At 51.7% G+C, this 57671-nt stretch carries 59 protein-coding genes, 1 rRNA gene and 1 riboswitch (1 of these 61 running past the window's edge); of the genes, 56 read left to right on the forward strand and 4 right to left on the reverse strand.

The annotated features are described in order from the left end of the window. Positions 1-23: 23 nt before the first annotated feature. Positions 24-140 (forward strand): 5S ribosomal RNA (rrf, locus tag AC0LWN_RS29115). 260 nt (positions 141-400) lie between these two features. Then, on the forward strand, positions 401-814 hold the full coding sequence (locus tag AC0LWN_RS29120) for a hypothetical protein (RefSeq protein ID WP_474671568.1): 414 nt from the start codon (positions 401-403) through the stop codon (positions 812-814). Positions 815-893: 79 nt separating this feature from the next. On the opposite strand, the gene AC0LWN_RS29125 is transcribed toward AC0LWN_RS29120, so the two are convergent. Then, a complete protein-coding gene (locus tag AC0LWN_RS29125) occupies positions 894-1418 on the reverse strand; it encodes a hypothetical protein (RefSeq protein WP_474671570.1) in 525 nt (174 codons plus the stop codon). Positions 1419-1626: 208 nt separating this feature from the next. Here AC0LWN_RS29125 and AC0LWN_RS29130 point away from each other — a divergent pair, with 208 nt between their 5' ends. From AC0LWN_RS29130 to rsmI, 10 genes are all read left to right on the forward strand, one after another. Beyond that, positions 1627-1812, forward strand: a complete 186-nt coding sequence (locus AC0LWN_RS29130) for a sigma factor G inhibitor Gin (protein WP_019914517.1) — start codon at positions 1627-1629, stop codon at positions 1810-1812. 218 nt (positions 1813-2030) lie between these two features. Continuing rightward, entirely contained in the window at positions 2031-3629 is a 1599-nt protein-coding gene (locus tag AC0LWN_RS29135; protein ID WP_474671572.1) for an aminotransferase class I/II-fold pyridoxal phosphate-dependent enzyme, read from the forward strand. Between the two features lie 18 nt (positions 3630-3647). Next, positions 3648-4289, forward strand: coding sequence for a dTMP kinase (tmk, locus tag AC0LWN_RS29140; RefSeq protein WP_474671574.1), 642 nt, complete (start codon positions 3648-3650; stop codon positions 4287-4289). Positions 4290-4379: 90 nt separating this feature from the next. After that, the gene (locus AC0LWN_RS29145) at positions 4380-4709 is read left to right on the forward strand and encodes a cyclic di-AMP receptor DarA (protein ID WP_019914514.1); all 330 of its coding nucleotides are present in this window, start codon (positions 4380-4382) and stop codon (positions 4707-4709) included. A 42-nt stretch (positions 4710-4751) separates the two neighbouring features. Next, a complete protein-coding gene (locus AC0LWN_RS29150) occupies positions 4752-5195 on the forward strand; it encodes a YaaR family protein (protein WP_458967649.1) in 444 nt (147 codons plus the stop codon). A gap of 17 nt (positions 5196-5212) precedes the next feature. Next, positions 5213-6187, forward strand: coding sequence for a DNA polymerase III subunit delta' (gene holB / locus AC0LWN_RS29155; protein ID WP_474671577.1), 975 nt, complete (start codon positions 5213-5215; stop codon positions 6185-6187). A 142-nt stretch (positions 6188-6329) separates the two neighbouring features. After that, positions 6330-7130, forward strand: a complete 801-nt coding sequence (locus AC0LWN_RS29160; protein ID WP_474671579.1) for a PSP1 domain-containing protein — start codon at positions 6330-6332, stop codon at positions 7128-7130. A 30-nt stretch (positions 7131-7160) separates the two neighbouring features. Beyond that, complete coding sequence (locus tag AC0LWN_RS29165; RefSeq protein WP_028531069.1) at positions 7161-7526, forward strand: initiation-control protein YabA; 366 nt, start codon at positions 7161-7163, stop codon at positions 7524-7526. A gap of 99 nt (positions 7527-7625) precedes the next feature. Next, on the forward strand, positions 7626-8399 hold the full coding sequence (locus tag AC0LWN_RS29170) for a tRNA1(Val) (adenine(37)-N6)-methyltransferase (protein WP_474671581.1): 774 nt from the start codon (positions 7626-7628) through the stop codon (positions 8397-8399). Next, positions 8396-9298, forward strand: a complete 903-nt coding sequence (gene rsmI, locus AC0LWN_RS29175; RefSeq protein ID WP_474671583.1) for a 16S rRNA (cytidine(1402)-2'-O)-methyltransferase — start codon at positions 8396-8398, stop codon at positions 9296-9298. Before AC0LWN_RS29170 ends, rsmI begins: the two co-directional genes overlap by 4 nt. A gap of 187 nt (positions 9299-9485) precedes the next feature. Here rsmI and AC0LWN_RS29180 read toward each other — a convergent pair whose 3' ends face one another. Both AC0LWN_RS29180 and AC0LWN_RS29185 read right to left on the reverse strand, forming a co-directional pair. Further along, entirely contained in the window at positions 9486-9797 is a 312-nt protein-coding gene (locus AC0LWN_RS29180) for a hypothetical protein (protein ID WP_474671585.1), read from the reverse strand. A gap of 397 nt (positions 9798-10194) precedes the next feature. Next, a complete protein-coding gene (locus AC0LWN_RS29185) occupies positions 10195-10449 on the reverse strand; it encodes an AbrB/MazE/SpoVT family DNA-binding domain-containing protein (RefSeq protein WP_019914502.1) in 255 nt (84 codons plus the stop codon). A 304-nt stretch (positions 10450-10753) separates the two neighbouring features. On the opposite strand from AC0LWN_RS29185, the gene AC0LWN_RS29190 reads away from it, so the two are divergent. The 13 genes from AC0LWN_RS29190 to AC0LWN_RS29250 all read left to right on the forward strand — a co-directional run bounded on the left by AC0LWN_RS29190 (position 10754) and on the right by AC0LWN_RS29250 (position 23224). Then, positions 10754-12037 carry an HD domain-containing protein gene (locus AC0LWN_RS29190; protein WP_474671587.1) on the forward strand — a complete coding sequence of 428 codons (1284 nt, stop codon included), beginning with the start codon at positions 10754-10756 and terminating at the stop codon, positions 12035-12037. A 54-nt stretch (positions 12038-12091) separates the two neighbouring features. Further along, positions 12092-12862 (forward strand): TatD family hydrolase, encoded by a 771-nt coding sequence (locus AC0LWN_RS29195; RefSeq protein ID WP_474671589.1) that lies wholly within the window; start codon positions 12092-12094, stop codon positions 12860-12862. Positions 12863-13060: 198 nt separating this feature from the next. Beyond that, positions 13061-13288, forward strand: a riboswitch (cyclic di-AMP (ydaO/yuaA leader). A 290-nt stretch (positions 13289-13578) separates the two neighbouring features. Then, positions 13579-14736, forward strand: coding sequence for a resuscitation-promoting factor (locus AC0LWN_RS29200; protein WP_474671591.1), 1158 nt, complete (start codon positions 13579-13581; stop codon positions 14734-14736). Between the two features lie 165 nt (positions 14737-14901). Beyond that, the gene (gene rnmV, locus AC0LWN_RS29205; protein ID WP_474671593.1) at positions 14902-15453 is read left to right on the forward strand and encodes a ribonuclease M5; all 552 of its coding nucleotides are present in this window, start codon (positions 14902-14904) and stop codon (positions 15451-15453) included. After that, positions 15450-16334: a 16S rRNA (adenine(1518)-N(6)/adenine(1519)-N(6))-dimethyltransferase RsmA gene (gene rsmA, locus AC0LWN_RS29210; protein ID WP_474671595.1), complete on the forward strand. Its 885-nt coding sequence runs from the start codon at positions 15450-15452 to the stop codon at positions 16332-16334. Before rnmV ends, rsmA begins: the two co-directional genes overlap by 4 nt. 59 nt (positions 16335-16393) lie before the next feature. After that, the gene (gene yabG / locus AC0LWN_RS29215; RefSeq protein WP_458967639.1) at positions 16394-17293 is read left to right on the forward strand and encodes a sporulation peptidase YabG; all 900 of its coding nucleotides are present in this window, start codon (positions 16394-16396) and stop codon (positions 17291-17293) included. A 259-nt stretch (positions 17294-17552) separates the two neighbouring features. Next, positions 17553-17828, forward strand: a complete 276-nt coding sequence (veg, locus tag AC0LWN_RS29220) for a biofilm formation stimulator Veg (RefSeq protein WP_315422442.1) — start codon at positions 17553-17555, stop codon at positions 17826-17828. 148 nt (positions 17829-17976) lie between these two features. Continuing rightward, a complete protein-coding gene (locus tag AC0LWN_RS29225) occupies positions 17977-18153 on the forward strand; it encodes a small, acid-soluble spore protein, alpha/beta type (RefSeq protein WP_458967638.1) in 177 nt (58 codons plus the stop codon). A 154-nt stretch (positions 18154-18307) separates the two neighbouring features. Beyond that, positions 18308-19162 carry a 4-(cytidine 5'-diphospho)-2-C-methyl-D-erythritol kinase gene (gene ispE / locus AC0LWN_RS29230; RefSeq protein WP_458967637.1) on the forward strand — a complete coding sequence of 285 codons (855 nt, stop codon included), beginning with the start codon at positions 18308-18310 and terminating at the stop codon, positions 19160-19162. Positions 19163-19283: 121 nt separating this feature from the next. Continuing rightward, the gene (gene purR, locus AC0LWN_RS29235) at positions 19284-20111 is read left to right on the forward strand and encodes a pur operon repressor (RefSeq protein ID WP_458967636.1); all 828 of its coding nucleotides are present in this window, start codon (positions 19284-19286) and stop codon (positions 20109-20111) included. 211 nt (positions 20112-20322) lie between these two features. Next, a complete protein-coding gene (gene spoVG / locus AC0LWN_RS29240) occupies positions 20323-20607 on the forward strand; it encodes a septation regulator SpoVG (RefSeq protein WP_019914489.1) in 285 nt (94 codons plus the stop codon). A 171-nt stretch (positions 20608-20778) separates the two neighbouring features. Then, complete coding sequence (glmU, locus tag AC0LWN_RS29245; RefSeq protein ID WP_474671599.1) at positions 20779-22179, forward strand: bifunctional UDP-N-acetylglucosamine diphosphorylase/glucosamine-1-phosphate N-acetyltransferase GlmU; 1401 nt, start codon at positions 20779-20781, stop codon at positions 22177-22179. A 91-nt stretch (positions 22180-22270) separates the two neighbouring features. Beyond that, a complete protein-coding gene (locus AC0LWN_RS29250) occupies positions 22271-23224 on the forward strand; it encodes a ribose-phosphate diphosphokinase (protein WP_019914487.1) in 954 nt (317 codons plus the stop codon). An 89-nt stretch (positions 23225-23313) separates the two neighbouring features. Here the strand turns inward: AC0LWN_RS29250 and AC0LWN_RS29255 are convergent, their stop codons facing one another. Next, positions 23314-23514, reverse strand: coding sequence for a hypothetical protein (locus AC0LWN_RS29255; protein WP_458967634.1), 201 nt, complete (start codon positions 23512-23514; stop codon positions 23314-23316). Between the two features lie 93 nt (positions 23515-23607). Between AC0LWN_RS29255 and pth the strand changes: the two genes are divergently transcribed. From pth to folB, 31 genes are all read left to right on the forward strand, one after another. Next, a complete protein-coding gene (pth, locus tag AC0LWN_RS29260; RefSeq protein WP_474671601.1) occupies positions 23608-24168 on the forward strand; it encodes an aminoacyl-tRNA hydrolase in 561 nt (186 codons plus the stop codon). A gap of 90 nt (positions 24169-24258) precedes the next feature. Beyond that, positions 24259-24489 carry an anti-sigma-F factor Fin family protein gene (locus AC0LWN_RS29265; RefSeq protein ID WP_019914484.1) on the forward strand — a complete coding sequence of 77 codons (231 nt, stop codon included), beginning with the start codon at positions 24259-24261 and terminating at the stop codon, positions 24487-24489. 132 nt (positions 24490-24621) lie between these two features. Then, positions 24622-28146 (forward strand): transcription-repair coupling factor, encoded by a 3525-nt coding sequence (gene mfd / locus AC0LWN_RS29270; RefSeq protein ID WP_474671604.1) that lies wholly within the window; start codon positions 24622-24624, stop codon positions 28144-28146. Next, entirely contained in the window at positions 28133-29182 is a 1050-nt protein-coding gene (locus AC0LWN_RS29275) for a peptidylprolyl isomerase (protein WP_474671606.1), read from the forward strand. The genes mfd and AC0LWN_RS29275 overlap by 14 nt, the downstream gene beginning before the upstream one ends. Before the next feature lie 295 nt (positions 29183-29477). Further along, positions 29478-30020 carry a stage V sporulation protein T gene (gene spoVT, locus AC0LWN_RS29280; RefSeq protein WP_474671608.1) on the forward strand — a complete coding sequence of 181 codons (543 nt, stop codon included), beginning with the start codon at positions 29478-29480 and terminating at the stop codon, positions 30018-30020. A gap of 348 nt (positions 30021-30368) precedes the next feature. After that, the gene (locus tag AC0LWN_RS29285) at positions 30369-32042 is read left to right on the forward strand and encodes a putative polysaccharide biosynthesis protein (RefSeq protein WP_474671610.1); all 1674 of its coding nucleotides are present in this window, start codon (positions 30369-30371) and stop codon (positions 32040-32042) included. A gap of 332 nt (positions 32043-32374) precedes the next feature. Then, positions 32375-33874: a bifunctional methyltransferase/pyrophosphohydrolase YabN gene (yabN, locus tag AC0LWN_RS29290; protein ID WP_474671612.1), complete on the forward strand. Its 1500-nt coding sequence runs from the start codon at positions 32375-32377 to the stop codon at positions 33872-33874. 373 nt (positions 33875-34247) lie between these two features. Further along, on the forward strand, positions 34248-34520 hold the full coding sequence (locus AC0LWN_RS29295; RefSeq protein ID WP_458967627.1) for an HU family DNA-binding protein: 273 nt from the start codon (positions 34248-34250) through the stop codon (positions 34518-34520). Further along, complete coding sequence (locus AC0LWN_RS29300) at positions 34520-34798, forward strand: RNA-binding S4 domain-containing protein (protein WP_019914474.1); 279 nt, start codon at positions 34520-34522, stop codon at positions 34796-34798. The genes AC0LWN_RS29295 and AC0LWN_RS29300 overlap by 1 nt, the downstream gene beginning before the upstream one ends. Positions 34799-35042: 244 nt before the next feature. Then, positions 35043-35330: a sporulation protein YabP gene (gene yabP / locus AC0LWN_RS29305; RefSeq protein ID WP_474671614.1), complete on the forward strand. Its 288-nt coding sequence runs from the start codon at positions 35043-35045 to the stop codon at positions 35328-35330. Continuing rightward, positions 35327-35890, forward strand: a complete 564-nt coding sequence (gene yabQ / locus AC0LWN_RS29310) for a spore cortex biosynthesis protein YabQ (protein ID WP_474671616.1) — start codon at positions 35327-35329, stop codon at positions 35888-35890. Before yabP ends, yabQ begins: the two co-directional genes overlap by 4 nt. A gap of 20 nt (positions 35891-35910) precedes the next feature. Beyond that, the gene (locus AC0LWN_RS29315) at positions 35911-36246 is read left to right on the forward strand and encodes an FtsB family cell division protein (protein WP_458967624.1); all 336 of its coding nucleotides are present in this window, start codon (positions 35911-35913) and stop codon (positions 36244-36246) included. A 124-nt stretch (positions 36247-36370) separates the two neighbouring features. After that, the gene (locus AC0LWN_RS29320) at positions 36371-36871 is read left to right on the forward strand and encodes a S1 domain-containing RNA-binding protein (protein ID WP_458967623.1); all 501 of its coding nucleotides are present in this window, start codon (positions 36371-36373) and stop codon (positions 36869-36871) included. A 345-nt stretch (positions 36872-37216) separates the two neighbouring features. Next, complete coding sequence (spoIIE, locus tag AC0LWN_RS29325) at positions 37217-39724, forward strand: stage II sporulation protein E (RefSeq protein ID WP_474671618.1); 2508 nt, start codon at positions 37217-37219, stop codon at positions 39722-39724. A gap of 393 nt (positions 39725-40117) precedes the next feature. Then, positions 40118-40864 carry a vWA domain-containing protein gene (locus AC0LWN_RS29330; protein ID WP_458967621.1) on the forward strand — a complete coding sequence of 249 codons (747 nt, stop codon included), beginning with the start codon at positions 40118-40120 and terminating at the stop codon, positions 40862-40864. After that, entirely contained in the window at positions 40854-41792 is a 939-nt protein-coding gene (locus tag AC0LWN_RS29335; protein WP_474671620.1) for a serine/threonine protein kinase, read from the forward strand. The genes AC0LWN_RS29330 and AC0LWN_RS29335 overlap by 11 nt, the downstream gene beginning before the upstream one ends. A 74-nt stretch (positions 41793-41866) precedes the next feature. Further along, positions 41867-43309: a tRNA lysidine(34) synthetase TilS gene (gene tilS / locus AC0LWN_RS29340; RefSeq protein ID WP_474671622.1), complete on the forward strand. Its 1443-nt coding sequence runs from the start codon at positions 41867-41869 to the stop codon at positions 43307-43309. A 45-nt stretch (positions 43310-43354) separates the two neighbouring features. Next, positions 43355-43894 (forward strand): hypoxanthine phosphoribosyltransferase, encoded by a 540-nt coding sequence (hpt, locus tag AC0LWN_RS29345; RefSeq protein ID WP_474671624.1) that lies wholly within the window; start codon positions 43355-43357, stop codon positions 43892-43894. Positions 43895-44004: 110 nt separating this feature from the next. Continuing rightward, positions 44005-46059 carry an ATP-dependent zinc metalloprotease FtsH gene (ftsH, locus tag AC0LWN_RS29350; protein WP_474671626.1) on the forward strand — a complete coding sequence of 685 codons (2055 nt, stop codon included), beginning with the start codon at positions 44005-44007 and terminating at the stop codon, positions 46057-46059. A 214-nt stretch (positions 46060-46273) separates the two neighbouring features. Beyond that, a complete protein-coding gene (gene nadA / locus AC0LWN_RS29355) occupies positions 46274-47212 on the forward strand; it encodes a quinolinate synthase NadA (RefSeq protein ID WP_474671628.1) in 939 nt (312 codons plus the stop codon). Positions 47213-47251: 39 nt separating this feature from the next. Then, positions 47252-48868 (forward strand): L-aspartate oxidase, encoded by a 1617-nt coding sequence (gene nadB / locus AC0LWN_RS29360; protein ID WP_474671630.1) that lies wholly within the window; start codon positions 47252-47254, stop codon positions 48866-48868. Further along, on the forward strand, positions 48858-49733 hold the full coding sequence (gene nadC, locus AC0LWN_RS29365) for a carboxylating nicotinate-nucleotide diphosphorylase (RefSeq protein WP_474671650.1): 876 nt from the start codon (positions 48858-48860) through the stop codon (positions 49731-49733). The genes nadB and nadC overlap by 11 nt, the downstream gene beginning before the upstream one ends. Further along, positions 49730-50497: a type III pantothenate kinase gene (locus tag AC0LWN_RS29370; RefSeq protein ID WP_474671632.1), complete on the forward strand. Its 768-nt coding sequence runs from the start codon at positions 49730-49732 to the stop codon at positions 50495-50497. Before nadC ends, AC0LWN_RS29370 begins: the two co-directional genes overlap by 4 nt. 46 nt (positions 50498-50543) lie before the next feature. Then, positions 50544-51428 (forward strand): Hsp33 family molecular chaperone HslO, encoded by an 885-nt coding sequence (hslO, locus tag AC0LWN_RS29375; protein WP_474671634.1) that lies wholly within the window; start codon positions 50544-50546, stop codon positions 51426-51428. Between the two features lie 9 nt (positions 51429-51437). Further along, positions 51438-52382, forward strand: a complete 945-nt coding sequence (locus tag AC0LWN_RS29380; RefSeq protein WP_474671636.1) for a peptidylprolyl isomerase — start codon at positions 51438-51440, stop codon at positions 52380-52382. 166 nt (positions 52383-52548) lie between these two features. Continuing rightward, a complete protein-coding gene (gene cysK / locus AC0LWN_RS29385; protein WP_458967612.1) occupies positions 52549-53487 on the forward strand; it encodes a cysteine synthase A in 939 nt (312 codons plus the stop codon). Positions 53488-53642: 155 nt separating this feature from the next. Next, positions 53643-55268 (forward strand): anthranilate synthase component I family protein, encoded by a 1626-nt coding sequence (locus tag AC0LWN_RS29390; RefSeq protein ID WP_474671652.1) that lies wholly within the window; start codon positions 53643-53645, stop codon positions 55266-55268. Beyond that, entirely contained in the window at positions 55265-55846 is a 582-nt protein-coding gene (gene pabA, locus AC0LWN_RS29395; RefSeq protein ID WP_458967610.1) for an aminodeoxychorismate/anthranilate synthase component II, read from the forward strand. Before AC0LWN_RS29390 ends, pabA begins: the two co-directional genes overlap by 4 nt. Beyond that, positions 55843-56724, forward strand: coding sequence for an aminotransferase class IV (locus AC0LWN_RS29400; protein ID WP_474671638.1), 882 nt, complete (start codon positions 55843-55845; stop codon positions 56722-56724). The genes pabA and AC0LWN_RS29400 overlap by 4 nt, the downstream gene beginning before the upstream one ends. Next, positions 56721-57578: a dihydropteroate synthase gene (folP, locus tag AC0LWN_RS29405; RefSeq protein WP_474671640.1), complete on the forward strand. Its 858-nt coding sequence runs from the start codon at positions 56721-56723 to the stop codon at positions 57576-57578. Before AC0LWN_RS29400 ends, folP begins: the two co-directional genes overlap by 4 nt. Positions 57579-57625: 47 nt before the next feature. Then, positions 57626-57671: the 5' portion of a dihydroneopterin aldolase gene (gene folB, locus AC0LWN_RS29410; RefSeq protein WP_474671642.1), read on the forward strand. It continues 317 nt past the right edge of the window; the window shows 46 of its 363 coding nt (coding positions 1-46); it begins with the start codon at positions 57626-57628; its stop codon lies beyond the right edge, outside the window.

The raw sequence follows: 57671 nt of genomic DNA on the forward strand, positions 1-57671 counted from the left end.
GGCGCTTGTTCCACAAGCGCACGTTTGGTGGCGATAGCGGAGGGGTTCCACGCGTACCCATCCCGAACACGACCGTTAAGCCCTCCAGCGCCGATGGTACTTGGACCGAAGGGTCCTGGGAGAGTAGGACGCCGCCAAGCAGCATGAAGCCATTGTTGAGCAATCGACAGTGGCTTTTTTGTTGTTTTATCTACAAAACAACAAAAATGTGAGGATTTATTGAATAAATAAAGCGTTTTCAAGTGAGTGACATTTTTGTTACCGACGATTTCATTGATCCAAGTATAATAGAAAAGTGCAAATACACAGCATTTTCTTAATACGAATGAACTACTGATAAATTCAAATCTTGAATTTTCTTGTGTCTTTAGATGCATGGTAGTGTAAGGAGGTTTTAGTTATGAAGCGAATCCGACCTTTGTGGATATTATGTATTCTTTGTATAGTTGGTGTAATATTGGCGGGCTGTGGAGCGAAAGAGCCGAAATGGGATACTTTTGAAGGCGCACTGAATGAGAAAAGTTTTCCGGTACCGAAAGAAGCTAACTCTCCTGACCGGACGACGACAAATGTCGCCATGGATTATGTCCGGTACTCTATGACTGGGCTTAAGGAAAAGGAAGGTGTTCCAGATGCCTATCTGCAGGCGATTACAGACTGGGGCTGGGAGGAACAGAAGGATGAAGACGCGGGAAGCTCCAGAGTTTTTCAGAAGGATGGGCGTGTCGTGCACTTAACCGTGCATGACGGTTATTTTATCGTCATGATTCCAAAGGAAAAAAAGGCCTCTATTAAGGGATTGAAGACCAAATAAAAAAATCGCTGTCCTTAACAGGATGGCGATTTTTTATTTGCTCATAGCAGGCGGCGGCTGTATGAATGTGCTGGTATTCTTACTGAGCGTAATAGGAGACGTCAGCTGGGTTAAACTTCAGCATGCCATCCTTATCCTCACGGCGCAGCCGGAGCATTGCGTACAACCGTGGCAGGAGCACCCACAGATGGCATACGATCAAAGAAGCGGTAAATGCCGGCGGCGCCCAGACAATAAAAAGTGCAGCGATGCACAGGCCGATCCAGAGATTATGCAGTTGTACTTTGTGAAAGACTCTGTAGCTGATGTATTGATCAGGCATAAACCCAAGCCACGGCAGGTGAAGTGACATTTTCCACCGCTTAGCAATGGGATTTCCGGTAATCAGCAAAACGGAACGGGAGACAACATATTGAATCCACAGGATAACTGGTGCAGCAATGATCATGAACAGAACGCTCCACCAGGATAGGAATATGGTTTCCAGTACAACACATGCAACGGGCAGTGCGATATAAATACGCAGCCAAGCAGGGGTAGTATTGATTTTTTTGATCAGCTTGTATTGGTAGAATGTAGCTGAGCCTTTGTTGTCGGATGCCATAAAAAAAGCTCTAACCTCCTCGCAAGTCCTTATGATACTAATATCGGCCAATGCTGGTGTTTTGTTAAACCCGGCTTTACAATCACAGCTTAGGCGTGCGTAGAATATATATGTTTTATGCTATGAAGAATGGGAAAAAACTATGAAAAGGTTTAAAATGATAGAAGGTGTATCATACTGTTCTTAAAAGAGTCAAGGTGGGATGGTAATGGAACAGCAAACCGGGCAGGCCTGTATTATCTGCGGGCAGATTAAAGAAGAAGGCATTGTGATTGTCTCGCATTTTATTTGCGAGGATTGTGAGGCTGAGATGGTGCGCACAGAGGCTGAGGACGCCAAATATCGCTTTTTTGTCGGCCGGATGAAAAAGATTGACCTGCAGAAGAATGCTTGACTGGGTTTCACCGGCAAGCTTTCATGCTAACGTGCCAAGGAATGGCGGTGGATCTGTGTTACGTTGTACTGCAGCAGAAATATTCAATATAACGGCTTCCTCTGTCCATGTTGGCTGAGGGGCTGTTTTGTTATGTGCGGAAGCATTTTTGCTGAAATATAGGCGTTTAGTCATATTTGCGTTAAAATAGAAGGTAAGCCCCAGGGAAGGAAGAAAAGATGGATAAATTAGAGCCTGGCAGGGCGCCTGTATATGAAATGCTGGAACAATATAGAGCAAAGGGAAGTCTATCTTATCATGTGCCTGGCCATAAGAACGGGGAGGCCTATCGGTTGTTGGAGGGCGCCGGTTTTTTGGGCGAGGTGATGAGGTACGATGTGACGGAAATAACCGGAACAGATGATCTCCATCATCCGGAAGGGGTAATTCAAGAAGCGCAGGAATTGGCGGCGGATTGTTTTGGGGCAGAGGAGAGTTTTTTTCTGGTTGGCGGCAGTACTGCCGGTAACCTGGCACTTATTCTCACGGTGTGTCCCGAGCCGGGGATGACGCTTATTCTTCAGCGTAATGTGCATAAATCGGTTATCCACGGCTTAATGCTGGCCGGGGTGCGTGCTGTTTTTGTGGAGCCGCAGATTGATCCTGCCAGCGGCCTGGCGGTTGCTCCGGCGGCCGAGACGGTTCAGGCTGCGCTTGCAGCCTACCCTGAGGCCGCGGCCGTGCTGGTCACCATGCCGAATTATTACGGCATGGGCAGTGATCTTGCGCCCCTCGCGCTGGCCTGCCATACCAGCGGCGTTCCGCTGCTGGTTGACGAGGCGCACGGGGCGCATTACGGGCAGCACCCGGCGCTGCCAGCCGGGGCGCTGATGTGCGACGCGGACGGCGTGGTGCAGTCCACGCACAAGATGCTGACGGCGCTGACTATGGGCGCTATGCTGCATGTGCAAGGGCCGTTGCTCGACCGCACGCTGCTGCGCCAGCGGCTCGCCATGGTGCAGAGCTCCAGCCCATCATACCCCGTGATGGCTTCGCTCGATCTGGCCCGGCGGCTGGTGCACAGCCAGCGCGCCGATGCCTTCACGGCGGGACTCGCCGCCGTGGACGTGCTGCGGCGCGGCCTGGCGGAGCTGCCGCGCTTCGGGCTGCTGCAGCCGGCACAGCCGCTGCAGCCTCTTGGCGGCGCTGGTGCAGCCGCCGCGGGTGATGCGCCGCCGCAGGGCATGGCGGCGTACTGCACACAGGACCCCTTTAAGGCCGTCATTTATGACGCTGCCGGGGTCCTGGGGGGCTTCGAGCTGCAGCGCAGGCTCGAAGCGGAAGGGATCGTGCCGGAGATGAGTGACGACCGGCACGTGGTGCTCGCCTTCAGCCTCGGCTCGAAGGCGGAGGATTCGCAGCGGCTGCTGGACGCGCTGCGGAAGATCGCCGCAGAGGCGCCAGGCGAAGTGGCGGATTGCCCTGAGGGTGCAGTTAGCAGGACATCAGCCCGAGGCCTGCACCCAGGTCAAGCTTCCCCTTCCGCAAATAATTCCACGTGGAACATTTTCAAAGATGCTCTGATTTCAAAGCCGGTGCAGTTTTCCTTGAAGCCGGTTAATATTTTGGAAACCGAAAGTATCAGGCTTGAATATAGTGCGGGTAGAACAGCAGCGGAGATGGTTATTCCTTATCCCCCGGGGATTCCGCTTCTGTATCCGGGTGAAAAGATAACCGAAGACATATGCACAAGGCTAATCGGCCTCAGACAAGGCGGAGCCAAATTTCAGGCTTGTGCTGATCCGGCCTTACAGCAAATCGTGGTATATAACATTTAGAAGGGCGGAGACGTATAAGTGGCACGGGAAGGTTACTTCATTACTCTGGAGGGAGGCGATGGCTCCGGAAAAACAACAGTGCTGGGCAGAGTGGCTGCATATCTGCAGAATCATTCCATGCCGTACCTGATTACGCGCGAACCTGGCGGCATTGAAATCGCCGAGAAGATCCGCTCTATTATTCTGGACCCGGCGCATACCGCGATGGATGCGCGGACCGAGGCGCTGCTGTATGCGGCCTCCCGGAGCCAGCATTTGGCGGAGGTGGTGGAGCCTGCGCTTAAAGAGGGGCTGACGGTGCTCTGCGACCGCTTTGTCGACAGCAGTCTGGTGTATCAGGGATTTGCAAGAGGGCTCGGTATCGAGGAGGTACGGAGCATTAACCGGTTCGCTACCGGAGGCCTTATGCCGGATTTGACATTTTATCTTGATGTGGACCCGGAGGTCGGGTTGTCGCGGATTGCCGCCAATCAGGACCGGGAAGTGAACCGTCTGGATTTGGAGAGCCTGGCCTTTCATCAAAAGGTTCGGGAGGGCTACAGGCAGGTCATTAAGGCCGATCCGCAGCGGATTGTTGTTCTCGATGCCAACCGTCCGATCCATATGGTGGAACAGGACATCGTTCAAACGCTGAAAGCGCGGATATTAAAGGATTTATAAGGTGTTTTGTCTAATATATTTAAGTGTACGGCAAAACGAAGTCCAGGCTTCTGCAGCTATTCAAAACCATTTTTGGGAGGGAAAGCGAAGATGAATTTGATCATTGCTATTATCCAGGATAAAGACAGTAACCGGTTGTCCAGCGAGCTTGTCAAAGCGAACTTCCGTGCAACCAAGCTGGCAAGTACAGGCGGGTTCCTGCGGGCAGGCAATACTACGTTTATGATTGGTGTAGACGACTCTCAGGTTGATGCCGTATTAACTGTGATTCGCAATAGCTGCAAGGTGCGTGAGCAGCTTGTTACTCCCGTGACTCCAATGAGCGGAACGACTGATTCGTATTTGCCGCTGCCGGTTGAGGTTCAGGTAGGCGGAGCTACAGTATTTGTGCTTCCTGTCGATCGTTTTGAGCATTATTGAGTAATATATGAAGCAATATACCATTAAGGGCGGTAGATACCTTTGAAAATCAATCCGGGCTACAGACCCCTAAAAAGCGGGTTGTCGACAGCTGAAGGTGCGGGCAGACCCGTCCAGCAGAAGACGTTCACCGATATATTTCAGCAGCAGGGCGAACAGAAAACGATGGATGAGCTGAATCAGAAGATCAAAGATATTCAGCAGCAGGGTGACCGCCTTGCCAAGTCCATGACTGTCCGCGAGCTGGCGATTTACCGCAATATGATCAAAAAGTTTCTCGAGGAGACGGCGCGGCGCGGTGTCATTCTCAAGGAAACCAAAGGCTGGGACCGGCGCGGACGCGGTAAACGCTACAAGCTGCTGGAGGAGATAGATGCGGCGCTACTGAATTTGGCCGATGATTTGCTGGAAAGCGAGCAGGGCCGCATTGACCTGCTGGGCCGGGTCGGAGAAATCCGCGGAATGCTGATTAACCTTGCTTTTTAAAAGACTTGGAGGAATTTATGTCTTTTCATGATATATTAGGCCAGGCGGATGCCAAGCGCCTGCTTCAAAATGCTCTGCGCAAGGATGCTGTGAGTCATGCCTACCTGTTCACCGGGCCGTCCGGAAGCGGGCAAATGAAGACGGCACTTGTATTCGCCCAAGCAATATTTTGTACAGCCAGTGAAGATGATGCCTGCGGAGAATGTCTGGAATGCCGCAAGGTTGAGCATGGCAATCACCCGGATTTAACGTTAGTGAAGCCGGATGGCGCAAGCATCAAAATTGATCAGATCCGTGAATTGCAGCGCATGTTCTCTTACCGCTCGGAGGGTGTTAATCCGAAGGTTTATATTATAGAAGGAGCGGACAAAATGACGGTGCAAGCCGCAAACAGTCTGCTGAAATTTCTGGAAGAGCCCCCGGCGCCTGCAGTGGGCATTCTGATTTCCGACAATAGCAGTTCCCTGCTGCCAACGATCCAGTCAAGGACCCAGCGTATCCCTTTTAGCCCGCTTCATCCGGAGATTATGCTCCAGGCACTCGCCAGTGAAGGGGTCCCGGTTCCACTAGCACGATGCGCGGTATCACTGACTTCGGGGCTTGATGGCTGCAGGGAACTTTTGGCACAGAATTGGTTTGCAGAAATGAGAAATCTAGTGTTACAATTAGCGAAGGAGTCTTTGGGCAAAGGCAGCTCTGCGGTAGCAACCGCCGGACAGAAGCTGTTCAAGACCGGACTCGGTGAACATTTGGATATCCTGTTCAGCATGTTCCACCTATGGTTCAAAGATATGCTCTACTTCCTGTACCGAAAGCACGAAAGTATCGTTTTCATAGATCAGTTAGACTTCATTTCCAGACATGCCCGTCAGCGGAGTACGGAACAATGGGTGGCCTATATGGAATTCGCGGTGGAGAGCAAGCGTAAGCTGCGTTCCAATGCCAATGCCCAGCTCTGTCTGGAACAGTTTTTAATCCGACTGGAAAGTTAAAGGGTTAGTTATGATATATCCTCCGGATCAAAGCTTGAGCCTGGAAGTATGGGGTTAACGGATGAGGAAGGACAAGCATGGATCACCAGGGAGCGAACTTGGCTTTTGGGTTCCTTTTACCGGCAAACAAGGGGGTTAATTTTTGTACAGCGTAGTAGGTGTCCGCTTCAAAAAAGCGGGTAAAATATATTACTTCGATCCGCTTGATTTTCCGATTGAACGGGATCAATGCGTTATTGTTGAGACAGCAAGAGGGGTCGAATACGGTAAGGTTGTCGTTGGCAAAAAAGAGGTGCAGGAAGCGGATGTTGTATTGCCTCTCAAAAAAGTCATGCGGATTGCCGGTGAAACCGACGCACGTGTGGTGGAAGAGAACAAGGGTGCAGCAAAGGATGCTTTTAGTACCTGTTTAAATAAAATCCGCGATCATGGCCTCAAAATGAAGCTTGTGGATGTGGAATTTACGTTTGACCGCAATAAGATTATTTTTTATTTCACCGCTGAGGGCCGTGTCGATTTTCGTGAATTGGTCAAGGACCTGGCAAGCATTTTCCGTACCCGCATTGAGCTCCGGCAGATCGGGGTGCGTGATGAGGCTAAGATGCTCGGTGGTTTAGGGCCTTGTGGACGGGTGCTTTGCTGCTCTTCCTGGCTTGGCGATTTTGAGCCTGTGTCCATCAAGATGGCTAAGGATCAGAATCTGTCGCTGAATCCGACGAAGATCTCGGGATTGTGCGGACGGCTCATGTGCTGCTTGAAATTTGAGCATGATAATTATGAAAGTACGAAGGAAGAAATGCCGGCGGTAGGCAAGCTCGTTATAACTTCACTGGGTGAAGGTAAAGTCGTTGGTCTTAATGCCGGAAGCCGCACGGTTCATGTGCAGTTGTTCGAAGTGGGCAAAGTTAAGGAACTTCCAATGGATGATGTTGTCGTCAAGTAAACCATATAAGGTTACTTTCGGGGTGGAAACTTGGAGAAGATAAATATATTTGCACACATGCAGGAGATGGAAGCGCAGATGGAAACAATGCGCGCAAGTCTCGGAGATTGGAAACAGACGGTTAAGGAATTAATGGAAGCCAATCAAAGGCTGAGTCTGGAGAATGAACAGCTCCGCAAAATTTTAAAGCGGGAAGCGCCTCTGGACCCTGCTGCCCATTCTGCTGAAGCGGAGGCTCTTTTGGCCGCTAGTGAGGGGACAGAAGAGGTTGTCGGGGAAGGCTATGACAATCTGGCCCGGCTTTATCATGAAGGCTTTCACATCTGCAATGTCTATTTCGGCCATTTGCGTACAGAGGGTGACTGCTTGTTCTGTCTTTCGTTTCTTAATAAATGAGGATATCCAGCCGTAGGAGATTTACGCCTACGGTTTTTTTTGAATTTAGAGGAATATATGCTTCTATAGCGAGTTATGTACCCGAAGAAGGAGAGTATAATGACAAATTCTTTTAACGATGTGCCGGTTCCTTTGCATAGTGCGGAGCGGGTAGACGATTTACTGACTCATGATCTGACAATCATTCAGAGTGATGAGGTGTTCAGCTTTTCTATGGATGCCGTGCTGCTTGCACGGTTTGCCAGTATTCCGCCGCGGGGCAGAGTGCTTGATCTGTGCACAGGCAATGGCGTTATCCCGATACTGCTTACGACGCGAACCAAAGCTTCTATAGAAGGAATTGAAATTCAACCCCGTCTGGCAGATATGGCCCGCCGCAGTGTAGCGATGAACGGCCTGCAGGATCAGGTAACGATCCATGAAGGAGACTTGCGTGAACTGCATAATGTGGCAGGATACGGCGTATACGATGCCATCACCGTCAATCCGCCCTACATGCCGCTGAACGGAAGCGATCTCAAGCTGAATACGCATCAGGCTATGGCCCGTCATGAGCTGGGCTGCACTCTGGAGGAGGTAATTCAGGCCTGTGTCCGGCTTGTCCGCACCGGCGGCAAGGTAAGCATGGTTCACAAGCCGCAGCGTCTGGTCGATATCATCAGTCTCATGAGGCAATACAGGCTGGAACCGAAGCTGATTCGTTTTGTTCATCCGCGTGCCCACCTGGAAGCCAACATGGTGCTGATTGAAGCTGCGCGGGACGGCAAGCCTGAGGTGCGTTTACAACCTCCACTGATCGTATATAATGAGGACAATCAATATTGTCCGGAAATCATGGACATCTACTATGGTGCTAAAGAGGGTAAATCATGACGATCTCAAGTCAAAGCAGCTTTCAGAGCAAAAATGAAAATCAGCAAGAAGGAACAGGCTCATTGTATCTGGTGGCAACACCGATTGGCAATTTGGAGGATATGACGTATCGTGCTGTCCGTACGCTGCAGGAATGCGATATTATTGCTGCCGAGGATACGAGACAGACCCGCAAGCTCCTTAGCCATTTTGAAATTACGCCTTCGATGCTGTTCAGCTATCATGAGCATAATAAGGCAGCCAGTGGACCTGAACTGATACGCTATATAATAGAAGGTAAAAATTTAGCGCTTGTCAGCGACGCCGGCCTGCCGGCGATTTCCGATCCTGGCGCCGACCTTGTAGCGCTTGCTATCAGCCACGGCATCCCCGTGATTCCGATCCCTGGAGCGAACGCGGCGCTGTCCGCATTAATCGCTTCCGGCTTACCAACCACAAGCTTCACTTTCATCGGCTTCCTGCCGAGGGAGCGCAAGGATATCCGCAAGGTCTTGTCCAGTCTTCGCTCAGCACAAGGAACCCTGCTGTTCTATGAGTCACCGCATCGGGTTGCCAAGACTCTAGAGCATTTACAGGAGGCCTTCGGCAACCGCCGGGTTGTGCTGGCCCGTGAGCTGACCAAGCGTTATGAGGAGTTCCTGCGCGGGACGATTGAGGAATGTAGTTCTTGGCTGGTCGAACACCCTCCTCTGGGTGAGTACGTCATCGTGCTGGAAGGAGAGAGCAAAGAGGAGGCAGAGCTTGCCGAGTCTTCATGGTGGCGTGAGCTTAGTATTGAGGAGCATGTGGCTCATTATGAAGCTTCAGGTCTGTCACGCAAAGACGCGATGAAAAAAACAGCTTCAGACCGCGGCTTAGCCAAACGCGATATCTACAATTCGCTGCTGGAAAGAGAGTAGGGACTGCAGCATAGGAAGCTATACGGCTCTCTTTAAGAAAAAACGTAGAGTACTCCTAAATTGACTAACATGCTGCACAACTTAGTGAAGAGGCCTGTTACGCAGCGAACCTGCAAATCCTGTTCCTTAAACAGCTATATATGAAAATAGATGCATTCTATATATCTGGAGATTATTTCTGCAAATATTAGTTGTATTTGTATTTTGTACATTTATATATATGATAAAGGGAAGAATTACAGGATTTATTTTCCTTCTGCATCGCGCCGCTGTAAAGCGATTCCCGAAGGGAGAGCGCTCTAAAGCACTCAAAGGCGCGCTTCAGCCAGTAACCAGCAGCACCACAGTCACCAGGTCGCGTCGCTGTAAAGCGAATCCCGAAGGGAGAGCGCTCTAAAGCACTCAAAGGCGCACCCCGGCCAGTAATCAGCAGCACGATGGTCACAGGTCGCGCCGCTGTAAAGCGAATCCCGTAGGGAGAGCGCTCTATTGCACTCAAAGGTGCATCTCCGCGCTACCGTTTCTCGGTCCCGCCGCCGTAAAGCGATTCCCGAAGGGAGAGCGGGCTTGCTGCACCGCCCGTTGCCCGGGAGCGCCCTGCGCAGCCGCCATAGGGGCAAGGCCTATGGCGAAACCCTTCGCATGGCAAGGCCCCGAGGGCTTCGCCCGAAAAAGGGCCGGTCCACCGCCAACCGCTGCTCCCTTACGCGCCACTCCCACAATTAGACAAGCTTCCGGGTGTCCAGAGGGCCGGGGCCCTCTGGGGCCCTCCCTGTAGGGAGGGTTTGGGAGGGCGAAAACAGCAAAAAAATACCTCCCGCACTAACGGGAGGCCAAGGAGATATAAAAAGGTTAGAATTAACAATTTGATTAGTTCTTATTATAACCTATTTGTTCTAGTTTGTCACAGGGGTAGGGATGGCAGAAATGCATTCATGACAAACAATTTTTCCTTTGAAGTAGGTTACATTTTCAGCATTGCCGCAGAAAATACAAGCAGGCTCGTATTTCTTAAGCATGATCCGCTCACCGTCCACGTAAATTTCGAGCGCATCTTTTTCACCAATGCCCAGTGTACGGCGCAATTCAATTGGAATAACGACCCGTCCCAGCTCGTCTACTTTTCTTACAATACCTGTTGATTTCATCATTACAATCGTTGCTCCTCTCGATTATCAAAAGCGTCATTATTCGACATTGTTCACCGTTTTATGATACTTATAATACCAACCATTCCCAAAACAGTCAACCTTTTTTGAAGTGAATTTTCTGGGATTTTCAAAAAAAACTTTTATAACGCTTAGTACTAACGCAAAATTCACGAAAATCGTTTCAAAGCAGTTTGTCGATTTGTAAATCCTTAAAACGTCATTATTCGACAAAGTGCGACATGATTCACTATTATATTCGTTTTTTCTTATTTTTTCTATATTATTATCTGAAGGAGTTGATTTCATGAAGCAGCCGCTGACAGAAGAGAAGGTTTTTAAGGACCCGGTTCACAATTATGTTCATGTTCAGGATACGATTATCTGGCGATTGATTAACACCAAAGAATTTCAGCGACTGCGGCGGATTCGCCAGCTTGGCACCTCTTATCTGACCTTTCATGGCGCTGAACACAGCCGTTTTTCCCATTCGCTTGGGGTCTACGAAATTACGCGCCGGATCATCTCCCAGTTCGAACGAAGCGGATACAAAGACTGGATACCTGAGGAAAGTCTGCTCACCCTCTGTGCGGCACTGCTGCATGATTTGGGGCATGGCCCGTTCTCCCATTCTATAGAAGAAGCTTTTGAAATGAACCATGAAGACTGGACCTGCAGGATCATTCAGGAGGATACGGAAATTACCGCTATTCTGCGTGAAGTGGAGGAGGATTTTCCGCAAAAGGTCGCCTCAGTAATATCGAAGACGTATGAGCATGAAATTGTCGTTAATCTGGTATCAGGGCCGCTGGATGCCGACCGAATGGATTATTTGCTCCGAGATGCGTATTATACAGGGGTGAATTACGGAACCATTGATATTGACCGTATTCTGAGAATGCTGCGTCCCTATAATGGCCGGGTTGTCGTCAAAGAGTCGGGGATGCATGCGATTGAGGATTATTTGATGTCGCGCTATCAGATGTATTGGCAGGTTTATTTTCATCCGGTTACGCGCAGCTCGGAGATCATTTTGCGGCAGATTTTCCGCAGAGCCAAAGAGCTATTCCGGGAAGGCTATTCTTTCCGCTTCATGATTGAGCCCTTGAGTGATTTGTTCCGTGGTGAGGTGAGCGTGGAGCAGTACCTGCTCTTGGATGAGGCTCTGGTCCAGACAGCCTTTATGCAGTGGACGCTGGAAGAGGACAAAACGTTAAGCGACTTGTGCAACCGGTTTATTCATCGTAGACTGTATAAATATGTAGAGATGGAAAATCTCGATTCAGAGACGATTGGCGAAATTCGCCGCAGCTTTACAGAGGCTGGACTGGATGCCGATTACGACCTGGAAATTGATTTTCCGACAGATCTCCCCTATGATGTTTTCCGTCCGGGCGAGGGCTTTGACAGCAAGCAAATTCTGCTCCTTGACCGGCATGACAAGCTGAGGGAAATTTCCGAAGTTTCGGATATTGTCCGCTCGATCAGCGGGATACACCGCGGCAGGCATCACCTGTATTTCCCGCAGGACAAGCTGCAGAAAGCTCTCCCACGGCTACCTCTGTCCATCGTTAAAATTTTTGACAAATAATACGAAAATTTATGGAATTCATCATAGAAATCACAAACGAAAGGATGAGAAGAAATGCAGCTATTCGACACTCACACCCATCTCGATGCTCCACAATTCGACGAGGACCGTGAAGAGGTTATCGCCAGGGCGGTAGAGGCTGGGGTCAGCAAGATGATTAACATCGGGTTCAACCGGGAAACGATTCCGACAACGATGAAATTGGCCGAGACTTATGATTATATTTATGCAGCCGTCGGCTGGCATCCTGTGGATGCTATTGACATGAAGGATGGTGATCTCGACTGGATCGCCTCACTTTGCAGCCATAAGAAGGTGGTGGCCATTGGGGAAATCGGACTGGATTATTACTGGGACACCTCCCCGAAGGAGGTTCAGCATGAGGTGTTCCGCAAACAAATTGGACTTGCCCGGGAGCTGAAGATGCCAATCTGTATTCATAACCGCGATGCGCATGAGGATGTGGTGCGGATTTTGCGGGAAGAGAAAGCGAATGAAGTTGGCGGTGTGATGCATTCGTTTTCCGGGAGCTGGGAAACAGCCAAAATGTGTCTCGATCTAGGCTTTCACCTGTCATTTGGCGGACCTGTTACTTTCAAGAATGCAAGGGTACCTAAAGAGGTGCTTGCCCAGACTCCGATGGACCGGCTTTTGATCGAAACCGACTCGCCATATTTGACGCCTCACCCCTTCCGGGGCAAGCGAAATGAGAGCGCTCATGTGAAGCTGGTGGCCCAAGCAGCGGCGGAAATAAAAGGGATTGATTTACAAGAATTGGCGGAAATTACGTATGCGAACGCGCTGGAACGATTTGGGATAGTCTGAAATCGAGAGAAAATCGGGTGAAAAAAGAAGTATATCCGATATATTAAACTTTTTTAACACAAAATCAACTGATTATTACAATATTTTAATGATTTTTTTGCTTAAACGTGCTTGAATCGCGCTTTACAACATGCATCAAAACAGGATATCATCTTTTCAGTGCAGTGAGCTGTTGTTACTGTGACAGTCACTATTTCATGGATCGTCTCGCTGAGTCTCCGTATGGAGAACGGGGGAACCAATATTGCTCTGCCGCATGTCCGTACATAGGGTACAACACAGAAATGCCGCAGACAGTATTCGATTTCTTCACGGGTCTTTGGGGTGAATTTGAGGGCAACCGCCGTGAGCGGGTGACCTAAGATAGGGCGTCTCTCTTATGCCCGAACCCGACAGCTAACCCCGTAAGCGCAAGTAAGAGAGGAAACCTCGTGCAAAAGCATTCCCGCGTATTCTGACACCCGGAGAGCCACGAAAGAGTCCTCTATGAACTCTTTTGGGCTTTTTTTGTTATGAATAATGCGAATGATCCCGGCATACTGTTATATAACAGGTACCTGGAGCAGCTATGCCGAGCAGGCGATCCATGAGCAGGAAACGCTAAAGCAATGCGGGCGTATCCTGTGGTAATCTCAAACCTAGTTTCGTCAGAAATGATACAGTCATCTTAAGATATACAACTTGGACGACGGGGCTATGTAAGGAGGATGGAGAGAATGGGCGTATTCCAACCAGAAGTATCCCATGATTCGCAATCATCCAGCAGGTCTTTCGCATTACGGTTGAAGCAAGTGAATCCTCGCGTACTTTCGCTTGCAGGTGTGGTGTCAATTATTATCGCGCTGATAATTCTGCTGTACGTACACGGTCAAAGCATTAAAGAAATAACGTTAGTCATAGACGGAAAAGTACAGAAGCTTGAGACGCGGGAAGCGCTGCTCAGCGATGTGCTGGCAAAGGAACAAATTTCGCTGCAGCCGCATGATGCTTTATCCATTGGCCTTAGTGATGAAATAAAAGACGGCGACCGTGTCGTGATTAACCGTGCGCAGGCGTTTAGCCTTACCGCAGACGGAGCAACTAAGACATTGTATACGACCGAAGACACCATCGGTCAGGCCATTGGCAAACTGGGCATCAGCCTGGAGAGCTATGACAAGATTTATCCTTCGCTTGAAACCGCAGTTACTGCTGACATGAAAGTCAAAATTGTCCGTATCAACAAACAAGTTGTGCAGCGGACAGCAAGTTTGCCTTTCCGGGTAATCAAGACAGCAGACCCCTCCCTGACCAAGGGAACCGTAAGAGTGGCGCAAGCGGGTAAACCAGGCGTAATGGTTCAGCATATCGAGAAGATCTATCGAGACGGTAAGCTGGCTTCAATGCGTATGGTTGGCAAGGAAGTACAGACGGTAACCAAAGACAAAATTATTGCCATTGGTATCAAAGCCCTTCCCAAGCCTGCAGTAGCTACAGTAACTTCCAAACCAGCAACTACCTCCAAATCATCCAAAGTTAGCGCAAACAGCAATAACGTCATCACTAAGGCAGGCGTAGATTTCGAATACAAAAGAGTGATCAAAAATGTATCCATGACGGCTTATTCTTCTGAAGAGCCTGGTATTGGTACACGTACCGCCTCCGGCACACGCGTAACGGAAGGTCGGACCATTGCTGTTGACCCGAGTGTAATACCTATCGGCTGGTGGGTGTACATTGAGGGATTAGGGTTTCGCCGTGCAGAGGATACCGGCGGTGCCATCAAAGGCAACAAGGTGGATGTCTATTACGATTCACTGAGCCATGCCCGTAACTTTGGCCGCAAATCCCGGACGATCTATGTCATTGGGCCTGTGAAGCCGGAGCTGAATTAGGCGGCCTAAGTCTTTTGCAAATTAGCGGTTTATAAGATATAGTGATGGTAGCACTTTTGGAATGGATCAAAGAGCTGCCGCTCATCACTTATACATTCTTTAGCCAAAAAGAAGGGGAGCGATCCTCTTCTTTTTGCGTTCCAGACGATGAAGGAGTAAGGAAATATGATCAAGGAATTAATTGTTGTGGAAGGCAAAAGCGATACGGTTGCCGTGAAGCGTGCGGTAGATGCGGATACGATTGAGACAGGCGGTTCGGCTGTCGACCGCAAGGTGATCGCCAAGATTCAGCTAGCGATGGAACGCAGGGGGGTTATTATTCTTACAGACCCCGATCATGCCGGTGAACGCATCCGCAAAATTGTCTCTTCGAAGGTTCCGGGCTGCAAGCATGCGTTCATCCCCGAGAAGGACGCTACCCGTAAAGGCGACATCGGGGTTGAAAATGCCTCCCCGGAGGCGATCCGTTACGCGCTCCAGCATGTCCACACCTCCTTCGAAGGCGCTCCGGCCTTGATTGGGCTGGATGACCTGATGGCTGCCGGGATGATGGTGCATGCCCAGGCCGCAGAGCGGAGAATGGCGCTGGGCAACCTGCTCGGCATCGGATACTGCAACGGCAAGCAGTTATATAAGAGGCTGGCGATGTTTGGTATTACGCGGGAGGAATTCAATAACGCTGTCGCGCAAATTGATCAGGGAGGCATTACCTCATGAGTGGCAACAACAATATTTCATCTCCGGCACGGACTAAGGAAATTATTCAGCGTTACGGATTTTCGTTCAAGAAAAGCCTAGGCCAGAATTTTCTGATTGACCAGAATATACTCGACAAAATTGTGGACGCGGCCGGTCTCGATCAGGCCGCAGGGGCACTGGAAATTGGACCGGGGATCGGCGCGTTGACCGAAAGGCTGGCGGCTGCAGCCGGTGCCGTAACGGCAGTGGAGATTGACCAGCGCTTGATTCCGATTCTGCGGGATGTACTTGCTTCCTATCCGCATGTGAAGATCCGCAACGATGATGTGCTGAAGGTGAATTTGCAGGAGCTGTTTGCTGAAGATTTTACCGGTGTGGAGAGAGTCAGCGTGGTTGCGAATCTGCCTTATTATGTGACGACCCCCATACTCATGAAGCTGCTGGAAGAGAAGCTGCCGCTCGACAACATCGTAGTGATGATCCAGAAGGAGGTTGCCGAGCGCATGGCGGCTTCACCGGGCGGTAAAGATTACGGCAGCTTAAGCATCGCCGTACAGTATTATAGCGAGCCTGAACTGGTCTGTATTGTGCCGCGCACGGTATTCATTCCGCAGCCTAACGTGGAGTCTGCCGTGATCCGTCTGAAGGTGAGAGAACGTCCGCCGGTTGAAGTGGCCGATGAGAAGCATTTCTTCGAGGTGGTCCAGGCTTCCTTCACCCAGCGCCGCAAGACGATTGCCAACAACCTCAAGGCCCGCTTTTTTCCGGGAGAAGGAAGGGAGCGTCTGGAGTCTCTGCTAGCTGAAGCCGGTATCGAGCCGACCCGCCGCGGGGAAACGCTGAGTATTGCCGAGTATGCCCGGTTAAGTGCCGTGCTGCTTGCTGCAGGAATCAAATAGGCGCCGATTAAGAACCAACCGGGACCTTTGCCCATACGATGGGGTAGAGGTGGTGTGAAATGAATTTAGGAGACTTGGTCGTTCGTAAATCATATGGTGGCGATGTAACGTTCCGGGTGGAGAACATTGTGCAGAACGGGGCCGTAATCAAGGGCACAGAATTCCGCCTGCTGGCGGATGCCCCACTGGACGACTTGGTGCAGGTGCCGCCTACCCGCGTTACTAAGCGGGGACAGCAGGCGCAGATTAAGGCCACGGAATCATTAACCCGGCTGCGCAAGGACCGTCAGGAGCAGAGCCAGCGCAATGGAGAGAGTGTATCCGGGGTATGGCCCCATTCTCCCAAGGAGGCGGCATATTTCGAGGTGCCGGGGAAAGTGCTGCATCTGGATGGTGATGCCCTTTACTTGAAGAAGAGCATCAGTCTGTATGAGCAATTGCGGATACCCGCTGAAGGCCATCATGTTCATGAGTCGAAGATGGCTGAAACGTTATACCGGCTGCTGCCCCGTGTGCGCCCGGATATTGTAGTCATCACCGGCCACGACGGTGTGCTCAAGCAGCAGCATACTTATGACCTTTACAGTCTGAACAGCTACAAAAATTCGCAGAACTTTGTGGCGGCGGTTCAGGTCGCACGGGAATATGAGCGCAACTTTGATTCGCTGACTGTTGTGGCGGGAGCTTGCCAATCACATTTTGAAGCATTGCTGGGCGCAGGTGCCAACTTTGCAAGCTCGCCCGGAAGAATCCTGATACACGCGCTGGACCCGGTGTATATCGCGGCAAAGGCTTCTTTTACCTCAATTCGGGATTCGGTTAGTCTTGGGGACGTTCTGAATAATACCATCAGCGGCAGCCAGGGAATGGGCGGAATTGAGACCCGCGGCAGCTTCCGCATTGGTATGCCCCGCCTGCAGAATCTTTCGACCCTGAAGGTGGAGCCGTCAGTGATGTAGCGGTAAAAGTAGCGGCATATGGAAAAAGGAAGGGGCAGGCTTAGCGCTTGTCCTTTTCTTTTTGTCGTTATGGACTCAATAAGCGTTGTTGCTTAGTAGACCCTGATGTTACCGCTAACAAGGAGCTAAAGACGGCCTCTCTTCCTTCTAAAAAAATTCCGTTGACAACTATTTTGGCATACTCTATAATTATTTATTTAATTTGACAATGAATGTGAAAAGTTGTATAATGGACAAGGAAAGAGGTGGTCGTCAGGCAATGGCTAATAACGCGCTGTTGGAAATTAAACGCAGTCTCGAAGCACATGTCGGTCATAAGATCACGTTGCGTGCTAACGGTGGCCGTCGTAAAACCGTTGAACGCACCGGTGTCCTGGAAGAAACGTACCCTTCTGTATTTATTGTCAAACTGGATCAGGAGCAGCAAACCTTCAAGCGTGTCTCCTATAGCTATGCCGATATACTTACTGAATCTGTGGAAATCACAGTTTGTGAAGATGATGGGCAGATGCGGATTGTGTATATTAAAGCTTAATGTTGTACGGACAGTCTCCCCGCAGGGAGGCTGTTTTTTTGTTAAAAAGAAGCAGGCATACGTTTTGGCTGAATGGCGGGTACGCTCCGGCAGCATACTAAAGCAGCAACAAGCTCATCATCATTATCCTACAAGGAGGAATTTCGTAATGAGCCGCAGAAAACGAGGCATGATGTCGGAGGAACTGAAGACAGAGCTGGCCAAGGAACTAGGCTTTTATGAGACGGTAGAGCGGGATGGGTGGGGCGGGATCAGAGCCAAGGACGCTGGGAACATGGTGAAAAGAGCAATCCAGCTCGCCGAGCAGGCAGCGCGCAAATCCTGAGCTCAGGGTGCGAAAAAGGGTAGCCAAAGGGTGCTGTCATGCTGACGGTGCCCTTTTCGGCCTGCGCTACACTTTGATAATGGACTTCGTTACAAGTTTCTCATATAATATGTTAAGTTGTTTTTACGGGAAAAGCTGAGGGTGGGTGAACGCCTTGAAAATGTATGAAAAAGCTCCAGCCAAAATCAATTTGATGCTGGATGTGCTGCATAAACGCGCCGATGGTTTCCATGAGGTGGAAATGATCATGACGATGGTCGATCTGGCGGACCGTCTTGAGCTGTCTGAGCTGAAACGGGATTCGATTATCATCACGAGCCAAGCCGGTTATATTCCGCTGGATGAGAAGAACCTGGCCTTCCAGGCGGCAAGGCTTATTAAAGACCGCTATAATGTGAAGAGCGGCGTACATATCCATCTGGACAAAAGAATTCCGGTCGCTGCCGGCCTCGCCGGCGGCAGCAGTGATGCCGCGGCTACGCTGCGCGGCCTGAACCGTCTCTGGCGCCTTGGGATTCCGGCGCAGGAGCTGCAGGAACTGGGTGCCGAGCTCGGCTCGGACGTCCCGTTCTGCGTCACAGGCGGCACTGCCCTCGCTACGGGCAGGGGCGAACGGCTGACTCCGATTAAGAGTCCGCCGCAGTGCTGGGTCATCCTGGCGAAGCCACCGATCAATGTATCGACGGCTGAGGTGTACGGACGCGTACGCGCGAACAGCATAGCGGTGCATCCGTCTGCGTCACGGATGCAGGCAGCCATCGAGGCCGGCGACTTCGCAGCGGTCTGCGCTGGCCTCGGCAACGTGCTGGAGGACGTGACGCTTAAGCTGCACCCGGAGGTGCAGCAGCTTAAGGATGCGATGGTGAAGCTGGGCGCTGACGGCGTACTGATGTCCGGCAGCGGGCCTACAGTGTTCGGTCTGGTGTCGAAGCAGTCCAAGGTAGCCAGAATTTATAACGGCCTGCGCGGATTCTGCAAAGAAGTGTATGCGGTGCGTTCACTAAGCTGAGTGAATATCTATATAGCGGCGCAGTCCATTTCCATGGGTGGAAAATCCATTTTCGCTTGAATAAATCCGTACAAAAATGATATTATTTTTAATAATATTCGGTTTTGGCGAGGAGCATTCCGTGAAAAAACTAAAAAGAAGCCAACGTTTGGTAGACATGACCCAATTTTTGCTTGAGAAACCACATGATCTCTTGCCGCTGTCTACATTTGCAGACCGATACGGAGCGGCAAAGTCATCCATCAGTGAAGATTTGGCTATTATAAAAGAAGTGTTTGAAGGCGAAGGTATGGGCGAGCTGCAGACACTTGCCGGCGCAGCAGGCGGAGTGCGATATATTCCGCGGATGCCTACAGAGATGGCGCTGGACTTCGTGAACGGCCTATGCGGCCAGCTTGAGCAAAGCGACCGGATACTGCCTGGCGGCTATCTGTATATGTCTGATCTGCTCGGTCTTCCGTCGCTGATGGAACAGGCGGGCAAGATCATCGCAACAGCCTTCTATGGCGTGGAGATTGATGTGGTGATGACGGTGGAGACCAAGGGGATTCCGCTGGCTTATGCCACGGCTGCACAGCTTGGGCTACCGGTAGTGCTGGTGCGCCGCGACCATCAGGTGACGGAGGGCTCAGCGGTTAGCATTAATTATGTATCGGGATCACATAAGAGCATACATACGATGTCATTGTCCAGACGGGCGCTGCGGGAGAAATCCCGGGTGCTGATCGTGGATGATTTCATGAAGGCAGGCGGCACTGTGCGGGGAATGGTTGATCTGCTCGGTGAGTTCAACGCCGAGGTTGCCGGTGTGGGTGTGCTTGTTGAATCAGGGGCGGTTGAAACAGAGGAGCGCCTGCTGCATGACTATGTTTCTCTAGTGAAGTTAAGTGAAGTCGACTCCAAGGGGCGGCGGATATCGGCGTATCCGGGCAACTACTTTTCCTCTTGAGAAGGGCATGACCGTTAGATTTTAAAAATACGGGCAATATGTCGAATTCGTGAGGAAAGCTTAGAGAACTGCACGAAACGTGTCGAAAACGCTGATTCGGCAAAAATATTCTTCTTAATCAGGCATTTTATGGAATCAAAAAGAAGGAATTCGCTTTGCTGTGTGGAATTATACACCAAGTCTCTGATGGAAAAAGGTGGTGAACACACACATGCAAATTACGGATGTCAGACTCCGCCGCGTCAACTCTGAGGGGAGAATGAAAGCAATCGCATCCATTACCATCGATAACGAGTTTGTTGTTCATGATATTCGCGTTATTGACGGTAATAACGGGATGTTCGTTGCAATGCCCAGTAAGCGTACACCGGATGGGGAATTCCGCGATATCGCACACCCGATTTCTTCGGGAACACGCGAAAAGATTCAATCCGCGGTTCTGGCCGAGTATGATCGCGCCGCTACAGAAGAAGAAGTCATTGAGGAGGGAGCCTAGGCTACAAGGCTAACTCTGAAGGACAGCTGCCCGCTTGGGTGGCTTAAGGCCATGCCGTTTTTTTTATTGGGGTTCGAAGAAAAGGGAACCATGCCTTCATGGTTCTCTTTTCTTTTTGCCCGGAATGAGATATATTCAGTAGTGAGCTAAAGAAGTAGGGGGTTGGCATTCTTGAAAAGAATGGCTGTTGTACTTGCTGCAGGACAGGGCAAGCGCATGAAATCTAAATTATATAAAGTACTGCACCCCGTCTGCGGCAAGCCGATGGTGGGGCATGTACTGGATACAGTAAAAGCAACCGGATGTCAGCGTACAGTGGTTGTTGTCGGACATGGTGCAGAGAAGGTTAAAGCTTACATTGGCCAGGATGCGGAATATGTGCTGCAGGAAGCCCAGCTCGGTACCGGCCACGCTGTCAAGCAGGCCAAGGGTCTACTCGGCGGTGAAGAGGGAACAACGGTTGTGATTTGCGGTGATACCCCGCTCGTAACAGCGGAAACGCTGGAAGGGCTGATGGCGCTGCATGAAGGCCGGCAGGCCGCTGCAACTGTACTGACAGCCGTAATGGATCAGCCTGCGGGTTACGGAAGAATCATTCGCGGCGAGGACGGCGGCGTACTGAAGATTGTTGAGCAGAAGGACTGCACTCCTGAAGAGGCGGCTGTAAACGAGATCAACACGGGAACTTATTGCTTTGATAATGCCAAGCTGTTTGCAGCGCTGGAGAAGGTTACGAACAGCAATAACCAGCAGGAATATTATTTAACCGATGTTATCGGCATACTCCGGGCACAGGGAGATATCGTTCTTGGATATCAAGCTCATGATGCTGCGGAGTCTATTGGCGTTAACGACCGTTTGGCCTTGTCGGAAGCGGAAGGCTTTATGCGTCAGCGAATTAACCGCCAGCATATGCTCAGCGGTGTAACCATCATTGATCCTGCTTCAACCTATATCGGTGCTGATGTTATCATTGGAGCAGATACCATACTTTATCCGGGAACCATCCTGAAGGGCAAGACGGTGATCGGTGAGGATTGTATCATCGGACCTTCCAGTGAAATTGAGGACTCTGTGATCATGAACGGCGCTGAGGTCAAGCACTCTGTGCTGAACCAGGCAGAAGTCGGCGCACGGACCTCCGTTGGGCCTTTCGCTTATTTGCGTCCCGGCGCGGTGCTTGGAGAAGAAGTCAAGATTGGCGATTTTGTGGAAGTCAAGAATGCCGTCATTGGCGACGGCTCCAAAGTATCGCACCTGAGCTATGTCGGTGATGCGACAGTCGGTAAGAATGTAAATGTCGGCTGCGGTGCAATTACCGTTAATTACGACGGTTATAATAAGTCCAGAACCGAGATCGGTGATGATGCCTTTATTGGCAGCAATGTGAATCTTGTGGCTCCGGTTACGGTAGGCAAGGGAGCATTTGTAGTTGCCGGTTCGACAATAACACGTCCGGTTTCGGAGAATGATCTGGCGATCGCCAGAGTAAGGCAGGAGAACAAGCCTGGTTATGCGGAGAAGATCCGCTCCCGGGCCAAAGCAAAGAAAGACCAGTCGAGTCCATCTTAAGAAGCGCCTGAAGCCAAAGCGCCGGACGGACCCGCAAATCCGCGCCGGCGCCATTTGGAAGTTAAATTCCGTCACGGAGGGTTTATATTTTATGACTTATTGCGATTCCAAACTCAAGATTTTCACCTGCAACTCCAATCCTAAGCTGGCCAGTCAAATTGCTGATTATATCGGTATTCCGATGGGAGAGTCCCATACAACCAGCTTCAGCGACGGGGAGATTCAGGTTAAGCTTTCAGAAAGCGTCCGTGGCTGTCATGTGTATATTGTGCAGTCCACCTGTGGTCCGGTTAACGACAATCTTATGGAGCTTCTCGTTATGGTAGATGCGCTCAAACGCGCCTCCGCGAAGAGCATCAACGTGGTTATTCCTTACTATGGGTATGCGCGTCAAGACCGTAAGGCCCGTTCCCGTGATCCGATTACGGCCAAGCTGGTAGCGAACCTGATTGAAAAAGCAGGCGCACACCGCGTCATTACCATGGACCTTCATGCGATGCAGATTCAAGGCTTCTTTGATATTCCGGTGGATCATCTGCTGGGTGTTCCGATTCTGGCTCAGTATTTCCGTTCCAAGCAGATTCAGAATCCCGTTGTTGTGTCTCCTGACCATGGCGGTGTTGTACGGGCCAGAAAGCTTGCTGATTTCCTGAACGCGCCGCTGGCGATTATCGACAAGCGCCGTCCGGAACCGAATGTCAGTGAAGTTATGAACATCATTGGTAATATCGAAGGCAAGACGGCCATTCTGATTGATGACATCATTGATACGGCCGGAACCATTGTACTCGGAGCCAATGCGCTGATGGAAGGCGGCGTGAAGGAAGTGTATGCTTGCTGTACCCATCCGGTATTGTCGGGTCCCGCGCATGAACGTCTGGAAAACTCTCCAATCAAAGAAATTATCGTGACGGATACAATTCCAATTCGCAGCAGCAATCCGACCTCCAAACTAAAGGTGCTGTCCGTGGCTCCACTGATGGGCGAGGCGATTATCCGCGTTCATGAAGAGCTGTCGATCAGCAAATTGTTTGAAATCGAATAAGCTGCCCGGTATAGCAAAAAAGGGTTACACCTCCTTAGTCGGAAGATGTAACCCTTGTCGGCGTAGTGTGGACTATAGCCTTAGCTGCTTTAGTACCCCGGCCGTGAGATGAAGGTAAACAGATTGCGGTTATACAGAGTTCCCTGCAGCTCGACAAAACCTTCATCCACGGCTGTCACTACACCGATGTCAACGTGCACGTTGCCTCTGTATACCTGGACAGGCACTGCATATTGGATGTGGTACTGAAAATGGCGCTGGAGTGTTAAAATTTCGCCTTGAGGTAGCATGTTTCATCACCTGTCTTCGGAAGTTAAACTCATTGTACCAAAAACGGAGCTCTTCTGCCGGAGAGCGCCGAAAATGAAAGGATAAGCCCCATCATGAAATGGATTGTTGGACTAGGGAACCCCGGACCGCAGTACGCAAAAACCAGGCATAACGTCGGCTTCATGGCTCTGGATGAGCTTGCAGCCAGAAACGGGATTACCTTCAACCAGAACAAATGCAAATCCGTTATCGGTGAGGGTGTTATTGACGGGGTCAAAGCCGTCTTGATCAAGCCGATGACATTTATGAATCTGTCCGGGGAAGCCGTTCGCGCCTACATGGACTATTACAAGGTGCCGCTTGAAGATATGATTGTCGTATATGATGATCTCGATACCGAGATCGGCAAAATCCGGCTGCGCTACCAAGGAAGCGCCGGCGGCCATAACGGCATTAAATCCATCATACAGCATACGGGCACGCAAAGCTTCAACCGTGTGCGGATGGGGATCTCGCGTCCCGAGCCCGGATTTGCCATAGTTGATTATGTGCTCTCTGCCTTTCCCAAGAAGGATGGAGACCGGCTGGAGAAGATGATTCTCGATACCTGTGATGCTTTGGAATTCAGCCTGAAGCACACTTTTGAGCAGACGATGGCCAAATTCAACGGCTGACAGCGGTAGTTGCCGTCAATTACACTTTAGGCTAAAGACAAGGCAGACGGGGCATACTGAAGGTATATACTACCTTCAGGAGGCATATAGATGGCAATAAACTATGTATGCAGGCATTGCCGCACATTTCTTGGAAGCGTCGAGAGAAGTGATTCTACAGAAATGCAGCTTGGCCTTCATTCCTTGACCCCTGCGGAGCGCAGAGATATCATAGCGTATGATTCAGAAGGCGAGATTACGGTAAAGGTTACTTGCGATTACTGCAAGGAAGCCCTGGAGAACAACCCCGAGCTCAGCCTGCTGGCCAGTCCGCTTCAGTAAGGTGGAAGCGCCTGTCTCTATCGTCATCCGCAAGCCTTAGCCCTACACGCTGAGGCTTGTTTTCAATTCTGATTATAATAGCTGACAGCGGCTATACCGCTGTCAGCCTATTTAGTAAGAGAGGTGCGCCTGTTGTTACAAGGTCTTATAGAAGCTTTTTCCAAAGATTCTGATTTTCAGTCCGTTACACGCGGCATCGCTGCGGGGATGAAGGAGCAGCTCATATCGGGTCTATCCGGTTCTGCCAGACAAATCATGTTGGCGGCGCTGCATGAAGAAACCTCGCGCCCGCTGCTCATAGTCACCCATAACATGTTCTCAGCTCAGAAAATGGCCGAGGATTTGCAGGAAGCGCTTTCCACAGACCGTGTGCTGCTCTATCCGGCGAATGAGCTTGTAGCCGCTGAAGCAGCGGTCTCCAGCCCGGAGACACTGGCCCAGCGGATTGAGGTGCTGACCAAATGCGCCCAGGGCTTCCGTGGAGTTGTCGTGGTTCCTTATTCCGGTGTACGGCGGCTGCTTCCTTCCCCGCATGTGATGGCTGATGCGGAGCTGACGATTTCCCAGGATGGAACCCTGGAGCTTGACGGGTTCCTCATGTCTATGATTGAGATGGGCTATGAACGGGTGGAACGTGTCGAGAACCGCGGGGAGCTTAGCGTGCGGGGCGGTATTGTCGATTTTTATCCAATGACTTCTCCTCTGGCTTACCGTGTGGAGCTGTTCGATGATGAGGTTGACTCCATCCGGACCTTCGATCCGCAGGACCAGCGTTCGATTGACAAGGTACGCAGTGTGAAGATTACACCCGCCAAAGAAATCATTGCTGATCGGACGCGCCTGGATTCGGCTTCTGTCGAAGCCTCGGCGATGCTGGAGCGGCAGCTTGAGAAAATGACTGACCGCCAGGCCAAGCTGCGTTTGCGTGAGGAGATGGGCAGAGAGCTGGAGATGCTCCGTGAAGGCAACTATTTTCCGGAAATCTATAAATATATCAGTCTCTTATACCCTGAACGCTCCCATCTATATGATTATATGGCTCAGGATACACTGCTTGTGCTGGACGAACCGGCCAGACTGCTTGAAACTGCGAAGCAGCTTGAGCGAGATGAGTCGGAGTGGAATCTTCATCTGCTTCAGAACGGCAAGAATCTTCCAGACCTTCATCTCTCCGTCGAGAGTGATGCCATTATGTATCGCCGGCCGTTCCAAAGCCTGTTCATGTCGATTTTCCTGCGGCAGGTGCCGCATATTCAGCCGCAGAACATTCTGGGCTTCATCAGCCGTGGAATGCAGGATTTTCATGGTCAGATGAATGTGCTGAAATCAGAGATGGAGCGCTGGCATAAATCAGGCGTTAAGGTCGTTATGCTCGCCAACGGGGAAGAACGGATGGAACGGGTCCGCAGGGTGCTGGACGATTACGGCATTGAGGAGCCTACCATACTCCAGGGAAATCTGGGCTCCGGGTTCGAGCTTCCTTCCATTCATCTTGCGGTGATTACCGAAGGCGAGATGTTCTCGCAGAAGCAGCGCAAGGCGCGCAAGGTGTCCAAAGGCATTGATAATGCCGAACGGATTAAGAGCTACACCGAGCTGAAAATCGGTGACTATGTCGTTCACCAGAATCACGGGATCGGCAAATATATGGGTATCGGAACGCTTGAGGTCAGCGGGATTCACCGGGATTACATGCATATTATGTATGCCGGAGGAGATAAGCTCTCCGTACCGATTGAGCAAATTGATCTGATTCAGAAATATGTCGGTTCGGAAGACAAGGAGCCGAAGGTATATAAGCTTGGCGGCAATGAATGGACGAGGGTCACAAGCAAGGTGCGCTCTTCAGTACAGGATATCGCCGATGATCTGATCAAGCTGTATGCTGAGCGCCAGAGCGCACTCGGCTACGGTTTTGAGAAGGATACCCAGGAGCAGCGCGAATTCGAGGAAATGTTCCCTTATGAGGAGACACGCGATCAGCTCCGGGCGATTGAGGAAATCAAGAAAGACATGGAGCAGAACCGGCCAATGGACCGGCTGCTGTGCGGTGACGTTGGCTACGGCAAGACCGAGGTGGCGATCCGGGCCGCTTTTAAGTCGGCGATTGAGGGCAAGCAAGTGGCGGTGCTGGTTCCTACAACGATCCTGGCCCAGCAGCATTATGAGACCTTCCGCGAGCGCTTCGCCAATTATCCGCTTAATATCCAGGTGCTTAGCCGCTTCCGCAGCCGGAAGGAGCAGAATGAGACGATCAAAGGCGTACGGCAGGGCACGGTAGACGTGGTTATTGGCACGCACCGGCTGTTGTCGCAGGATATGGTGTTCAAGGATCTGGGTCTTCTCATTGTCGATGAGGAGCAGCGCTTCGGGGTAACCCATAAGGAGAAGCTGAAAAAGCTGAAAACCAATGTCGATGTGCTGACCCTTACGGCCACGCCTATTCCACGTACGCTTCATATGTCGATGCTTGGTGTACGGGACTTGTCAGTTATTGAGACACCACCGGAGAACCGCTTTCCCGTACAGACGTATGTGGTAGAGCATAGCCAGACGCTTACACGGGAGGCAGTGGAACGTGAATTGGCCCGTGGCGGCCAGGTCTATTATCTCTATAACCGCGTCCAGGGCATACAGGAAATGGCCGCGCAAATCTCCATGCTTGTACCGGAGGCACGGGTGGGTATTGGTCATGGGCAAATGTCCGAGTCGGAGCTGGAGAAGACCATTCTCGACTTCCTGGATGGGGAATACGATGTGCTGGTCAGCACCAGCATTATTGAGACAGGGGTAGACATTCCGAACGTAAATACCCTGATTGTGCATGATGCCGACAAGATGGGGCTGTCACAGCTCTATCAGCTGCGCGGGCGCGTAGGCCGGTCCAACCGGATTGCCTATGCCTATTTCACCTACCAGCGTGATAAGGTGCTGACAGAGGTCGCTGAGAAACGCCTGCAGTCGATCAAGGAATTCACAGAGCTTGGCTCCGGCTTCAAAATTGCGATGCGCGACCTGTCCATTCGTGGAGCAGGTAATTTGCTGGGTGCTGAACAGCATGGGTTCATCGCTTCTGTCGGTTTCGACCTCTACTCACAAATGCTGGCGGAGGAGATCCGCAAGCGCAAGGTAAGTGTGCTTGGTGAGGAGGATACCTCGTTGAAGCAGGGGAATACGGTCATTGATTTGTCGATTGACGCGTATTTGCCGTCCGAATATATTTACGACAGCATTCAGAAGATTGAAATTTATAAAAAGGTTGCTGCCGTGGCTAATTTTGAAGATGCTGCAGAGCTTGAGGATGAGCTGCTGGACCGCTTCGGCGAATTGCCGGAGGCCGTCGTCAATCTGCTGTCGGTTGCCCGCCTGAAGGTATTCGGGAAGCTATACGGCATGGAATCCATAGTCCGCCGGGGGGATGAGGTCTCGCTGAATTTCCATGAGGGCAGCATCGGTTCTTTTGATACGGCCAAGCTTGCTAAAGTTGGAAATAGCTTTGAAAGACGTGTACAATTTGATAGGGACGCGAAAGCGACTATCCGCATTAAATCTAAGGATCTCGGTGACAAGGAGCTGCTCGATTTGCTGGAACAGTTCCTGGCAGCCGCCAAACAGTCTTTAAAATCGAAGGGAGAACTACACAATGTCGTTAAATAAAAGAAAATCATGGAAGGTGCTGCTGGTTTCGCTGGTTGCGGCAATTTCTTTCTCCATGCTCGCAGCCTGCAGCAGCAAGAACGGCAATGCAGCAGAAGATAACAGCACCGCAGTAGCTACTTACAAGGGCGGTACCATTACAGAGAAGGAATTCGATCTGGATACACGCGTGATGAAGTTCCTGTCTCCGCAGCAGGCGCAGTACCTGGAGATTGACGCCTTTAAGGAATCAATTCTGAAGCAGGAGGTTGCTTTTGAATACCTGTCAGGCAAAGCTACGGATGCCGCGAAGAAAGAGGCGGAGAAGGAAGCCGATGTTCAGGTGAACACCATTAAGACAGGTCTGGGCGACACCTACGAGAGCACGCTGAAGGAGCAGAATTTGACAGAAGCGGATATCCGCTCTTACATGGTGCGTGTGCTTACCGTGTATCAGGACATGCTGTTGAAGGTTACCGACGATCAGGTGAAAACTGAATTTGAAGCGACCAAAGGTGACTTTACCGTAGCGACATTGCGTCACGTTCTGATCGGTCTGAAGGATTCTGCGGGCAAGGAGCGCACCGATGCAGATGCGCTGAAGCTGGCTAAGGAAGTTAAAGCCAAGCTGGATGGCGGGGCCGACTTTGCAGCAACAGCCAAGGAATATTCTGATGATACAGGTTCAAAGAATAGTGGCGGCGAATATAAGGACAAGACGCTGGGAACATATGTTGAGGAATTTAAGAAGGCAGCCCAAACCTTGCCGCTGAACACGATCAGTGATCCGGTGAAGACCAGCTACGGTTATCATATTATTAAGGTGGAATCCCGTACGGAGACAACCTTTGACAAGCTGACCGCAGATCAGAAGGAAACCATTAAGAGCAAGCTGGCTTCTAATGGGCTGGAATCCTTCCTTGAGAAGGATCTGGGATCGCTTGATATCAAAATCAATCTGCCGAAGAGCTCCGCGGCTGCGGGAGCTACGAGCGGAACAGAGCCAACAGCCGCACCAAGCGCAGAGGCTCCGGCTGCTACTGAAGCTGCCAAATAATCAGATCAGGCATGGACAAGCACCCCGTCGCATTAAGCGGCGGGGTTATTTTGATGGACGGAATTCTCTTGATGAACTTGGGAAATAAGTGTATAAAAATGGAAATGTTAGCGCATAACTAAAATGGTTCCAATCCCTTCTGTTGAACTTTTTTATACATGCCCTAAGGATGTATAAGGAACTGGGAAGAGATGAATACTATGGGCAGATATTTCGATAAATCACTGGGATTATCCATTCCCATAATGGACAGTAGTTGGACCATACTTCTTAAGAAAGCGGGGCAACATGTGAAATGAAAGCTACTGGAATTGTACGCCGTATTGATGACCTCGGACGAGTTGTTATCCCTAAAGAGATCAGACGCACTCTACGTATTCGTGAAGGTGACCCACTGGAAATTTTCGTCGACCGCGACGGTGAAGTCATACTGAAAAAGTATTCTCCAATTGGCGAGCTGGGCGATTTCGCCAAGGAGTACGCGGAGTCGCTTTTTGAAGGAACAGGCCATATTACGATGATCACCGACCGGGACAGCTTTATCGCTCTTGCCGGCGGCTCCAAAAAGGATTATCTGGACAAGCAGGTGGGTGCGCTGCTCGAGAAGGTAATGGAGGGCCGGAAAACGGTTCTTGAAACCAATGGAGGAAGCTATGATATCGGCAAGGATCACCCGGAGACGGTATCCTCTTATGTGGCCGCACCGATTATTTCCGGTGGGGACCCTATCGGCTGCGTAGTGCTTGTGAATAAGGATGATTCGGTAAAAATGGCTCAAATGGAAGTGAAGATGGCCGAGACGGCCGCCGCTTTCCTGGGCAAGCAAATGGAGCAATAACCGCTTTGGCACTATGGACCCCGCTTTCCTTTTGGTATGATATACAAAGGGAACGGCGGGGTTTTGCCGTTCTGGGACAGGGAATCTCGTGAGCGGTTCACCCTGTTATCGGGTAACTGAGGTGGATTTTTTCCACTTCAATTATCGTGCTTCAACAACGGTAATTCTGCTGTTATTTGTGATCGCGCCACCCTGTTTCGCGGTTTTCCTTGTTCCCCTGTTTTTAGTTCATTTAGTGAGTGTTCACCCTGTCTCAGCGGCGAAACGTTTCTACTTGCACGTCCATATGCGTTATAATATAGAAATTCATCCAATCATAGCAGTTATGGCTGTAGAAGCAGGTATATTATGAAATCCAATCCTCAAGGCTCCAAGCTGCTGCAAGGCGCATTCATCCTTAGCGCTGCCGCTATCCTTTCCAAGCTGATCGGCACCTTGCAGAAGATTCCGCTGCAAAATTTGGGCGGCGATGCTGTATTTGGCATCTATAATACCGTCTATCCGCTGTATACGATGCTGGTGACGGTGGCCATGCTGGGACTCCCCGCCGCGGTTTCGAAATTCGTGGCCGAGGCTTCTGCGGGAAGGGCTGAGCATGAAGGACGGCGAATCCTGCTGCTGTCGGCTGTTCTTACAGCGATTAGCGGTATCGTTATCGGATTTGCCGTTTATGCCGGGGCACCGGTTATTGCGGTCTGGGTAGGCAATTCACATGTCACACCTGCACTGCGCAGCAGTGCGTGGGGGCTTGCGGTTGTTCCGCTTATGGCTGCGCTACGCGGTTATTTTCAAGGGCTGCATAATATGGTGCCTACTGCCGTGTCGCAGGTGGTCGAACAGACAGTACGTGTAGCGGTCATGATCGCACTGCTGCTGTATTTGACCTCTATCGGCACGGATGCTGCAGGTATCGCAGCCGGTGCGCTGCTTGGCTCCGCAGGAGGCGGGGCGGCAGGCCTGCTCATTATGCTGCTGTACTTGCGGCGGCACCGCCGAAGAGGGGCGCAGCCTGAGCTGGCTGCTGCGGCAGAGACGGCTGGGCCTTCGGCCTGGTCCAGTGCTGCTGCTGGAGCCGCAGGCAGGAAGGCTGCAGGAATCCGTACCCGGCAGTTGCTCGCTTACGGGCTGCCGGTGATGCTCGGGGCGCTGGCCGTGCCGCTGGTCGGGCTGGTGGATGTGTTCACGGTACCCCGCCTGTTGTCCACCGGCGGAAGTGAAGCTTCAGCGATGGCGCAGTTCGGGATCTACAACCGCGGCCTGCCGCTGGTGCAGATCGTTACGATGCTGGCCACATCGCTGTCCGTTGTGTTCATCCCGGCCTTGGCCGAAGCCAAGTATCGGGGGGATCTGGCCCTGATCCAGACCCGCTGCAGCTTGTCGCTGCGCTGGTTCTGGCTGCTTGGCCTGGCCGCTGCCGTAGGCCTGGCTGTGCTTGTAGAGCCGATCAACGTGGCACTCTACGGCGACACTGCCGGCAGCACCGCGATGACCTGGCTGGCCTTCACTGCCGCCGGCAGTACGGTCAGCATCATCTCGGCCGCGCTGCTGCAGGGCCTCGGCACCGTGCGCGCGCCGGCGCTGCACCTCCTGGCCGCCGCGCTGCTCAAGGCGGCCCTCAACCTGCTGCTCGTGCCGCAGCAGGGCATTACCGGCGCGGCCATCGCCAGCGTGGCCGCGCATGGGCTTGCAGCAGCGCTGAACGTGCTGCTGCTGCACCGCCAGGGCCATCTGCGGCTTCGCCTCGCAGATGCCCTGGTACGGCCCGCGCTGCTGCTCGCGGGCCTGGGCCTGGCCGCTGCTGCGGTGAGCAGCGGCATCGGCGGCGCGGCAGCCGCCGCAGGGCTTGGCGGCAGCCGCACCGCGGCGCTGGCGCAGAGCCTGCTCGGCGTGCTCGCAGGCTGCGCCGTCTTTGCCATCGGCGCAATAGCGCTGCGGCTGCTCAGCGAGAGCGAGCTGCGCCAGCTTCCCGGCTTCGGCCCGCGGCTGGCGGACAAGCTAAAGAAGCTGCGCCTTTTCCCATAAGGCGCAGCCGCACTAGCCTTGCTTTTTACGCTATTAGTCAGTTTACGCTATAAGTCAGTTTAAGCTATTGGTCAGTTGCGCTATTAGTCAGTTATGCTATTAGTCAGTTATGCTATTGGTCAGTTTACGCCATCGTGCAGTTACGCCATCGTGCAGTTACGCCATTGTGCAGTTACGCCATTAGCCAGTTACGCTGTAAGGCAATTACGCTATCAGGCAGCTAAGCCATTAGCTTCAACGCCATTTAGCCATTACACTGGCCCCGATATAACATGTTTTTATCAGCATTTACATAAGAGCGGCCATCAGCCGCCTGAAAGGAGTGGAAAGGCATGAGCGGAACATTAACGGTAGTCGGGCTCGGCTCCGGTAATCCGGACCGGCTGACACTGGGGATTATCAAGAAATTGAAGGCGGCATCCGCTGTCTACGTGCGGACCGCAGAGCATCCCGTCATGGCGGCTCTGGCGGAGCTTGGGATTGCTTCGCAATCCTTTGACGGGCTATACGAATCACTGTCCTCCTTTCCTGAGGTATATGAGGCGATTACGGTGAAATTGATCGAAGAGGCGGTTTCGGCACCGCAGGGGACGGAAATTGTCTACGCGGTTCCAGGGCATCCAATGGTTGCAGAATCGGCGGTCTCTTTGCTGCGCCAGCGCTGCCCGGAAGCGGGAATTGAGCTGAACATTCTCGGCGGTGAGAGCTTCCTAGACGAGGCGTTTGTACGCCTCGGGTTTGACCCCATTGAGGGCTTTCAGCTCCTGGACGCGTCCGGCATCCGCAGCTCCCAGCTCCAGCCGGAGCTGCATACGCTGATCGGCCAGGTATACGACAGCTTCACCGCGTCGGAAACGAAGCTCAGCCTGATGGAGCTGTACCCGCCGGAATATGAGGTTATTGTAGGCCATGCCCTTGGAGTGGAGGGCGAAGAACGTATTGACCGCGTGCCCCTGTATGAGCTGGACCGTCTGGAAGGCTACGGCAATCTGTCGCTTGTGTATGTTCCGGCGAACCGTTCGGAGGCGGCGCGGCGGCGCACCTTTGCCCGTCTGCATGAGATTGTTGATACGCTCCGCAGCCCGAAAGGCTGCCCTTGGGACCGGGAACAGACGCATGATTCTCTGCGCAAAAATCTGATCGAGGAAACCTATGAGGTGCTGGAGACGATTGACGAGGATGACCCGGACCACATGAAGGAAGAGCTTGGTGATCTGCTGCTGCAGATTATGCTGCACTCTCAAATGGAGGAAGAAGTCGGGACCTTTAATGTGTATGATGTGATTGAAGGGCTGAACGACAAGCTGATCTTCCGCCATCCGCATGTGTTCGGCGATCAGGCTGCCGGAAATGCCGAGGAGGCGCTGCAGAACTGGGAAGGCATGAAGGCGGAGGAGAAGCGGCGCAAAGGCGTGAAGCCCGAAGCGGAGTCCGCACTGAGCGGTGTTCCCCGTGATCTGCCGGCGCTGATGAAGGCGTACAAGCTGCAGAAGAAGGCCTCCAAGGTAGGCTTCGATTGGGACAATGTAAACGATGTTATGGCCAAAATCCGCGAGGAAGTGGATGAGCTACAGGAAGCCATTCAGAATGGTGATTCAGCAGAAGAGCAAATGCTGGAGCTGGGTGATCTGCTGTTTGCCGCAACCAACGCCGCCCGCTTCATCGGGGCCGACCCGGAAGAAGCGCTGACCCGCACCAACCGCAAATTCGTCGCACGGTTCCAGTATATCGAGCAGCGTCTCCTGAGCCAGGGAACAAATGTGAAGGACAGCACACTGGCTGAGATGGAAGAGCTCTGGCAGGAAGCCAAAACAGAGGAGCGAAAGCTCTAGGAGTGATTCCTTCAGCAGACAGCCATGCCGCTACGTTCGGACATCGCTATAGATTCACCACAAAGGCCGAGCAGAGGAGCTGCTGCTTTTGCATTGCTGCGGTCATCCGGTATATGTAGCCGAAGAAGCGGCAATGCTGTGAATGCGGCGCAAATCTTTGATTTGGAGTGCAAAGCTCAGTTGATAGTGTTATAGTGCTATATGCCCGTGTTTATCCGCCGGCGGTGTTTTTTTTGAAAAATCAGCAGAGCATGGCAGGAATTCAGGGCGGCATCAAGAATATCATAAAGACGAAATGACGAATTGCGGCACATTATGGCAGCAGCCTCGCGTTTCATTTTATTTTTTTGTATCCTAGGAGGAACTTTAAACTATGAACAAGACAGATTTGGTAAACAACATTTCCGAAAAAAGCGGATTGGCAAAAAAAGACGTAGAAGCCGTAATTAACGGTGTTCTGAGCGAAATTACCGATGCTCTTGCACAAGGCGACAAGGTGCAGCTGATCGGCTTCGGCACTTTTGAAACCCGCAAACGTTCCGGCCGCACCGGCCGCAACCCGCAAACGGGCACAACGATTGAAATTCCTGAGTCGACTGTACCTGCCTTCAAGGCTGGTAACAAGCTCAAAGAAGCCGTCAACTAATGCGTCTCGACAAATTCCTGAAGGTATCCCGTTTGATTAAGCGCCGCACAGTGGCCAAGGATGTGTCCGAACAGGGCCGGGTTCTGATCAACGGGCGGGAATCCAAGCCGAGCAGCACAGTGAAGATCGGCGACGAAATTACAGTGCAATTCGGCCAGAAGCTTGTAACGGTCAAAGTGGAAAAGCTGGTGGAAACGACCCGCAAGGACGAAGCCGCCGGCATGTATACACTGCTCCGGGAAGAGCCTGTTGCCAAAAGCAGCGGCCTCGACTGGTAAGCGGGCCAACAAGATTAACCAAGAAAGCGCAACTTTACACTTCGTAGAGTTTGCGCTTTTTTTAAATGATAAGAATTTATTTGTTTCACCCTATAAATTATCCTTATATTTCTCGCTGTAACGGATACCGTCCTTATAAGGACGGCGTAGCCGTTTCCACTTGATACCGAGTTTATTGCGCTGCCTCTGTTCTACAACCTCTCCTTCCGCCATAGATTAGAATCAAGAAGGAGGGGTACATGCTATGAGCGAGCCAGCAAAGGTTAATAACAAGCAGCATGATCTGCACATGCGCAGCCGCAAGCAACTGGAGCTTACCGGCGTGCAAAATGTGGAGAGCTTTGACAGCGAGGAGTTTCTGCTTCGTACGGAACTTGGTCATCTCACCATTCGCGGGAATCATTTACATATCAAAAATTTAAGTCTGGAGAACGGCATATTGTCTCTGGAGGGCAATGTGCATTCCCTGATTTATCTTGATCCCGGAGCGCAGGGCAAAAATAAAGGATTACTCGGCAAGCTGTTTAAATGAATCCCACAGTTCAGTGGATGACCCTGCTCTATATGATGCTGGCTGGCACAGCGATGGGACTGGCCTATGACAGCTACCGGGTGCTGTCGCTGAAATTAAGCTTTCCCAAATGGCTGAATGCGCTGCTGGATCTGCTGTATTGGCTATGGGCGGCGCTGCTTGTCTTTCGCATGCTGTATGCCGGAAATCAGGGACAATTGAGGTTTTATGTCTTTGTAGGGTTGTTTCTAGGCGTATGGATCTATTTTTTAATCTTCAGTGTTACGGTGCGGCGTTTTGTGGTAATGTTAATTCAGTCGGTTCAGTATACGTGCAGACTGCTATGGAGAATGGTTGAGGTATTAATAGGTGTACCGCTTCGCTGGCTGTGGCGCCTCATCAGAGGAACGCTGCTGCTGCTTGGCCGTATCCTGTTATTTATTCTAAAGCTGCTGCTGCGGATAACGAAGCCAATCTGGTTCTTTCCTGTAAAATGGATCACTCCATATGCTTTGCGGCTCTATCACAGCACCTGGATCACGAGATTCACTGCATGGATTAACACCAAGAGGAAACACTGACCTAGAACGGGGGTACACGCATGAACAGATTCTCTGCGGAAGAGAAGGGAAATAACCATAAAGCTTCGGCCGCAGGCGCGAAGAGAAGAAGATTCATATGGATACTCGTCGTCGCGGTGTTTTTTGGCTGGGCCGGTTATATTTTCTTTGCCCAGAGCGCAGTGATTGCGGAGAAGAGTGAACAGCTCGCCAAGAAGAAGGAGAGCAGTGAGACGGTAAATACTTCCCTGGGCCAGCTTAAATATGAAGTATCACGCCTGAAAGATGATGAGTATGTCGGCCAATTGGCGCGTAAATGGTACAATATGTATCCTGAGGGCGAACTGCCTATCCGTACAGAGCAATCAGGGAAATAAAGCGGGCCAAAAGAGGCTTTAGCTGTGTTGCCTTGGTTTGTTCTTTACTGTATAATCAAATCACCGCAGACAGGATGGACTTTATATTCGTCTGTATATTTTTAAGGGAGGATCATTTTATTCTATGGCAATTGAAGTGGGCACCAAGTTAGAGGGCAAGGTGACAGGCATCACGCATTTCGGAGCATTTGTGGATCTGTCAGGAGGTGTCACAGGTCTCGTTCACATCTCGGAAATCGCCGATAATTACGTCAAGGATGTTAACGATCATTTGAAGATTGCGGATGTAGTAACCGTTAAGGTGATCAATGTTGACAAGGATGGCAAGATCGGACTTTCCATTAAGCAGGCCGTAGATAAGCCTGCATCAGAAGTACGTCCCCCAAGAGCTCCAAGACCTGAACGTCCAAGCGGTGGAGACCGTTTCGGCGGCGGTGGCGGAAGTGCTGGCGGCGGCGGTGGTTACAATCGTGAACGGGGAGGGCGTCCATTCAAGCCTGCAGCCGGTAAACCTTCATTCGAGGATAAAATGTCACGCTTCCTGAAAGACAGCGAAGAACGGATGTCTTCGATCAAGAAGAACACAGAAGGTAAGCGCGGAGGCCGCGGAGCCAAGCGCGTATAATTCAATACTTGCATATCACAATAACCGCCGGGGGCGTAATGCCCTTTGCGGTTTTTTTGTCGGTGTGAGAAAAGTTGCCGACAGCATCCTTGCCATTCTCACATAACTCCAGAGCAATCGCTGGCGAATGTCTGCGGCAGCAGAGGGCAGTGAAGTCCGCAGAGGCTTTGCCGGAGGCCGTTAACCGATTGTCCCGCAAGGGATTAGCAGGCTTCATCACCGAATGTCGGGACAGGCTATTTTGTCGGAAATTTTTTACAGTTTGCTCTCTGTTTCTGACAAACTTTCTAAAGACCCCCGCTATATAATGAGAACCATAAATTCTTAAACGGGTGGTGCAGAGAAATGAGTAAAAGCAATGTGGTGAACCTGCCGGAGTGGACAAGAGCCGGAAGCAATGACAAGGATCGGAAGGATTCCTGGGGTACGCGGTTCAAGAATTGGAGTCTGAAGCAGCCCGTAGTTCAACTGATCATCGTCAAGAAATGGATGCTTCTGCTGAGTCTTATGGGTTTTCTGCTGGGCCGTGCAATGATATTGGACGAGCTGTCCCCCTTTGCTGCAGCTTATTTTGCCGTAATCGTATTTATGCGCAGAGACTCTATGCTGCCTGTGGCCGCGTCCCTTATTCTCGGAAGCCTTTTCACCCCATTCCCGGGGGCTATAGTGGTTGCCGCAGAGCTGATCATCTTTTTCCTGATACACAAAGGGCTGGAGAGTTTTCAAAAAGTAGAGCTTTCCTATGCGCCGCTAATGGTGTTCGTGTCAGCTTTTATGGTGGGCTTGTTCCGGGTCGTGATTGGTCCATCCATTGCCTGGTACCCGCTGATGATGGCTACGCTTGATGCAATGCTCGGATTCGTGCTGACGCTTGTATTTTTGCAGGCGCTTCCGTTATTTACTTTTAAGCAAAAAAGCAGGGCGCTGCGCAATGAAGAGGTGCTGTGCCTGATCATTCTGCTTGCATCTGTGATGACCGGTCTTGTGGGCTGGAATGTAAATGGTCTGTCCCTGGAGCACATTTTATCCCGGTACCTGATCTTACTGTTCGCCCTGGCTGGGGGTGCTCCGCTTGGTGCTGCCGTTGGGGTAGTCACTGGGCTCATCCTCAGTCTGGCGGATATAGGAGCAATCTATCAGATGAGTCTCCTCGCCTTCTCGGGGATGCTGGCGGGCATGATGCAATCCGGGCGCAAAGGCGCGGTGTCCATCGGGATGCTGCTGGGGTCAACCATTCTTTCCGTCTATTTCTTGGGCCCGGGTGATGTGATGGCCTCGACCTGGGAGACCTGCGTTGCAGTAATGTTGTTTCTTCTAACACCAGCGGGGATTATATCTGCCATTGCCAAATATGTTCCCGGTACTCCCGATCATAGCCGGTCTCAGCATGAATATGCCAGAAGGGTACGGGATATTACCGCTGATCGCGTAACCCAGTTTTCGCAGGTATTTCAGCAGCTCTCAAGCAGCTTCGGACAAATTCCCCGCGCCGGTGAAGTCGGGAAAAGTGACCGTGAGATGGAAGATTTCATGAACACCGTCACCGAAGGTGCCTGCTCGGGCTGCATCCGGCGGAACCATTGCTGGGACACCAAATTTTATCAGACCTATAGATATATGACTGATATGATGACGACCGTCGAGGAATGCCCGGATATCACCGCCGCCCAGCTTCCGCCGGAATGGAACCGGATATGCGGCAAGACGTCCGAGGTGCTTGAGGTTATGAAGGGCCAATATGATCTTTACCAGCATGATATGCGCTGGAAGAGACAAATATACGACAGCCGCCAATTTGTGGCTGAGCAGCTGTCGGGGGTCTCGCAGGTCATGGAGGACCTGGCGAAAGAAATTAAACGGGAAGGTCAAGCGATGTACCGCCAGGAGAGCCAGATCCGCGAGGCGCTGGAGAAGCTGGGGCTGTCCATTCACAGCATTGAGATTCTGAGTCTTGATCCAGGGCGGGTAGAGATTGAAGTGGTGCATGCCTACACCCGTGGTTTTGATGAATGCCGCAAAATGATCGCCCCGCTGCTATCCGACATTCTGGAAGAGAATATCGCTGTGGTCAGTGAAACGGCGGTGCATCCCCGCGAGGGGCTGTCGATGGTCACCTTTGGTTCGGCCAAGGCCTACGAGGTTAATACCGGTGTGGCGGGAGCGGCCAAAGGGGGCGATATTCTCTCAGGGGACAGCTTCAGCACTGTGGAGCTGGGCAACGGGACCTTTGCTGTCTCCATCAGTGACGGAATGGGCAATGGGGAGCGGGCCCGCATGGAGAGCAGCGCCGCCCTGTCTATGCTGGAGAAGCTGCTGCAATCCGGTATGGATGAGAAGCTGGCGGTGAAATCAGTCAATTCCATCCTGCTGCTGCGCTCTCCCGACGAATTCTATGCGACCGTGGATATGGCGCTGATCGACCAGTATTCGGCACAGACCACCTTTATGAAAATCGCCTCAGCCCCAAGCTTCATCCGGCGGGGCAGCGAGGTGATTCCGGTAACCGCCAGCAATTTGCCTATTGGAATCATTAAAGATATCGAGGTCGATCTTGTCAGCATGCAGCTTCGCCCCGGCGATATTCTCATTATGATGACCGATGGTATTTATGATGCGCCGGGATATGCCGTTAATAAAGAAATATGGATGAAACGTCTAATACAAGAGCTTGAAGGGGACGACCCCCAGGATTTGGCCGACAGCCTGCTGGAGAAGGTTATCCGTTATCAGGGTAATGAAATTCATGATGATATGACCATCGTGGTCACCCGCCTGGATCACTACCACCCTGAATGGTCCAGCCTGCACATGCCCGGTATCGGCCGGATGGAGCGCCCCCGTACCGTCAGCTAATCTATCATCAATTAACGCTGCTTTTTGCAGCTTTGGCTGCGTGTGTGCAGTTTATCTGCCTCGCAAAGCAGATTATTGCTCTTCGGCTCCCTCCCGTTTCATAGGCCGCTGGCTCGGCGGTGTGCTTCTGAGATTGTTGTAATAATAGTGGATTAATGGAACGGAGAGAAATTTTGGAACTGTAGAAGCGTCAGCGTTCGCCTTTGTCCCCGGATTTGCACCTTATAATCAATTCAATAAATCCGGGGACAACAGCGATCGGAAGTCCAAACATTTCTCGGAGTTCCTCTCATTCACTAAGTTTTTTTAAATCTCAGATTCCCCGCAAAGCGGCGTTTGAAATCTCTCTACCTTGGATATGCTAGAAACATATACAAGAAAGGGAGTGCGGATATGAAGCAAATTTTGCTCATTACGGACGGTTGTTCGAACGTGGGGGAAAGCCCGGTGATGGCGGCGGCGCATGCCCGGCAGGAAGGCATCACCGTCAATGTGGTAGGTGTGGTCGATTACGGAACCATCGGTGAGCTCGGCAGCCGGGAGATCGCAGATATTGCCAAAGCCGGAGGCGGACTCAGCCGAATCGTCGGAACGCCGCAGTTGTCACAGACAATACAGATGATGACCCGCAAGACTGTGGTTCAGACCATTCAGCAGGCGGTTAATAAAGAGGTACAAAAAATTCTCGGCGAAGGCTCGCTGGAGGAGCTGCCTCCGCTGCAGCGTTCGCAGGTGGTAACAGTAGTGGATGAGCTGACCGAGACCTCGCCGCTGCGCATCGCACTCTTAATTGACGCCAGTGCGAGCATGAAGCCTAAACTGGGTGCGGTAGAGGATGCGATCCGTGATCTGGCCCTTAGTCTGGAGGCCCGTGAAGGCCGGAGTGAAATCGCCGTTTTCCATTTTCCCGGACGCTCCAGCAGTGAAGAGGCTATGCTCGATATGGACTGGACACAGAATGTGTCGCAGGTCCGCTCGCTTTTCTCCAGACTTAAGATGAGGGGAGCCACCCCAACGGGGCCGGCCATTTTCAAGGTGCTTGAACATTACCGTTATGATACACTGGATGAACATCGTGAGCGCCTGTCAGGTGATGATCACGATGAAAAAGAAGGGATGATTGGTGGGTATGTCGTCTAATCCGCCCTATCCTGCCGGCACTGTAATCAGCGGCAAATGGCGGGGAAACCGTTATGTCGTTGAACGCATGCTGGGAAGAGGAGCGAACGGAACCGTATATCTCGTCCAGCGGGAAGGCAGACGGGAGCGCTATGCCCTCAAGATCGGCAACGATTCACTTGAGCTTCAATCGGAAATCAATGTGCTCACCTCTCTGCAGTCCTACCGGAAGCGAAGCGAGCACCGTGCCCGCCGCGAGACGGCCCTGTCCTCTTATCTGCTGGAGTCGGATGATTATAAAGACGGGAACAACATACCGTTTTATGTAATGCGTTATGTGGACGGCAGACAACTGCATCATTTTTTGGCCAAAAACGGTCCCTCCTGGCTGGGCCTCGTTGGTCTGAAGCTGCTGGAGGAGCTGCGGAATCTGCATGAGTGCGGTTTTGTGTTTGGGGACCTCAAGCCGGAGAACGTGATGGTATCCAATTACGGCGGGGTGGAGCTGATTGATTACGGGGGCGCAAGTCCCATCGGGCGGAGCGTGAAGCAATTTACCGAATGGCATGACCGGGGATTCTGGAATGCCGGCAGCCGCATGGGCGATGAGAATTACGATCTCTTTGCTTTTGCCGTGCTGTGTCTCCGGCTGCTGGATGAAGATGGCTTGAAGGCGGCTGCAACACAATTGCCGCAGACGAGAAGCGGGGATGAATTGATTAAGCTGGCCAGAAAATTGCCGGATAAGAAGCTGTCCTCATGGATATGCCTGGCGCTTAAGGGCGGATTCCCCGGAACGGCTGCGGCTGCGGAGGCCTGGAAGAATCATATCTACAACTCTAGGAAGATGGGCAAAGAGCCGGTAGCGACACCCGGCTGGCTGAAAGGTGCTTTTGCGCTGTCCTTATTCCTGCTGCTTTTTACCATTTACTATGTATTCCGTTTTTGAAATCATACATATTACTGGGGGGCTGACCATACCGGTTCAGCTCTTGTCAGCGATCAGGCAAGAAAGGGAGCCATATGGAGCAAATGAATGAACTGGTGGAATCCGTACTGGAGTCTGCAGCCGAGCATGAGCTGTGGTCGCCCCATGACACCATTGTAGTCGCAGTTTCCGGAGGGCCGGACTCTGTGGCTCTTTTGCGTATTCTGCATGAAATATCCTTGACACGGATGCCGCTGACTTTGATTTGCGCTCATGTGAATCATGGCTTCAGAGCCGAGTCCAGAGAAGAGGCGGATAGCGTTCGCGTAATGGCCGGGGAGCTGGGGCTGCCGTTTGAGCTGGCGGAGTTTGATATTCCGTCCATTGTCAAAGCGAGCGGTCTTGGTCCGGAAGGTGCGGCGCGGGAGAAGCGCTATCAGTTTCTAATTGATACAGCACACCGGTACGGAGCCCGTTCTGTCGCGCTGGCGCATCATGCCGATGATCAGGCCGAAACCGTACTTATGCGCCTGCTACGCGGCAGCGGCCCATCGGGACTTGGCGGAATGCGGTGGAAACGTACTGAAAGAAATGTGGAACTCATCCGTCCTTTTCTGCGTATTAACAAAACATCTCTTGTCAGCCTATGCCGTCATGAGGGCTTTCCCTACGCCGAGGATGCCAGCAATTTGCTGACGGAGTATAGGCGAAATGCGGTAAGGCTGGAACTGCTGCCTGCCCTGGAAGGGTATAACCCCAAAGTACGGCAATCGCTTCTGCAGTTGGCCGAAATTGCCCAGGCCGAAGATGAATTTATGGAGGCGGAAGCGGTAAAATGCTTTAGTGAGCTGGTTTTGGGCGAACCTGGAAAATACACCTTCAAAAGAGCGGCATTTGCGGCCATACCCTCCGCTTTACAACGGCGTTTGATTAAACTAATATTAAATTATCTGTCGGCAGACACAGCTGTTTTGGATTTTTCCAAGATTGAAGCCGTGCGCCGGGGAACGCTGCAGGAACACCCCACTGTATGGAGTCTGGATTTGGGTGGAGGGCTGATCTGCATGCGGCAATACGATACAATTGTGTTCTCGTCCAAGCCTCAGCAGCAGCAACTAAATTATACATATCGGCTATCTTTGCCTCATCCCCGTGTAGAGCTTAAGGAGATAGGAAAAGTAATGACGATGTCGGTGCTGGAGAGAGAAAGTTTTTTTGCACAGGGGGAGGACTTAGGGAAAATGTTGGCGTGGTTTGACAGCAGCGAGCTGGTCCTGCCGCTCACCATTCGTTCCCGATTGCCTGGAGATACCATAAAGGTTATGGGATTAAACGGAAGCAAAAAGGTAAAAGATATTTACATTGATGATAAAATACCTTCTTCCGAACGCTCTGTGATTCCCCTCGTTTGTGATGGTTTGGGCAATATCGTCTGGATTCCGGGCGTAAGGCGCTCGATGCATGCCGCAGTAGGGCGGCACACGGCCTCGGTTCTTCTCTTGACTCTGGAGGATGCGGAGAAGGGCGAAGAAGCGTAATGGTCGAAGTAAGTCTTTCATAGTATAACTTAGGAGGTTCGCAAGTTGCAGAACGATATTCAGGAAATCTTGATCAGCGAAGAAGAAATTCAACAGAGAATCAGGGAGCTCGGCGCCCAGCTGAGTGCGGAATATGCAGGACGCACGCCTTTAGTGATTTGTGTGCTGAAAGGTGCGTTTATCTTTATGGCGGATTTGGTTAAATCCATTACAGTTCCCGTAGAGATGGATTTTATGGCTGTATCCAGCTATGGAGCATCCACCAAATCCTCAGGCGTTGTCAAAATCATCAAGGATTTGGATGCATCGGTCGAAGGCCGCGATGTTCTGATTGTTGAGGACATTATCGACAGCGGTCTCACACTCAGCTATTTGATTGAACTGCTGCAGGGCCGAAGTGCTGCATCGGTTACTGTAGTTACCCTGTTCGACAAACCGGCAGGACGCACCGTTAATCTGGAAGCCGCTTATACCGGCTTTGTGATTCCAGACGAATTCGTAGTGGGTTATGGACTCGATTATGCGGAAAAGTATCGGAACCTCCCTTACGTCGGTGTACTAAAGCCTGAAATTTATTCCAAATAAGCTAATTGACAGCCTTAGATCCACGGATCCGATTCCCAAGACCCTAACAATTTGAGGAGTCTGGGCAGGCTATGGTACAATAACTTGAGCGTTGTGAGAGGAGGTAGGGGATGAATCGGTTCATCCGGAATTCTGGTTTTTATTTGATTTTATTTTTAGTCGTGGTGGGCATTGTCCAGTTTGTCAGCAATGGAAATGAATCCGCCGATTTCCCTAGATACGATGAGTTAAGACAGGAGATCAAGAATGACAATGTGAAGAGCATGACGATTCAGTTCGAAGGCAATGCATTTGCCGTTACAGGCGAATACAGACAACAGCCTGCTGATGCTAAATCGAAAAACTTCTCCACTTTCGTTCCTCCTACAGATGCAGCACTCAATGAACTTATTGGTGCCAGCGATAAAAACGGCGTAGAGTTGACGCAGAAGAAAATGGAAGGTGACAGCATTTGGCTGACATTCCTGTCTTCCATCATCCCGCTGGTAATCATGTTCATCCTGTTCTTCTTCCTGTTCAATCAGGCACAGGGTGGCGGCGGCAAGGTTATGAATTTCGGCAAGAGCAAGGCCCGGTTATATAATGAAGAGAAGAAGAAGATCAGCTTCGAGGATGTTGCAGGAGCCGATGAAGAGAAGCAGGAGCTTGTCGAAGTCGTAGAATTCCTGAAAGATCCGCGCAAGTTCGCCGCAGTAGGCGCCCGCATTCCTAAAGGCGTACTCCTTGTGGGCCCTCCAGGGACAGGTAAAACCTTGCTGGCCCGTGCGGTAGCCGGTGAAGCCGGCGTTCCGTTCTTCAGTATTTCCGGTTCCGACTTCGTGGAAATGTTCGTCGGTGTCGGTGCATCCCGTGTACGCGATTTGTTCGAGAATGCTAAGAAGAACGCTCCTTGTATCATCTTTATAGATGAAATTGATGCTGTCGGACGCCAGCGCGGTGCCGGTCTTGGCGGCGGACATGATGAACGCGAACAAACGCTGAACCAATTGCTCGTCGAAATGGACGGCTTTGGCGGCAACGAAGGCATCATTATTGTCGCGGCTACCAACCGCGCAGACATACTTGACCCGGCATTGCTTCGTCCGGGACGTTTTGACCGTCAGATTACGGTTGACCGCCCTGACGTAAAAGGCCGTGAAGCTGTACTGAAGGTTCACTCCCGCAACAAGCCGCTGACGAAGGACGTTAGACTTGACGTCATCGCCAAACGCACTACCGGCTTTACCGGTGCGGACCTGGAGAACCTGCTCAACGAGGCGGCACTGCTTGCAGCACGCCGCAACCGTAAAGACATCTCCATGATTGAAGTAGATGAGGCCATTGACCGTGTAATCGTAGGTACCGAGAAACGCAGCCGCGTCATCAGCGATCGGGAGAAACGCATCGTAGCTTACCACGAAGCAGGTCATACCATTGTCGGCTATTTCCTGGAACATGCCGATATGGTTCACAAGGTTACCATTATCCCGCGCGGCCGCGCAGGCGGATACGTGATTATGCTTCCGAAGGAAGACCGGATGCTTGTAACCAAGCAGGAATTGCTTGATAAAGTGACTGGACTCCTCGGCGGACGTGTTGCCGAAGAAATGTTCATCGGCGAAGTCGGCACAGGCGCATACAGTGACTTCCAGCAGGCTACGCGTATCGTGCGCAGCATGATTATGGAATATGGTATGAGTGATAAGCTGGGACCTATGCAGTTCGGTACATCCCAAGGGCAGGTATTCCTGGGCCGCGATATCGGTCATGAGCAGAACTACAGTGACTCCATTGCTTATGAAATTGATCAGGAAATGCAACGCTTTATTCGTGAATGCTATGAGCGATGCAAAGAGCTGCTGACCAAGTACTCCAAAGAAATGCACCTGATTGCGAACACATTGCTTGAGAAGGAAACGCTGGAGCTGGATCAGATCAAAGAATTGATCGAGCAAGGCTACCTGACCGAGGATGGCAAACCGGAGGAAGCTGCAGGAGTTACTCATGAAGAGGGCGAACCTGTAATTGATTCTATCGGTGATGTGCGTGTCCGCATTCAAGGCAAAGCTGAAGATACGTCAACCACACTCGGCGACCTGTCCAAGGATATTCCGAATAACACGGATTCCGAGGGTGGAAATGATTCGAACGATGGCAATAAAGATGGCGGCGGGAGCCTAGTCTAAACTGTCATTGACTTGAAAAGTGTTCATGAAATCCGGAGAGCCTTAGGGTTCTCCGGATTTTTCTGCTTTTTCAGCGGTCTTGAGACAGCTCTCCGCCTGACAGGTTACATTGACAGTGGGTGGAACGTTGTGTACATTAGTGATTAAATATTAAATAAACTTGATATGAATGTGCCGGCTTACAGCCGTGAAGACATAAGGGGGAGAACAGACCGTGGAAGCTCTGGCGCTTGAGCGCAAGCAGGAACAGAATCGTGAACTTCGTGTGCGCCTCGAACAGCTTAAGAAAGAACGGAACGCAATCATTTTGGCTCATTACTATCAGCGTGATGAAATTCAAGAAGTGGCAGATTTCCGGGGAGACTCTTTTTTATTGGCACAAAAGGCAGCAGAGACCGATGCCGATGTGATTGTGTTCTGCGGGGTTCACTTTATGGGAGAAAGCGCTAAGATTCTGGCGCCTAACAAGACTGTGCTTATTCCAGATGAGCGCGCCGGCTGCCCGATGGCCGACATGGTGAACGTGGATGGGTTGCGCAAGCTGAAAGCTCAGCATCCTAATGCCAAAGTAGTGACCTACATCAACTCCTCGGCTGAAATCAAAGCAGAGACAGATATATGCTGTACCTCTGCCAATGCGGTGAGAGTGATTGAATCGCTGGATGCTGAAGAGATTATCTGGGTACCGGACAAAAACCTGGGCCAATACGTTCAGGATAAGACCGGCAAGAAGCTGATTATCTGGGAAGGGTACTGCAACACTCACGATATGCTCACCGTCAAAGATGTGATAGAGATGAAAGCGAAATATCCCGAGGCTGAATTTGTAGTCCATCCGGAATGCCGTCCCGAAGTGGTGGCTATGGGCGACTACGTTGGCAGCACCACCTCAATTATTGATTATTGCAAGAAGTCCGACCGCAAGCAGTTTATTGTCGGAACAGAGGATGGAACGGGGTACCAGCTCCGCAAGGACAGTCCGGATAAAGAGTTCCATTTTGCCACCAAATTTCTTGTTTGCCCTAATATGAAAGTAAATAATCTCAAAAAACTGGTCAAATGCCTGGAGACGATGAAGCCGCAGATTTATGTACCGCCTGCTGTCGCCGACAAAGCCAGAACATCCCTAGAGCGCATGTTACAAGTCCGGTAGCATGCGCTACTCTTTCGTTGAAACAGGTGAAAAGCGGTCATGATTCCACAATATTTGGTTGATTTCGACCTAAGCGAGCTTCCTGCAGTAAAGACGGATTGTATTGTTATCGGTTCAGGCATTGCCGGGCTGTTCACGGCGATTAAAGCCAGCGAGGACCGGAAGGTTATTGTAATTACCAAAAAATCGCTGATGGATAGCAACACCCGCTACGCTCAAGGCGGAATTGCTGCTGTGTTTGCCGAGGATGATTCTCCTGCCTTCCATCGTCAGGATACACTCATGGCTGGAGCGGGCCTCAACTCTTCCGCAGCCGTGGATGTGCTTGTGAATGAAGGTCCCGAAGGGGTACGGGAACTGATCCGTTTGGGAACGCTGTTTGATAAAGAAAACGGTGTGATCGCCTTGACTCAGGAAGGTGCGCACAGCCACCGCCGTATTCTGCATGCTAATGGTGATGCTACCGGTTATGAAATTGTGCGTGCACTCTCTGAGCAGGTGGCTGAGCATCATAATATAGAGGTATGGGATGATCATTTTGTGATTGATCTTATAACCGATGGGGGAGAATGTGTAGGTGCACTGGTTCAGCGGCCAGACGGTGCGCGTTTGTTCCTGCAGTCGGATGCAACTATATTGTGTTCGGGTGGAGCAGGACAATTGTACCGCTACACCACGAATCCTGAAGTGGCAACCGGAGATGGTGTAGCCATCGCTTACCGGGCCGGAGCGCATATCCGGGATATGGAATTTATTCAATTCCATCCGACAGCACTCAGCTACCCCGGAGCGCCGCGGTTTTTAATTTCCGAAGCGGTGCGCGGTGAAGGAGCAGTGCTGCGGAATATTAATGGAGAGCGTTTCATGGAACGTTATCATGAGCTGCTGGAGCTGGCGCCGCGCGATATCGTAGCACGGGCCATTGTCAGCGAGATGGAGCTGACCAAATCGACCTTTGTGTACCTCGATATTACACATGAATCATCCGAGATGGTCAGACACCGTTTTCCAACCATATATGAGACCTGCATGAGCTACGGACTGGATATTACAAGTGACTGGATTCCGGTGGCTCCGGCTGCGCATTATATGATGGGGGGCATCAAAACCGATCTTAACGGAGAGAGCAGCATCGCCCGGCTGTTCGCCTGCGGTGAGGTATCTTCCACCGGGGTGCAGGGAGCCAACCGTCTGGCCAGTAATTCATTGTCTGAGGCGGTTGTATTTGGACAGCGGATTATTGACCGTATCCGCCAGTTGCCGCCGCTTGAACGCGACGACATTTCGGCAGGCAGCCATGAAGGCCGGGTGGAATCACCGACCCAGGCGATTGTGGAACGGCGCCTCAAGCTGCAAAAAGTAATGGTGCGTTATGTCGGCCTGCGGCGGAATGAAGAGATGCTGGTCAAGGGACTTGAAGAATTAAGACGTCAACTGCCGATTTTTCATTCGGCTCTGACCAAACGAGAGGAATACGAGTTCGCCAATATGCTGACCTGCTGTCTGCTGATTACTGAATCGGCCTTGAAGCGCGAGGAAAGCCGGGGTGCGCATTACCGTGAGGATTATCCGCAGCGGGATGATGCCAAGTGGCAGAAGCATCTGCTCCAGATTCGCGAACTGGGAATAGTGGAGGAATTAAGTGATGATGTTTAATGGCTATAATGAAGAATTAGTACAAATGATCAAGGGCTGGCTGCATGAGGATGTCGGCTCCGGAGATATCACAACCCGTACAACGATTCCTGCCGGACACGAGTCCAAAGGGATTATCCATGCCAAGGAGGATGGCATCATCTGTGGCATTCCTGTGGCCGAGCTGGTATTTGAAGTGGTAGATCCTTCGCTTGTATTCACTGCTCTGGTCCAAGAAGGCCAGGCAGTATCCAAGGGAACAGTTATTGCAGAGGTTGAAGGCAGCACACATGCGATTCTGACCGGGGAAAGACTGGCACTTAATTTGATGCAGCGTTTATCCGGGGTGGCCTCACGCACAGCTTCATTTATTCAGAAGTTGGACGGGCTGCCTACCCGTTTGGTGGATACGCGCAAGACGACGCCCGGCCACCGTATGCTGGAGAAATATGCCGTCCGCATCGGCGGCGGGGCCAACCACCGTTTCGGCTTATACGATGCGGTAATGATTAAGGACAATCATATCAAGGGAGCCGGCGGCATCCGTCAGGCTGTAGGACGGGCCCGGGCCAATATTCCACATACGATGACTATCGAAGTGGAGACGGAAAGCCTGGAACAGGTTGAAGAAGCCTTGGCGGCAGGCGCGGACATTATCATGCTCGATAATATGTCTCCTGAGCTGATGACAGAAGCGGTGAGAAGAATCAAAACTAAAGCACCGCATATCAAGACCGAGGCCTCTGGCAACGTATCACTTGAAACCGTGCGGGGGATTGCCGAGTCCGGCGTCGATGTGATTTCAGTAGGACGGCTCACCTATTCCTTCTCAAGTCTGGACATCAGCCTGGATCTGAATGCCAAGAAGGAGGGCCCGCGTCCATGATGCTAGCAGTCGATATCGGCAATACCAATATCGTTCTCGGCGTATACCGGGGGCGTGAGCTGCTGCATCATTTCCGGCTCAGCACTAACCGTCAATCGACGGCGGATGAATATGGTGTGCTTATTCATAATTTATTCCATATGTCGAATGTATCGGTCAAGGATGTGGAAGGAGTTATTATTTCCTCGGTCGTTCCTCCGCTGGTGCAGGTCATTGTGGAAATGTGTATCAAATATATTGGCAAGGAGCCGCTGCTTGTCGGTCCCGGCATTAAGACCGGGCTTAATCTGCGGTATGAGAACCCCCGCGAGGTTGGTGCGGACCGAATCGTGAATGCGGTTGCTGCCATTGAGCAATATAAATGTCCGTTGGTCGTCGTTGATTTCGGGACAGCTACAACCTTTGACTGTATTGATGCCGGCGCCAATTATCTTGGCGGGGCGATTGTACCGGGACTTGGCATTTCCACAGAAGCTTTGTATCAACGGGCATCCAAGCTGCCGCGGATCGAACTGGAGAAGCCCAAAAAAGTGATCGGGCGCAATACGGTGCATGCCATGCAGGCAGGAATTATTTTTGGCTATGCAGGTCAGGTAGAGGGAATTGTCAGACGCATTAAGCAGGAGATGAACGCACCGGTACTTAAGGTTATTGCTACCGGGGGACTGGCTCAGCTTATTGCCGGCGAAACGGAATGTATAGACGAAGTGAATCCAATGCTTACGCTGGAAGGCCTGCGTATTATTTACGACCGCAACAAATAAAAATATAGAAGCCCAAGGGCAAGCGATAGGAGGGAATATGCACCCAATGGACAAAAAACAGGATCGGCTGATTCGCGGAACCGCAATGAACGGCAAGGTAAGAGCTTTTGCTGCCCGTACTACAGAGCTTGTTGACGAATTACGGCGCAGACACGATACGTATCCAACAGCTACAGCAGCGCTGGGCCGTACAGTTACTGCTGCGGCTATGATGGGCGCAATGCTCAAAGGTGAGGAAAAGCTGGCGGTAATGGTCAAAGGAAATGGACCGCTTGGTCAGATTATGGCAGAATCCAATGCTCTAGGTGAAGTTCGCGGTTATGTGCAAAATCCTCATGTCCATCTGCCCAGCAACAGTCTTGGCAAGCTGGATGTTGCCGGAGCGGTAGGAACGGAAGGGTTCATTGATATTAGCAAGGATCTGGGGATGAAGGAGCCTTACCGGGGCAGTGTGCCTATCATTTCGGGAGAACTCGGCGAGGACTTTACATATTACTTTGCAGTCTCGGAGCAGACCCCGGCCGCAGTAGGGCTTGGAGTATTGGTTGAGACTGATAATTCTGTCAGGGTTGCCGGAGGATTCATTGTACAGCTCCTGCCTGGTCTTTCCGATGACGAGATTACGGAGATTGAACGGGCAGTCGGAGCCATGCCTTCGGTTACGGCTGTACTGGATCAAGGGCTTGAGCCGGAGGAAATGCTCCGCTGGCTGCTTCCCGATGCGGTAATTTTGGACGGACTCGATATTAACTTTGTCTGTCAATGCTCCCGCGAGCGCATAGAGCAGACTCTGGTCAGCCTGGGCCAGCACGAACTGGAGCAACTGATTGAAGAAGATGAACAGGTCGAGGTCGTGTGCCATTATTGCAACGAGGCTTATGTATTCAATAAGGATGAAATGCAGGTAATCCTGGATCAAGCGAAATCGTAGGGCAATGGGATGATGACAAGACAGGAGCGCGTGCTGCGCAATGCCGTAATTCTATTGGCTGTCGCAACATTAATGCTCGGAGGATTATTGTTCTGGAGTCTGCGGGCTATGTCCATTCTCAAGGGAGAGGTCGCAGAGGGCGAGCCAAAGGATATTGCTACAGCGGGAGGCCAACCGGTAACAGACCGGCAATGGATGGATGAGCTGAAGAAAAAGCATGGTGAAGAAGTACTGCTGGGATTGCTTAATCATATTGTAGTGGACAAAGAGGCCAAGGCCTTGGGTATTACCGTGACAGATCATGAGGTTGAGCAGGAATTGAAGCGCAGCATGGCCGGCTATAGCTCAGAGCAGCAATATTATGAACAGATGCAGGCAGAGCTGGGGCTTTCCAAGGAGGAAGTGCGGGAGGAGACTCTTTATCGCCTGACCTTGCAGGCAGTGGCTACGGCCAACATCACCATCAGCGAGAATGAAATTGATGATTATTTAGCGCAGAACTCTGAACGGTTCACTCCGAAAAAAGAGATGCAGCTCTCCATAATCAAGGTTGCCTCTTACAATGAAGCCGAGAAGGTAATGGACCGGCTGGAGCAGGGAGATGATTTCGCAGAGCTGGCCAAGGAGCTGTCCATTGACGAAGAGAGCCGGCAGCATGGCGGGAATATCGGCACGGTAGAGGAAGATGATCCTTTTTGGCCGGAAGATCTGCTGAAGACAGCGGCGGGTCTGCAGCCTGGAGACATTGCGGGCCCGCTGCAGACCGGCGATGCTTACGCCGTCATTCGCCTGGGCTCAATCACTGTACCCGAGCAGCAGAATCAGGCGGAAATCCGGGAGCAGGTTCGTAACGAGCTTGCACTGGAGAAGGCCGCTCCCTTGCAGCAGGTGGAAAGCGATTTGCGCGCTAAATATGATACAGCGATATATATTGACAACAGCCTGCAAGATTGATAATATGAGATTAAATGTAAAACCTACTGATTTAGTCGGAAATAATAAACGGCGGATTCAATTCTACCGCCGTACAGCGTTATAACTTTGCACTGCGGTGTTGCACATCCTGGTATAGACTATCGTCCGCACCCATTCTATTTATCATTCCAAGGAGGTTTTTCTCATGGCTAAAGTCGTCAACAGTGTAACAGATTTGATCGGGGGCACGCCGCTCGTTCGTCTCAATCGGATAGTTCCTGAAGGTTCCGCAGACATTTACCTGAAGCTGGAATATCAAAACCCGGGCTCCAGTGTGAAAGACCGTATCGCTATCAGTATCGTGGAAGAGGCTGAGAAGGCAGGTCTGCTTAAACCGGGCGGTACCATTGTAGAAGCAACCAGCGGCAATACAGGGATTGGCTTGGCGCTTGTCGCTGCAGCTAAAGGCTATAAGGCCGTTATTGTTATGCCGGAAACCATGAGCCTTGAGCGCCGCAACCTGCTGCGTGCTTATGGTGCAGAACTGGTGCTGACCCCAGGATCGGAAGGCATGAACGGAGCGGTTAAGAAAGCTGAACAAATCTTAAGCGAGAACCCAAGCTATTTCCTCGCTGAGCAATTCAAGAACAAGGCGAACGTGAAGATCCACCGCGAAACAACTGGCCCTGAAATTGTTGAAGCTATTGAGTCCATCGGAGGGCCGCTCGATGCATTCATCGCAGGGGTAGGTACTGGCGGAACAATCACAGGAGCTGGCGAAGTACTGAAGAGTCAATATCCTGATGTGAAGATCTATGCTGTAGAACCTGCGGCATCGCCAATTCTGGCCGGCGGCAAACCGGGCCCGCACAAAATCCAAGGGATCGGTGCAAACTTTATCCCTGAGATTCTGAACCAGAATGTATATGATGAAATCATCCATGTAGAGAACGACGAAGCGTTTGAAACGGCACGCCGCGTAGCTAAGGAAGAAGGCGTTCTGTCCGGTATTTCTTCCGGTGCCGCTGTATTTGCTGCGCTCAAAGTGGCGAAGGAACTGGGAGCCGGCAAAAAAGTTGTTGTCATCATCCCAAGTAACGGCGAACGTTATTTGAGTACTCCACTGTACAATTTCGAAGTGTAATTGCTGAGATTAAACAATTCCGAAGAGCCTCCCCATCCGCTTTTACAGGGATGGCGGGGGCTCTTTTTTGCTAATAATAGCTGATTCGGGCTTTTCAAAGCAGCATGAAGTACAGTATACTGACAGGCAATAAACGAATGGACGAGTGGAGAGGGATGGATTTGGAAATTATAACGGCGTGGCAGGATTGGGAGCGGTGGGCGCATGAAGAATGGAGCCTGCTCCCTTTTATCATACGATTTCCGCAAGGCACAGAAGGATTGCCCGTCTCCTGGACGAAGGCTTGGGAGCTGGCTTCTCCTTACTCAATGGTCCTGGAGAGCGGCAAAGGCGGACGGTATACGTATTTAGGCTTACAGCCTGTTTCTGTATTGCAAGGCAAAGCCGATGCGGCCGAAGTATACAGCTTGTCTTCCAGTGCTGCGGATCGGACTGAGTTGACTCTGCAATCAGAGCTGCCGGGTCCGCCTTTGAATGTGCTGCAAGCCTGGATGAAGGACTTCACATCTCCGCGGGTCCAATTCCCCGGCTTGCCGCCATTTGCGGGAGGGTGCGCCGGATTCCTCAGCTATGATGTGGTCCGCTCTCTGGAGCGGCTGCCAGCCTTAGGTAAGGATGACCCGGGATTCCCCGATTATCTCTTCATGAGGTTCGAAGAGCTGTGGATCTACGATCATCAGGAGGATATGCTTTACTGCACAGTGCATGTGCCTGCTCCTGCTGTGAAATCATCTGGTTCTGCTGAGCTGAGAGAGCTATATCAAGAGGCTGCCGGGCGCGCAGAGCGGATGCTGGAGCAGTGGCGGCATATCTCCGTAGCTCCTGGAATTACAGAAGCAGGCACTGGAAATGAAGCTGCTGCGGCTGCGATAATTGAAGCCAGCACCGGCAATACAGGCGAATGGCCCGGTATGGCCTCTGCGTTCACCCCCGAGCAATTTCAGCAGGCGGTACGGAAGGTTCAGGAATACATCCGCCAAGGCGATGTATTTCAGGTGAACCTGTCGCTGCGGCAGGAGGCGCAGCTGAAATCCTCGCCGGAGGATGTTTACGAATGGCTGCGCAAGCTCAACCCGTCCCCGTACATGGGGCTGCTGCGCTCGCCCGGCTTCGCGCTCGCCAGCGCTTCGCCCGAGCTGCTCGTCAAGCTGCACGGGGACAAGGTCAGCGCCCGCCCCATTGCCGGTACCCGGCGCCGGGGCCATACTCCCGCTGAGGACGCCGCCATGGAGGCGGAGCTGCGCGGGAGTGAGAAGGAGATCGCCGAGCATATCATGCTTGTCGATCTGGAGCGCAACGACATCGGCCGTGTCGCTGCGTATGGATCGGTCAGCGTGCCGGAGCTGCTGACCGTCGAGCGATACTCGCATGTGATGCATCTCGTATCGCAAGTGGAAGGCACCATCGCGCCAGGTAAAGGCGCTTACGACGTTATAGCCGCCTTGTTCCCCGGCGGCACCATCACCGGCGCGCCGAAGGTGCGCACGATGGAAATCATCGAGGAGCTGGAGCCGGTACGGCGAGGACCATATACTGGTTCAATGGGCTGGATTGACTATAGCGGCAATATGGAATTAAATATTATTATACGAACGCTGGCCGTAAAGGATGGAGTAGGCTATATTCAGACGGGCGCGGGCATCGTGATTGATTCCGACCCGTACCGTGAATACCGGGAATGCCATAATAAAGCCAAAGCCGTAGTGAAGGCGGTTCTCTGCAGCGAGCAGCAGCAGGAATTGCGGATCTCCGGCGGCGCCGAAGGAGGAGCAACACAATGATCTTGGTAATCGACAATTATGATTCCTTTACGTATAACCTGGTGCAGTATCTGGGGGAGCTTGGAGAAGAAGTGAAGGTATCCCGCAACGATGAGATCACCATTCAGGAGATCGAGGCGCTGGCACCGGACCATATCCTGATTTCTCCGGGGCCGTGCACGCCAAATGAAGCGGGAATCAGCCTGGAGCTGCTTCAGCATTTCAAGGGCGTTATTCCGATCTTTGGCGTATGTCTCGGACATCAGGCCATTGGACAGGCCTTCGGCGGCAAAGTAATCCGTGCCGAACGTCTGATGCATGGCAAAACATCGCCGATCCACCACAAGGGTACTTCCGTATTCGAAGGGATGGAATCACCCTTTACCGCTACCCGTTACCATTCATTGATCGTTGAGCGTGAGAGTCTGCCGGATTGCCTGGAGATTACAGCAGAGACGGCGGAAGGTGAAATTATGGCTTTGCGCCATAAAGAGTACCCGATAGAAGGTGTGCAGTTCCACCCTGAATCCATCATTACAGATCATGGTCATCAAATGCTCCGCAATTTCCTGAAACGGAGAGCCGGAGAACCGGTATGAAATATATAGGATTTAACAACCGCGTAGCGGATGCTCAAGACGCCGTGATTTCCGCTTTGGATCACGGCGTTTTGTACGGCATGGGGCTGTTCGAGACGTTCCGTACCTACGGGGGCGAACCGTTCCTGCTGCAGCGGCATCTAGGCAGACTCGCTGACGGCTGCAGGCAGCTCGGCATTCCTTTTGAAGGGGATGCCGCCTTGCTGCGGGATTGGATCCACCGCGTAATGGGCAAAAATGAACTGAAGGATGCTTACATCCGTTATACCGTCACAGCTGGTGAGGATATCCTGGGCCTGCCTGCGGGAGACTACGGCCAGCCTAATCATCTGCTCTACATCAAAGAGCTGCCGCGATTACCAGCCAGCCTCTATCAGGAAGGCAAAGGGCTGCAGCTGCTGAATCTGCGACGCAATACCCCGGAGGGGCCGGTGCGGTTGAAGTCGCTGCATTACATGAATAATATACTTGCGAAGCGTGAATTGGCCGGATACGCCTCATCTGCAAGCGGAGCGGAAGGGCTGATGCTGACCGCCGGGGGTGAGGTCGCCGAGGGTATTGTCAGCAACGTTTTTTTCATCAGCAACAACGTCCTCTACACCCCGGATATCGCTACAGGCATCCTGCCGGGAATTACCCGGGAAATGGTGCTGGAATTGGCCCGCACAGCCGGCCTGCAAATAGAAGAAGGTTTCTATCGCTGGGAACAGCTCGCCAGTGCTGATGAGGTATTCCTCACCAATTCGGTGCAGGAGATTGTTCCGGTTACAACGCTGTGGTATGGAAATGAGCGGCTTAGCGTAAGCGGCGGACAATGTGGAAGAATCACGGCGCGATTGCTGGAATCATATAGAGAAAGGACGGGATCGCCGGAATGAGACCCGTTATATACAAACGTACTTACCATATGGGCGCTGCTGAACTGTCGCTGGGGGAACGCACTCTAATTATGGGTATTCTGAACGTAACCCCGGATTCCTTTTCCGATGGCGGATTGTGGAATGAACCGGGTAGAGCCGTAGAGCATGCGCTGCAAATGGCGGCAGAGGGTGCGGATATTATTGATATCGGCGGTGAATCGACACGGCCCGGCCATGAGCCGGTAGGACTTGAAGAAGAACTGGCCCGCGTGCTGCCGGTCATCGAGAGTATACACAGTGCCGCTCCTCATTTGCCGTTATCCATTGATACCTATAAGGCGGAAGTGGCCCGACAGGCGCTTCAGGCGGGTGCGCACATCATTAATGATGTCTGGGGGGCCAAGGCGGATAGCAATATGGCGGCTGTAGCTGCGGAAGCGGGCTGTCCGATTATTTTGATGCACAACCGCCATGACCGCAATTATCAGGATCTGGCAAGCGATATGTCTGCTGATATTATGGAGAGCGTGGAACTGGCGCTGGCAGCGGGCGTTAAGCGGGAGAATATCATTCTTGACCCGGGCATCGGCTTTGCCAAGGATTATGCGGAGAACCTTCAGGCTATGATGAACCTGGATCAACTGACGGAGCTTGGATATCCAGTCCTGCTTGCCACCTCCCGCAAAAAATTCATCCGCACCGTGCTCGATCTGCCGCCGGATGATGTGGTTGAAGGCACCGCCGCCACAGTGGCGTTCGGGATTGCCCAGGGCTGTCAAATCGTGCGGGTGCACGATGTAGCAACAATTAAGCGTACTGTGCAGATGTGCGACGCTATGCTGTATGCTGTGCCGCTGCAGGTGCGTGAATAAATCGCGATTGCTGGCAGATATATTTTATGAGAAGGCAGGTTACCAGAGTGGATAAAATGACGCTTCACCGCATGGAGTACTATGGTTATCACG

The organism is Paenibacillus sp. sgz302115, from assembly GCF_056120445.1.

Coding starts and splice junctions, on each gene's coding strand:
- AC0LWN_RS29120 (WP_474671568.1), top strand. CDS start 401: ATGAAGCGAATCCGACCTTTGTGGATATTATGTATTCTTTGTATAGTT.
- AC0LWN_RS29125 (WP_474671570.1), bottom strand. CDS start 1,418: ATGGCATCCGACAACAAAGGCTCAGCTACATTCTACCAATACAAGCTG.
- AC0LWN_RS29130 (WP_019914517.1), top strand. CDS start 1,627: ATGGAACAGCAAACCGGGCAGGCCTGTATTATCTGCGGGCAGATTAAA.
- AC0LWN_RS29135 (WP_474671572.1), top strand. CDS start 2,031: ATGGATAAATTAGAGCCTGGCAGGGCGCCTGTATATGAAATGCTGGAA.
- AC0LWN_RS29145 (WP_019914514.1), top strand. CDS start 4,380: ATGAATTTGATCATTGCTATTATCCAGGATAAAGACAGTAACCGGTTG.
- holB (WP_474671577.1), top strand. CDS start 5,213: ATGTCTTTTCATGATATATTAGGCCAGGCGGATGCCAAGCGCCTGCTT.
- AC0LWN_RS29170 (WP_474671581.1), top strand. CDS start 7,626: ATGACAAATTCTTTTAACGATGTGCCGGTTCCTTTGCATAGTGCGGAG.
- rsmI (WP_474671583.1), top strand. CDS start 8,396: ATGACGATCTCAAGTCAAAGCAGCTTTCAGAGCAAAAATGAAAATCAG.
- AC0LWN_RS29185 (WP_019914502.1), bottom strand. CDS start 10,449: ATGATGAAATCAACAGGTATTGTAAGAAAAGTAGACGAGCTGGGACGG.
- AC0LWN_RS29190 (WP_474671587.1), top strand. CDS start 10,754: ATGAAGCAGCCGCTGACAGAAGAGAAGGTTTTTAAGGACCCGGTTCAC.
- AC0LWN_RS29195 (WP_474671589.1), top strand. CDS start 12,092: ATGCAGCTATTCGACACTCACACCCATCTCGATGCTCCACAATTCGAC.
- AC0LWN_RS29200 (WP_474671591.1), top strand. CDS start 13,579: ATGGGCGTATTCCAACCAGAAGTATCCCATGATTCGCAATCATCCAGC.
- rnmV (WP_474671593.1), top strand. CDS start 14,902: ATGATCAAGGAATTAATTGTTGTGGAAGGCAAAAGCGATACGGTTGCC.
- rsmA (WP_474671595.1), top strand. CDS start 15,450: ATGAGTGGCAACAACAATATTTCATCTCCGGCACGGACTAAGGAAATT.
- yabG (WP_458967639.1), top strand. CDS start 16,394: ATGAATTTAGGAGACTTGGTCGTTCGTAAATCATATGGTGGCGATGTA.
- veg (WP_315422442.1), top strand. CDS start 17,553: ATGGCTAATAACGCGCTGTTGGAAATTAAACGCAGTCTCGAAGCACAT.
- AC0LWN_RS29225 (WP_458967638.1), top strand. CDS start 17,977: ATGAGCCGCAGAAAACGAGGCATGATGTCGGAGGAACTGAAGACAGAG.
- spoVG (WP_019914489.1), top strand. CDS start 20,323: ATGCAAATTACGGATGTCAGACTCCGCCGCGTCAACTCTGAGGGGAGA.
- AC0LWN_RS29250 (WP_019914487.1), top strand. CDS start 22,271: ATGACTTATTGCGATTCCAAACTCAAGATTTTCACCTGCAACTCCAAT.
- AC0LWN_RS29255 (WP_458967634.1), bottom strand. CDS start 23,514: ATGCTACCTCAAGGCGAAATTTTAACACTCCAGCGCCATTTTCAGTAC.
- pth (WP_474671601.1), top strand. CDS start 23,608: ATGAAATGGATTGTTGGACTAGGGAACCCCGGACCGCAGTACGCAAAA.
- AC0LWN_RS29265 (WP_019914484.1), top strand. CDS start 24,259: ATGGCAATAAACTATGTATGCAGGCATTGCCGCACATTTCTTGGAAGC.
- AC0LWN_RS29275 (WP_474671606.1), top strand. CDS start 28,133: ATGTCGTTAAATAAAAGAAAATCATGGAAGGTGCTGCTGGTTTCGCTG.
- spoVT (WP_474671608.1), top strand. CDS start 29,478: ATGAAAGCTACTGGAATTGTACGCCGTATTGATGACCTCGGACGAGTT.
- AC0LWN_RS29285 (WP_474671610.1), top strand. CDS start 30,369: ATGAAATCCAATCCTCAAGGCTCCAAGCTGCTGCAAGGCGCATTCATC.
- yabN (WP_474671612.1), top strand. CDS start 32,375: ATGAGCGGAACATTAACGGTAGTCGGGCTCGGCTCCGGTAATCCGGAC.
- AC0LWN_RS29295 (WP_458967627.1), top strand. CDS start 34,248: ATGAACAAGACAGATTTGGTAAACAACATTTCCGAAAAAAGCGGATTG.
- AC0LWN_RS29300 (WP_019914474.1), top strand. CDS start 34,520: ATGCGTCTCGACAAATTCCTGAAGGTATCCCGTTTGATTAAGCGCCGC.
- yabP (WP_474671614.1), top strand. CDS start 35,043: ATGAGCGAGCCAGCAAAGGTTAATAACAAGCAGCATGATCTGCACATG.
- yabQ (WP_474671616.1), top strand. CDS start 35,327: ATGAATCCCACAGTTCAGTGGATGACCCTGCTCTATATGATGCTGGCT.
- AC0LWN_RS29315 (WP_458967624.1), top strand. CDS start 35,911: ATGAACAGATTCTCTGCGGAAGAGAAGGGAAATAACCATAAAGCTTCG.
- AC0LWN_RS29320 (WP_458967623.1), top strand. CDS start 36,371: ATGGCAATTGAAGTGGGCACCAAGTTAGAGGGCAAGGTGACAGGCATC.
- spoIIE (WP_474671618.1), top strand. CDS start 37,217: ATGAGTAAAAGCAATGTGGTGAACCTGCCGGAGTGGACAAGAGCCGGA.
- AC0LWN_RS29330 (WP_458967621.1), top strand. CDS start 40,118: ATGAAGCAAATTTTGCTCATTACGGACGGTTGTTCGAACGTGGGGGAA.
- AC0LWN_RS29335 (WP_474671620.1), top strand. CDS start 40,854: ATGTCGTCTAATCCGCCCTATCCTGCCGGCACTGTAATCAGCGGCAAA.
- tilS (WP_474671622.1), top strand. CDS start 41,867: ATGGAGCAAATGAATGAACTGGTGGAATCCGTACTGGAGTCTGCAGCC.
- ftsH (WP_474671626.1), top strand. CDS start 44,005: ATGAATCGGTTCATCCGGAATTCTGGTTTTTATTTGATTTTATTTTTA.
- nadB (WP_474671630.1), top strand. CDS start 47,252: ATGATTCCACAATATTTGGTTGATTTCGACCTAAGCGAGCTTCCTGCA.
- nadC (WP_474671650.1), top strand. CDS start 48,858: ATGATGTTTAATGGCTATAATGAAGAATTAGTACAAATGATCAAGGGC.
- AC0LWN_RS29370 (WP_474671632.1), top strand. CDS start 49,730: ATGATGCTAGCAGTCGATATCGGCAATACCAATATCGTTCTCGGCGTA.
- hslO (WP_474671634.1), top strand. CDS start 50,544: ATGGACAAAAAACAGGATCGGCTGATTCGCGGAACCGCAATGAACGGC.
- AC0LWN_RS29380 (WP_474671636.1), top strand. CDS start 51,438: ATGATGACAAGACAGGAGCGCGTGCTGCGCAATGCCGTAATTCTATTG.
- cysK (WP_458967612.1), top strand. CDS start 52,549: ATGGCTAAAGTCGTCAACAGTGTAACAGATTTGATCGGGGGCACGCCG.
- AC0LWN_RS29390 (WP_474671652.1), top strand. CDS start 53,643: ATGGATTTGGAAATTATAACGGCGTGGCAGGATTGGGAGCGGTGGGCG.
- pabA (WP_458967610.1), top strand. CDS start 55,265: ATGATCTTGGTAATCGACAATTATGATTCCTTTACGTATAACCTGGTG.
- AC0LWN_RS29400 (WP_474671638.1), top strand. CDS start 55,843: ATGAAATATATAGGATTTAACAACCGCGTAGCGGATGCTCAAGACGCC.
- folP (WP_474671640.1), top strand. CDS start 56,721: ATGAGACCCGTTATATACAAACGTACTTACCATATGGGCGCTGCTGAA.